Here is a 57,671-nt window from a genome sequence, read left to right on the forward strand (position 1 = left end):
GCGACACATGGAGCTGACGAATACTAATCGATCGAGGACTTAACCAAAAAGTTTGTGAACATCAATGAAACGTTTATCCAGTTTTGAAAGAATAATTCTTTCAATTAAATAAGGTCTAGTGATGATGGCAAAGAGGTCACACCCGTTCCCATACCGAACACGGAAGTTAAGCTCTTTAGCGCCGATGGTAGTTGGGGGCTTCCCCCTGTGAGAGTAGGACGTCGCTAGGCACATGAGACAGTCAACTATATGTTGGCTGTTTTTTTTATTTAAATCTTGAGCAAACTCATCTTAATTGGTAGGTAAAAAAGAGGGAGTTTTACTTAAAGGAGAATTATTAGTACAAAGTTGAATTAGGATTTAGAAATTCTGATAGATGTTTAAAACGATTTAAAGATAGTAAATGAGTGGAGCATTATACGCCACTCATTTTTTTATTTTGCAAATATAACGCTGGACATTCGGGTCTAGTATGTTGCATGGATTAGACGGCAAATGGATTCATGTAGCTAATGCTAAAAAATAAATAGTAGTTTATAAGATATTTAAGTTCAACTTATAGATGTAAAAAAACTTTATAGAAATACTTTGATTTGCTAATTGTATAAATATTTTAAAATTCTAATGTTGATCTAAGGTTGTTAATATAGGATTGGCTTATTGGCAACTCTGTTCCATTCTTTAGAACTACAAGGAAATTTGATGATAAGTCCCTTTTTATTTTCTTTATGAAGTGAATGTTAATAATGTAGGAGCGATGAATACGAACATAGATGCTTGGTAAGCGTGTTTCTAATTCCTTTAATGTAATTGTTGTTTTATATTGTTCGCCATTAACATAAAACCATGTACGCTTTTGAAGACTTTCAATATACGATATGTCATTGATTGGCACGGGTGTCCAGTCTTCGTTCTGTTTGCCTGTTAGAAATTGATATGGCTCTTGTTTTGGCTTAATAAAATTTGGTGGAAGTACTATAACTAAGGCAGCAGGTTGTTGGGCAATTTCGATGGGATAACCTATGCCATAGTAAGGTGCATCAAATAGTGAGTTATCCATAATAGCATCGGTTTTATTACGTGTTGCTAAAACCTTTTGTGCAATACTGTCTTCCTTTACTTTTTCCCCCGCAGCAAGCTTTATCTGATGATGACCAGAAGAAAAGAAAATATACGTATCCTTAATGGCAATAGCTATTGATGCTGTTGCTGGAATCCAATCTTCTAAAATAATTTTGTATTGCAACAGTACTTCTTTTTCTAAATCTGTATTATTGGTTTCCATAATCCAACGCCCCTTTAAATTGAATGTATTACCATTATTCATCCTGTCTATTCTTATTTCGTCATTATTTTCCAGTGTTTTATCTAAAAATAATGAAAATTTAGAATATCTGTTATATAGTAATTTACAACAAATAAACCTGTTATGGAACAGCAACTTAGAAAAGTTTTTTAACAGAGTATATTTAACACAATTGGGAAGGTGGAAATTTAAATGTCAACACGTCAAGAAAAGATTCAAGCTTTAGAAAAACAATGGGCTGAAAACCCACGTTGGGCGGGCATTGAACGCGCTTATACTGCTGAAGAGGTAGTTAAATTACAGGGGTCTGTAGTAATTGAACAAACTTTAGCAACTAAAGGTGCAGCTCGACTGTGGAATTCTTTACACACTGAAGATTTCATTAATGCATTAGGTGCTTTAACAGGTAACCAGGCGGTTCAACAAGTAAAAGCTGGCTTACAAGCTATCTACCTATCAGGATGGCAAGTAGCTGCTGATGCAAACCTTTCTGGTCAAATGTACCCTGACCAATCATTATACCCAGCAAACTCTGTACCAGCTGTAGTTAAACGCATTAACCAAGCGTTACAACGTGCAGACCAAATCGATCATACTGAAGGTCGTGAAGATAACTTTGACTGGTTCGCTCCAATCGTAGCGGATGCTGAAGCTGGTTTCGGTGGTCCACTTAACGTATTCGAACTTGTTAAAGGTATGATTGAAGCTGGAGCTGCGGGTGTTCACTTAGAAGACCAATTAGCTTCTGAGAAAAAATGTGGTCACTTAGGTGGTAAAGTATTACTTCCAACTCAAAATGCTGTTCGTAACTTAATCGCTGCTCGTCTTGCAACAGACGTAATGGGCGTTGATACAATTTTAATCGCACGTACAGATGCTGATGCTGCTGATATGGTAACATCTGATATCGACCCACGTGATGCTGATTTCATCACTGGTGAACGTACGCCAGAAGGTTTCTACCGCACTAAACCAGGTATCGAGCAAGCAATCGCTCGCGGTCTAGCATATGCTCCATACGCTGATTTAATCTGGTGTGAAACTTCTAAGCCATCTCTTGAGGAAGCTCGTCAATTCGCAGCTGCAATTCACGCTGAATTCCCAGGTAAAATGCTTGCTTACAACTGCTCACCTTCATTCAACTGGAAAGCAAATCTTTCAGAAAATGAAATTGCTGAGTACCAACGTGAGCTAGGCAAGTTAGGCTACAAGTTCCAATTCGTAACATTAGCTGGTTTCCATGCGTTAAACCACTCTATGTTCGAGCTTGCGCATGATTACAAAGATAACGGTATGGCTGCATACTCTAAATTACAACAAGCTGAGTTTGCTTCAGAATCAAAAGGCTACACAGCTACTCGTCACCAACGTGAAGTTGGTACTGGTTACTTCGATGACGTATCACAAATTATTTCTGGTGGTACATCTTCTACAACAGCAATGGCCGGTTCTACTGAAACAGAACAATTCGCATAAGTCGTTAATTAGTTAGTACGTCACTTCCTAAATTCATAATCATAGATCAGTCTCCTCCGCCCCTCCTAAGCGGGGGATGACTGCACTTAAAATCACATAGGGTGGGGGATTATACTTATGGAACAAGCAACATCAGGTAAACTTAAAATTGTTGGTGAACAAAACGAGCAAACAAAAGAAGTATTAACACCGGAAGCCCTTGAGTTTGTTCTTGCCCTGCATGAAAAGTTTGATGCGCGCCGCAAAGAACTTTTAGAAGCTCGTCAAGTGCGTCAAAAACGTCTTGATGAAGGTGAGAAACTAGACTTCTTATCAGAAACAAAGGATATTCGTGAGGGAGATTGGACAATTGCGCCCCTTCCTGCGGATTTACAAGACCGTCGTGTAGAAATTACAGGACCGGTAGACCGTAAAATGGTCATTAACGCTCTAAATTCAGGCGCAAAAATGTTCATGGCTTGCTTTGAGGATGCATCTGCGCCGACTTGGGAGAACATGATTAGCGGTCAAATTAATATGCGTGATGCTATTAATAAGACGATTGAATTTACGCAAGAGTCAAATGGTAAAACGTATGCATTAAACAAAGAAACAGCTGTGCTTTTAGTACGTCCACGTGGTTTACATTTACTTGAGAAACACGTACTCGTAAACGGAGAGCCGGTTTCTGGTAGCTTCTTTGACTTTGGTCTTTACCTTTTCCACAATGCGAAAAATGCATTAGCAAAAGGTACGGGTCCGTACTTCTATTTACCGAAGCTTGAAAGCCATTTAGAAGCACGCCTGTGGAATGATGTGTTTGTCTTTGCACAAGATTATATCGATATTCCACAAGGAACGATTAAGGCGACAGTTTTAATCGAAACGATTTTAGCAGCATTTGAAATGGATGAAATTTTATATGAACTACGTGAGCATTCGGCTGGTCTGAATTGTGGACGTTGGGATTATATTTTCAGCTACATCAAACGCTTGCGTAATCAGCCAGACGTAATTTTACCTGACCGTGGTCAAGTAACGATGACGGTACCATTTATGCGTGCCTATACGTCTTTATGTATTCAAACATGCCACAAACGCAACGCACCTGCGATGGGTGGTATGGCAGCGCAAATTCCGGTTAAAGGTGATGACGATGCGAATGCTGTAGCATTTGCGAAAGTCGCTGAAGATAAGCGTCGTGAGGCAACAGATGGTCATGATGGTACTTGGGTAGCACACCCTGGCATGGTTGCAACAGCTATGGAGCAGTTTGATGCAATTATGAAAACGCCAAACCAAATCAATAAAAAGCGCGAAGATGTAAACGTTTCTGCGGCAGACCTAGTAGCTGTACCAGAAGGCACAATTACACTTGATGGTTTGCGTTTGAATTGTAGTGTTGGAGTTCAGTATATTGCTTCATGGTTACGAGGCAATGGAGCTGCTCCAATTCATAACTTGATGGAGGATGCTGCTACTGCAGAAATCTCTCGTACACAAGTATGGCAATGGATTCGTCATCCAAAAGGCATTTTAGATGATGGCCGTGGTATCACGCTAGCATTCGTGCTAGAAATCTTGGAAGAGGAACTTGTGAAAATTAAAGAGGCTGTTGGGGAACAAGCTTATAATGGTGGTCGCTACGATGAAGCTGCTGAACTGTTTAAATCTTTAATCTCGCAAGATGAATTCGTGGAATTCTTAACACTTCCAGGCTATGAAAGATTAAGCTAATTGTTTTAAATCTACTAATTTACATGTCTAACTTTCCATGATCATAGTGGACTGAACTCGAATGCAGTCCACCGTATTCCACCAATGTAACGAGCGGGGTCTGTTCCCTCGTTCCTTACCGAAAGAAATGAGCACAGTTTCAAAAAGGGGTCTACTTATAAAACATAAGTAAGAGATTTAAAAGGGGTGAAAGATGTCTTGTGAGCTCAGATGGGGGGCTTACAGGGCATCTTTTGTATATTGAATAGCAGATTTTTTTGTAATACATAAAAGTATCACTTAAGGGGGAGAAGAAATGCGTAATAAAGAAATGTTATTAATTCCAGGACCAACACCTGTGGTAGATGAGATTTATGATGCATTAGCAAGTGAAACAAGAGGCCACACTGATCCTCGATTTGTAGCGATTTACAAAAATGCGTTAAAACAAACGAAGGAACTTTTCCAGACAGATGGCGAAGTATTTGTCGTGGCTGGTTCCGGGACGCTGGCGATGGAGATGGCGATCGTTAATACAGTCGGGAAGGACGAGAAATTACTTGTCATTAGTCATGGTTATTTTGGGGATCGTTTTACGCCGCTAGCAAAAGCATTTGGCATTGAAGTAGAGGTATTACAGGCTGAATGGGGTAAGCAAGTAGATGTTGTAGCAGTTGAGGATAAGTTAGCAGAGGGTGGGTTCAAGGCTGTTACCATCACACATGCAGATACATCGACTGGAGTTGTCTCTGACTTAGATACGTTAGTGCCAGTCATTAAAAGGGCAGGTGCCCTTGTTATTTTAGACGGTGTTGTAGCAACAGCTGCACTTGATGAAAATATGAGTAAGGAATATGGTGATCCAAGCTATCAATTAGATGTGGTATTAACGGGTTCGCAAAAGGCAATTGGTATACCACCTGGCCTAGCTATAATTGCTTTCAATCAAACTGCGTTAAAGGCGCGAGAGGCACTAGATATTATTCCGGCGTACTATAGCGATATTTACAATTGGATACCGATTATGAAGGATCCAGGAAAATATTTTGCAACACCACCTGTAAATTTAATTTATGCGTATGATGTGGCAATGAAAATTGTATTAGACGAGGGGATTGCGAAGCGAGAGGCGCGTCATATTGCATACGGGCGTGCAGTACGTGCAGCGCTTTCTGAATATGGTATGACGGCACTTGCTGAAGAAGCGGTAGCAGCACCGACACTTAGTTGCGTATTGTATCCTGAGGGGATAGAGGATGCAATGTTCCGTGCGAAACTTGCAGAAAAAGGTGTTATCGTAGCAGGTTCGTTAGCGCATTTAGCTGGCAAGGCATTTCGTATTGGACATATGGGGAATACGACAGTGGAAATGCTTGAAGAAGCGGTTAAACTAATTGGTGAAACGCTCAAAGAATTAGGACATGAAGTAAATATAAGAGCAGCTGTTTCTCGTTTAAAAGAAGAGTTACTAGTTGCAATAAAATAGATGATTGAGGGCTGTGTCGAACTAATTTCGACACAGCCCTTTAATTTTAGCTAATAGGTATAGGAGCTTACCTTGCGTAGGTGAGACATCGATTTCAGGAATCCTTGCCCCTTTATTCCCTTTATTGGTTTGCAATACTCCTTTAAGTATTGCATTAGAAGGTATTAGGTTATCGAAAAATATTTATCTACATCTTTCCAAACATTGTTCACCATAAAGGTAATCTCTTTTATATTTTCATTGTTTCTTACAAAAAGGGTGTATGATAATGTATGTCATAATAGAAATATATAATCCTTATGCAAGGACAGGTATTTTCACAAAAGCAGGCGAATCAGTGAGAATATAAAAAATTTTATTTGTGGAAATTTTTTTGATATTTGTTTGAAATTCACTGTAAGAATGTCCTATCCTTCTAAGCAGTGATTGTCTAATAAGTAAACGGGGGAAATTTAAGAAATAAGGTCTTTATTGCATTCTCCTTACGAAAAAAAGGGCGTGTATTAAACGCTCTTTCCATCGCAAATGAGGTAGATGTTTGTTACACTATTTATATAACAAATGTGGAGTTGATTAAAATGATAATCCAAATAGAGCCGCAATCGGATGTACCGATTTATGAGCAAGTTACAAGACAAATTATCGAAGGCATTGCAAGAGGTGATATGAAGCCAGGGGATATGCTACCATCTGTGCGAAATTTAGCAGCAGATTTAGGCGTCAACATGCATACTGTAAATAAGAGTTATCATGAGCTAGAAGCAAAGGGGATTTTAACAATTCGTCCTAAGTCTGGTGCGATAATCCGTTCAGCTGAGGAGCGTGCGCTAACGCCTGAACAGTTGAAGCAAATTGAAAAAAACTTAAAACCTGTTGTGGCAGAAGGAATGGTGCTCGGCGCAACAGCAGATCAAATTGAGCACATGATGAAAAAGGTCTTTGCAGATTTACAGGTCATAGTGGAAGGGATGTAACGAACGATGCTACTAGGAGTTTTTACTGTTATGTACATCATTATATTGGCTTTACAAGTTTCTACACCATATTTAGTGCGTGAAACAATTGTTTTTGGTGTGACTGTACCTGAACAAAACGTGCAGCATCCTGAGCTTAAGAAGGCGAAAAGGCGTTATAGCCAAATTGTAGGGAGCATCGGTTTGACGTTAATTATCATCATGCTTGTGATCAATGGGGCAATAGAATTTTCAGAACCAGCACAGGGGATGCTACTAATTTCATTTTTATTTGTCATACTTGCGGTGAGTATGGCAATGTACTGGATAAATCATCAAAAGGTTATAAAACTGAAAAAAAGTGAACAGTGGGGTATGCATTTAAAACAAGTGCGCGCAGTAGATTTAACAGCACGTAATCGTGATGAAATGTTGCCTTGGTCTTTCTTTTTGGCTCCAATGGGTGTAACGGTATTCCTAATAGCCTTTACATTGTTGAATTATGACCGAATGCCAGAGAGTATTGCTGTACACTGGGGGCCAAGTGGAGCGGCAGATGATTGGGTAGAAAAAAACTATTTCACAGCAGTTTCGCTGCCAATTGTAATGCTGATGATGCAGTGTATGATGTGGGGGATTGTGGATTCAATAAAACGTTCTGCTATTAAATTATCCGTTAATCATAAAGAAGAGTCTTTAGAAAGCCAGCTGAAAATACGAAAATTTACCAGTTGGAGTATGATGTTAATAAGCTATAGTCTAACGGTGTTATTGTCGGTACTACAGCTAAGCAATATTTACCCAGCGATGGCTGAAGGGAACAAACTACTACCGTTGTTTATTGTATTTTTGGTGTTAGTACTTGGTGGAATTCTTGTTTTCGTGTGGAAAATGCGTGAGTGGCGACTTGATTATACAGATAGAGTGTCATCTGAAATAACGGATGTGGATGAAGATCGTTATTGGATAGGCGGAGTGATCTATAAGAATCGTGAGGACCCATCTATCTTTGTAGAAAAGCGATTTGGTGTGGGCTGGACAATGAACTTTGCCAATCCACATGGCTATATTGTAATTATATTACCATTAGTTATATTACTGTTGATTTCCATTTTTTCATTATAGAATGAAAGGGTTACTACCTAAGTGTAGTGACCCTTTTTGAATGGAGGGAAAAGTAAATGAAAATTTTAGTTGTAGATGATGATGTGCATATTTTGCAATTAGTAAATATTTATTTAACACGTGAAGGCTATCAGGTCATGCAAGCAGAAAATGGTGAGCAAGCATTGCAATTACTTGATGGGGATATGCCGGATTTAGCAGTAGTGGATGTGATGATGCCTGGTATGGATGGCTTTGCGTTAACTTTAACACTAAGCCAAGATTTTGACATTCCAGTATTAATGCTAACGGCAAAAGGGGAGCTTGAGGATAAAGAACGTGGCTTTTTAGCGGGCTCAGATGATTACGTTGTGAAGCCATTTGAGCCAAAGGAGCTGCTTTTCCGTATCGCGGCTATCTTACGCAGGCTGGATAAAACCAATCAAGTGACGATGCAGGTTGGGAAACTAACGATTGATCGAAGAAGCTTTGAGGTCATGGTAGGTGAGAATACGTTAGTGTTGCCGCTAAAGGAATTTGAGCTATTAGCACTTTTGGCGTCTCGTCCGAATCAGGTATTTACACGCGCAATAATAATGGAGCAAGTATGGGGCTATGATTATGATGGAGATGAACAGACGTTAAATACACATGTGAAGCGGGTACGTGAGCGTTTGCATCGTTACGATACGGGTGTCGAAATCACGACAGTACGGGGTGTGGGTTATAAACTAGAGGCTAAAATATGATGAAAACCTTATACAGTAAATTTGTTGTTACAACAATCTTAATTATGGTTGGGAGCTTATGTATAGGATTTTTACTGACAAATACGTATTATCATCAAGTGATAAAAGAGCAAAATGATGCAAAAAATGTAAGGATAGCAAAAGACATTACTGAATATATCGAGAAAGCAGCGCCAAGTGACTTAGATAGTTATTTAATGACACTAGGTGAAATAGGTTATCAGATTTATGTAACGACGGGCACGGATGAACAATTTTATGGTGGTGAATATCGCGATAAAGCATTATCAAAAAGTGTTGTTCAGCACGTGCTAGACGGCGAAATCTATCATGGTATGCGGGATTTTCCGAAAGAGACATTTGTAACAGGATTTTTTGCAAATGAGTTGATTAATACGATTGGTGTACCGTTTGTGTATAAGGATCAACAGTATGCATTGTTTATCAGACCGGATATTCGCTTATTATTTTCAGAGGTGCACACGATTTTAGGTGGACTGTTTTTGGTGATGGCGATTATTAGTTTGCTGTTGATGTTGTTATTTGCGAAGGCCTTAATTCGCCCGATTACACAGTTAACTGAGGCAACACATCAATTAGCACTTGAGAGATTTGATGTACCTCTTGAAATTGATCGAGCGGATGAAATCGGGCAACTTGCCAATAGCTTTAATGTCATGACAAAAAAATTGCAGGAGAATGATGTCATTCGCAAGGAGTTTATTGGAAATGTATCGCATGATTTTCAGTCGCCTTTATTGAATATTCAAGGGTATGTCGATTTGCTAAAGAGTCCACAGCTATCTGAGCAGGAGCGACAGGAGTACACGCGGATTATTGAGCTGGAGACGAAGCGGTTGTCGACCTTGACGAAGCAGTTGCTCTTATTAACGTCTCTCGATCAATCGACGCGCCTACTCAAACGTGAGCCTTATCGTTTGGACGAACAGTTAAAGGATACGGTGCGCAAATATCGCTGGCAATTGGAAGAAACGAATGTGCAATTGTCGTATCAATTAGTGCCTGTGACGTTTAATGGAGATGCTAATTTGTTGCAAAATGTATGGGATAATTTACTGACGAATGCTATTAAATATAATGTGGAGGGCGGGGAAATTAGAATTCACTTGCAAGAGCAGTTATCTTATGTGGAAGTACAGATAGAGGATAGCGGAATTGGCATAACAGAGGATCAGCTATTAAAAGTATTTGATCGCTTTTACCGTGCAGATGAGTCGAGAACAAAGCAAGGGACAGGACTTGGACTCGCCATCGTAAAAAAGATTGCCGAATTGCATGATGGAGAAGTACAACTAAAAAGTACGATTGGTTTAGGTACGACGGTAGTAATTCAATTACCAAAGTTATAATGAACAGTTCATATAAAGTTCATGTTCACACTATAGACTACTAAGTAAACAGTTGAAAAAACTTAGGGGGTTACTATAGTATGGAACAAAAATGGAGTCTGCGCCTCATTCGTTTAGCAGCGATTTTTGGGCTAGTCGGGACGTATTTAGGATCACATATGTCAGGTTCAGGTAGTTATGAATATCGACCACTTCACGCACACATTTTACTGGTCGGGTGGTTAAGTATGTTCGCATGGGGGATTTTCTACCGAGTATTCAAAGTGAAATCAAAAAGATTAGTTATGGCACATGGCTGGACAGCTATTTTTGGTGTATTAGGCTTAACAATTGGTATGTGGTTATACAATTTAAATCCATTCAATTTAAATGAAACCTTTACAATGATTTTCTTCATTGTAGGAGGCACAACATTATTAATTAGTTTTGCTTTATTTATAGTTGTAACAGTTATGGTGGATCAAAAAGAAGAAGCGAAGAATTAAGAAAAACCGCGTCAGTCTTATAAGACCTTGACGCGGTTTTTTATTTTACTTCTTCTAGTGATTTTTTAAGCCAGCGTGTAGCTTCGTTATAATCTTGAGCGACGCCCTGGCCTTTTTTGTAGAGCATGCCGAGTTGGTATTGTGCTTTTTTATGGTTTTGTTTGGCGGCTAGGCGATAGTATTTTGCTGCCTTTGCAAAATCTTTTGGCACACCTTGCCCATTTATATGCATTTGTGCGAGTTGGAATTGTGCCTTTGCATGCCCTTTTTCCGCAGCTTGCTCAATCCATTTAGCAGCTTCAGTATAGTCTTGCTCGACACCTTTACCTTTGTCGTATAAATTACCGAGTTGATATTGGGCGCCAGAATGGCCTTGAATGGCAGCAAGTCGGTAGCAACGTCGAGCTTCCTCTAAATCTTTTGTCATACCAAGTCCTTGTTCATATAAAAGTCCGAGTTGATACTCTGCATGCAAATGTGACTGGTCCGTAGCAGCTCGCCACCATTTTACAGCTTCAGCATAGCTTTGAACCACACCAGTACCGGTTGCGTAAAGGTAACCAAGCTCATATTGCGCTTCTGCTAAACCTTTGGCTGCGGCTTGTTTAAAATATGCTAAAGCGTTCTCCATTTGGTCGAGTTGACGTGCAAATAGAAGTCCTAGTTCATAACCTGCGCTAATATGTCCCTTGTTTGCTGCAAGTGTCAGCCATTTCTCGGCCCGTTCACTGTTTTTTTCTTGTGCATAAAGAACGCCAAGGCAATACTGAGCATTTGTATGTCCTTCATTAGCGGCTAACTTAAACCACTTCATCGCTTCTTCAGTATTTTGTTGCAAGCCGTGCCCGCTATTATAAAGCATAGCTAGCTGGAATTCTGCGTTTGTATGGCTTTGCAATGCAGCAAGATGGAACCACTTCGCTGCTTTTTCAAACCTTTGGGCAACCCCTCTCCCCTTTAAATACATATAGCCAAGATTATACTGTGCACTAGCATCACCAGCAGTTGCTGCTTTTTTAAAATAGGCTATTGCTTCCTCATAGCTTTGCGGTACCCCATTACCGTTATGATAAAGGAAGCCTAGATTGTTTTGCGCACTCGTATTGCCTTGATTCGATGCAAGAATATACCATTTAGCAGCCTCTGCAAAATTAACAGGCATACCGAGTCCTTGATTGTAAAGTACACCAAGATTATATTGTGCATCTGCATTTCCTAAATCTGCAGCTTTTTTATAGTAATGAGCTGCCTCTTCGTAATTCTTTATGACGCCATGCCCAAGATGATACAACACACCTAAGCTATATAATGCATTTTCATCATTTTGTGCAGCTGCTTTTTCATACCACTTTTTTGCTTCAGTATAGTCTTTTTTGACGCCACGTCCATGATTATAAAGTACGCCTAGATTGTATTGCGCACTCGCATTGTCCTTTGCAGCCGCTAGTTCAAACCAAGTAACTGCACGTTCATAATCTTCAGTAGGCTGACCATCATATGCGAGTACATTTGTAGCAAGGGGTGGCATTATATCTTCAATCGGAGAATGGGTTTGGACAGCCACAGAAGCTTTAAAGCTACGATCATAGCGTTTGATAAACCATTCAACGATATCACTGACGTAATCTAGCACGATTTTAGCAGCCTTTGCTTCAACAACATCATTACTCCCGCTGTTTGTCATTTTACGAACTAGATTCATCAATAAATGAATACGTCGTGGATGAATTCTTGCGACAAAGTCTTTGTTAGTAAGTACATTAAGGATGCTTTTTAACCTTGGCTCAGTCTGCATTTCAATTTTATATAACTCAAATAAAATATCTTCAAGTACAAGACGACTTTTTTGCAGGCTGATAGCAGGTTTTGAAATTGCATATGAACTAGCATCTTGTAGATTTTTGGCTAGGTTATTGAAGGATAATGTGTGTAGTTTAATGCACTGCTCACGTAGTATTTCATATTGAATGACGATAGTGCTCACTCCTTTTCTATCGGCTATCATAGAAACCGTCTCTTTTTATCATATATCGGAATAATATGAAAAGTATTGATGTTTTAGAATGGACAATCCTTTTGGTGTAGATATAGTCTATGGAAAGGTTGATTGAATTGCTTACATAACATGGTAGTATTTAAGTGAGGAATAATTTAAAGAAGTTTGGAGGCTTAATTGATGAACACAGTTGCGGCGATTATTCCAGCCTTTAATCCACAACAGTCATTTATACTTTTTGTACAAAAGCTTTTTACTTTAAAAATAGCAAAAGTTATTATTGTCGATGATGGTAGTGATGAAAAGTATGATGCGATTTTTAAAGAGTTGGCGATGCTTGAAAATTGCCATGTTATACTCCATGATCAAAACTACGGCAAAGGGCGTTCGTTAAAAACAGCCTTTACATATATGCTAGCAAATCGAGAGCACTATCAAGGGGTTATAATCTTAGGCGCGCACGGGCAACATACATTGCAGGATGTGAAGTTGGTACTTACGATGACAAAAGTATTCTCTGAGGGCATTGTGCTAGGCGTACGTAACTTCAATTCTCCAGATAGTACATTATCGACGTATTGGGGTAATTGGGTGACAAGTCTATTTTTCGAAGCATTATATCATCGCAAACTATTGGATACGCAAACCGGATTACGCTATATCTCGATGAAGGAGTTACCATGGCTGCTGGAAGTAAAGGGCGAGCATTTTGATTATGATACAAATATGCTTGTAGCAGCACTGAAGCGAAAATGTCCTATTTTTGAAGTAGAAATAGGCACATTACGTTTAAAGAAAAATTCAGTAATTCAATATGATGAAATTACTAATGCTAGGAAAATTATTGCACAGATGCTCACAGATTATTTACAACCATGGAAGAAACAGCGTTAAAACCAAGTCCTTATGATAATATGTTAGGATAAATATAATGGTAAAGTAACTGCATGCGGTGATTATTTCAGTGAAGGAGTCATAGGAATGGAATATACAGACCAAGTGAAAAATCGTGTTAAGAGAATGGAAGGTCAGCTTCGAGGGATCTTGAAAATGATGGAAGAAGAAAAAGATTGTAAGGCTGTTATTACACAATTGTCAGCTGTCCGATCAGCGGTCGATCGTACTGTCGGCGTTATTGTCAGTACAAATCTTCTGGAATGTGTACAAAAGGCAGAAGGTGATGGCGAAAAGATGAATGAAGTTATCCAAGAAGCTGTTAATTTAGTTGTAAAAAGCCGCTAATAACATTGATTATAGATGGAAATAGAAACTCACTGAAAAATCAGTGGGTTTTTTGTTTCTATATTATGATAAATAATAATTTATTTATGATGTTACATAGTTTGTTTTAGGTCTAAAGGTTTGTAGGAGGTACTGGGTAATGATGAAGTAAGTCTTATGTAGTGATCTAGACTTATAGCTTTAAAGATACATTTTTTCTATAATTATACATATGAAGGTGATACAGAGAGCGAAAGGAGTGTTTAAGGTGAAGAAATGGCTATTAAGCAGTGCTGCGTTACTAATGTTAAGCCCAACAGCTGCATATGCGAAAGGTGCAGATATATATGTCAATGAAGGGGTATCGAAGGTTGCTTATAATGTGGTAGCGGACTCAACAATTACAACATGGGATCAAGTAGTAAACGAAGTTGTAAAACAACTGAATGAATTTACTACCGAAATCAGCATCACTTACAAAGGTTCAATGAAAAACCATAATGACAATGCGCTTGCAGCATTGAAAAAGGCAACACAACAAGCTATATATGCAGGTGAGCATATAGAGAGTACGGTCATATCAACTAATTCAGCAGGTAATATTAAATTTAAAATAAAATATTTAACGAATAAAGAACAAGAAGAAAAAGTGCAAAAGAAAGTAGATCAAGTAATAGCTAGTATCATAACGCCTTCCATGACAACGTTCCAAAAAGTGAAGGCAGTAAACGATTATATTGTGTCAAATGCAACTTATGGTGAAAAGACAAAATCCAGTCCTCATAGTGCCTATGCATTGTTAATGGAGGGACAAGCAGTATGCCAAGGTTATGCTTTATTAACTTATAAAATGCTTAATCAAATTGGTGTGGAAACTAAATATGTTGTTGGTTTTATCGATGGAGATGTGCCGCATGCATGGAATTTGGTGAAGGTAGACGGCAAATGGTATCACCTTGATACAACTTGGAACGACCCCCTACCAAATCGTCCAGGTACCTCCTCATATGATTATTTCCTAGTAACGGATGAGCAATTGAAAAAAGACCATACTTGGGTAACTTCTGATTATCCAGCGGCAACAAGTACAAGCTATAGTTATATGCAGAATGTACATTATGCTCAACAAATTAATAATACGTTATACTTTAGCAATACTGCAGATAACCATAAATTATATCAATTAGACTTAGCGACAGGTAAAAGAAAAAAAGTTGTAGATACACGTGCACTTTATATTGTTGGTGCAGGGGACACGATTTATTTCAGTAATTATAGCAATAGTGGTTACTTAACAAAAATGAATATTAACTCGCTAAAAACTGAAGTGCTCGTAAAACAGGCAGTAACGGACCTAACAATAAGTGGAAGTGATTTAGTCTATAAAGTTGGTACTAAAGAGCAAAAAATTAAAATTGATATACCTACAAAATCTAGCGAATCACCGAAAAAATAATTTATATTATTGCAAATTATAAAAATGTCATAAAGATTTCTTAGCACAAAGGAGCCTCCGATGGATTTCTTTGTGCACTTTTTGTATATAATGAAGAGAAGTGTTACTACATCTCTAGATGGAATTATTGCAAATGCAAAAAAGAAATGTTTGTGGGGTGGGTGATTTGTGGAAAAGGCTAGCGCTAATACTCATTATCGTTATTTTTATTGAACCGATTTATGCTGTTGGGAAAACGACAGTTCAAAAAATTATAGATTGGGCAGATCGTGAAGAAATAGCTACAGTATTTACGGCTACAAAAGAAAAAATTGCAGAGGTAACTGCTACTTTTTCTGAGGATTCCTCGATTGAAACAGCAACACCTACAGAAAATATGGATGCCGTTGCGCAATTGCCGGCTTCTAATGCTCCGGTAGTAACGCCAGTAGCAAAGATTGCTGTAACGAATGAAAAAGAGTTAGCAGATGCGATGTATTCTTACTTTAGTAGTTTTTCACCTACGTTTGAAATTCAATATAACGGTAGCACCAAACGCATAGAGAAAATTATAGAAGAGGCATATGAAGAAGCGCTTAAACGGGATGGTTATGTTTATGGCCATATTAGTCAGCATGCCATTCGTTATGAATATAACAAAATATCAGCAAAAATTTATGGTGAACAAAGCTATCTAATGACACCTGAACAGGCAGCTTATGTAGAGATGAATGTTCAAGATATTTTAGCGTCCATTGTGACGAGTTCGATGTCAGATGTTGAAAAAGTGAAGGCGGTCAACGACTATATTGTGTCGCATACGGCTTATACAGACGAAACTAATTCTAGCCCTCACAGTGCGTATACAGTACTTGCTGAACGTGGTGGTGTTTGTCAGGGCTATGCATTACTTGCGCATTCGATGTTACAAAAGCTTGGTATTGAGACCGAATATATTGTCGGTTATGTAGGGGAAATTGGACATGCGTGGAATTTAGTGAAGCTAGAAGGTCAATGGTATCATTTAGATACGACATGGAATGACCCAGTGCCGGATCGTAAAGGTGCAGTACGGTATCAGTACTTTTTAGTAGATGACCGTACAATGGCTCAGGATCATTCATGGATTGCTTCAGATTATCCAAAAGCAACAAGTGCGAAATATAGCTATTATCATGATGTAGATTTCCCAGCACAAGTAGGACAACAGTTATTTTATAGTAATGAATCAGACAATAATAAGTTATACGTACTTGATATGAATACAGGTAAGTCTGAACGTGTGACGAACTCACGAGCTCAGTACATTGTATATGCAAATGGCTGGCTGTATTTTAGTAATTACTCGCGAGGCGCTTATTTATCGAAAATACGCCCAGATGGAAGTGGCGAGGAAGTTTTAAACCGCGAAGACACAAAAGATTTATACGTGAAGGATGGCTATTTATACTTCACAACGAACGAACTGAAAAAAATGGTCATACACTAATCAAAAATGAATTGTACTGAAAATGGAGGTATCTCAAAATTTTTGAGATACCTCCATTTGTGTGCGTTTGATAATATAATCAATTGGTGCTTGCTGGCAAAGAGTGATACGAATTTTTGGATACATCGATGTCATTTTTTTTGTGAACGTATGGAGGATAAATGGATTATGCTTGATGGCACCCCCATTGCAGTACAACGTAAATACATCACCGTTATAACTGATTTGCTTTAATGCAGCACATGCTAGTAAAACTAATTCATGTGCTGCCCTTGTGGAGATTTGTATGGCACAGGCATCATTTTTGGCTGTCGCTTCTGCTAAAAATGATCCCATTTTTGCTAGCTGTGCGTTTGTATATGAGGGACGGAACAACCATGACGCAAGCTCAGTTGCTTGCTGAATACCTAAATAGTTGAACACAGCTTTCTTTAATAGTGTCGGTTCACCTCTACCATCTTCCATTTTAAAAATGGCTCGTACGACTTCTTGACCTAGCCAGTAGCCGCTACCTTCGTCTCCAGCTCGATGGCCCCATCCACCAGCACGTACAATTTGTTGCTTGCCATTACTTGCATAAGCAATCGCACCAGTTCCAGCAATAAGCATTGCCCCAGCTTGTCCAGAAGTAACACCATGAAATGTCGCTTCCGCATCATTTTCTATAATAAGTTTATCAATATCAAGTCTATGAGTGGCGATTGCCTCATGGACGGTTGTTGCTACAATTTCATAGTCTCTTGCTGAGTCAATTCCTGCCATCGCAAAGGTAGCGGCTGCAATTTTCTGAGAGGGTTGCTGTTGTAAAAATCCGTGAACTTGTGATAACAAGGCTTGTAAAACTTCCAGTGTATTATCAATGCCAATTGCTTGATAGTTGGATCCACTTGTTGTTTTGATAAAGTGGATTTCACCAGAGTCTGCATGTGCGACTGCACATGCAGTTTTCGTTGCGCCACCATCAATAATAAGTAACCATTTTGTCATTGATTCCACTCCTCAAGAAAAGAAGCAAGTTGCTTTTCAGCACTTTGAATCGTGGATTCCTTTTGTTTAATCCAATCAGAAAAGCCGAGCGCGTTCTCTTTAGCCCGATCAAGGGATGCTTGCATTGTTACGGGAGCAGGACCACCCAGTAATGTACGGATACCGACAAAAAACTCTGGTTTTAAGGCATTATAGAAATCCTCTTCAGAGATCATTAATGTTTTGCCAGTTACGAGTTTGGACTGCGTATTTGCTAATCCCCATGTAAGGCTTGCTAATGATTCCTCACCATGTGCGAGTAATACTTTGATACATTTACTTACGATACTATGCGCTTGACGGAAGGAAATACCTTCAGAACGGACTAACGTATCGGCAAGTTCAGTGACATTTGCAAAACTGTTCTCGGCACGATTCAGTAGCTTTTTCTTATTCACATCCATTGTCACAACAAGTGAGCCAAATAGCTTATAGATACCAATTAAACGGTCAATAGCTCGCCATAAATAAGGTTGCATATCGTCTTCTGTGTCTACGATGTCGCCAAATGGAGTATTATGTACCATTTGCAGTACTGTGCTCGCATCGCCAACAACCGATGATAATAATGAGCGTGTATGTTCAATGGAAACGGGGTTGCGTTTTTGTGGCATGATAGAACTAATTTGCACATAAGGACTAGCTAATACGAAAGCATTGAATTCTTGTGTTGCCCACAATAAGAAGTCCTGCGATGTGCGACCGAGATTTAATGCGGCAAGCTGCACCGTACTTGCTGCTTCAGCAATATAATCAGCTCCTGCAACGGCATCCCAAGCATTTTCGATAATATCATCAAAAGCCAATAAATCACGCATACGTTCACGGCTGATATTAAAGCCAGTTGTCGTTAATGCTGCAGCTCCCATGCTACTACGGTTTACAGTTTTATACACATGTTGCATACGTTCAAAGTCACGATCAATTTGATCAATAACTGCTTTTAAATAATGAGCAAAAGTCGTTGGCTGTGCTTGCTGTGTATGTGTATAGCCAATCATAATGGTATCAACATGCTCCTCAGCAGCAGCTACTAAATCACCTCGTAATGTAAGTAGTTCACGCATAAGCTGAAGTAATTTTTGGCGTAAAGTAATTCGATAAATAGCAATACCCATATCATTACGGCTTCTACCAATGTGAAGATTTCCAGCAACATCGCCAGCAAGTTCTATTAATTTATTCTCTATGCGGAAGAACAAATCTTCATATTGTGGGCTGTAATCTTGTATACGATAGTAGTTCAAATCAAGTTTTTTCAATGCTATGCCAATTTGAGTGGCTTCTTCTTTTGTTACAAGACCTTGTTCTTCTAACATTTTCAGATGTGCAATATTAATTTGTAGCATAATCGTTAAAAAATTTTTCTTTGCTTCATCATAAGCTGGCTGTAATACAACCTTTCGATAAATATTTGAAGGGAAAATCATCCCATCCTCTTGCTGTGTTTTGCTACGGAAATCCTCAAACATATGATAGCCTCCTATAGATTGACAGCTAAATGGCTGAGCCAGCACTGCCTTTTGATAACTTTTCAGAAATAATAAGTACAATTAAAATTAAACAAATTTGTAATACGCCGTATGCACAGGCTGTTCCAAATTTAAAGGCATATAATTTTTGAAATATAGCTACAGATAGTGGGATAGTAGAAGTACTATAAATAAGAATGGACGCAACGAATTCACCTAAACTTTGGACAAGTGCTAATAATGTACCAGCTAAAATTCCGGTAAACGTCAGCGGTATAACGATACGTCTAAATGTATACCACCAAGTGGCGCCTAAGCTTCGTGATGCTTCTTCGATGGATTGATCTAGTTGGACAAGTGATGCTGAGGTCGAACGGAAAATAAGTGGTAAATGTCTAATAAAATATGCTAATGGTAAAATCCAAAACGTTCCAATTAACACTTGATTGAAAGCAAAAATATTTTCAGTACTAAATGCGGCGATTAAATTTACGGCCACTACAGTCCCGGGTAACGCCCAAGGTACCATGATTAAAATATCGAGTAATGTTTTGCCTTTAAAATTCAACCGCACCATTGCATAAGCTGCTGCGACTCCGAAAATGATATTGCCTAGCGTTGCGACAATCCCCATTTGAATGGAATTCCAAATTGGTCGCCATGTACGTTCATCAGTAAACAATGCAATATAATGATCAAGTGTATAATCGGTAGGCAATATTTGTGTTTTCCAAGCGCCATCGACCGAAAAAGAAATTAAAATGAGCACTAAAATTGGTAATATTAAAATTAATGTGCCGATGAAAGAGGCGACGGTTGCGACAATTTTCATCCATTTTGAAGATACTTCAGAGCGGTGAACGCTGATACCTTTGCTCAAATTTTGATAATTACGGCGGTTTTGATACCAACGCATAATGATTAAAAATGATATTGAAACAAAGGATAAAATCATCGACTGTGTCGCTGCCATGTCTAAGTTCCCATTTGTGCGAGATAAATAGATTTGCATCGTCATCGTCCGCTCAACGCCAAACATTAATGGTGCTGTGTAAGATGCCATCGATACCATAAATACAAGTAGCGCTGAGGCAATAATGGAAGGTGTGAGCATTGGCAAAATAACCTTTGTCCATACACGAATACGCCCTGCGCCTAAGCTAGTCGCTGCTTCTTCTAAAGAAGGATCTAGTCCTTTAATGGCAGCGGAAGCGGTTAAATAGAAGTATGTGTACATGGTGAATGTATGTACGACGATGACCCCCCATATACCTTTAAGTGAAAAAGGTACTTGGTCTAGTCCGAATAGATGCTGAATAGCACGTGGGAAAATTCCGCTTTCCCCGTATAAAAAGGTGAATGATAATACACCGACAAGGGGAGGGAGAGCCATAGGAACTAACACTAAAATGGATAGTAAGCGTCTACCTGGAAAATCATATCGCTCTAATAAGAATGCCATTGTCACACCGACGATTGCACAGGAGATTACACTAAAGACAGAAATATAAATACTAGTCCATAGTGCTTCCAGATTGGCAGGACTGGCAAGGTTGAAAAATTTTTTATAATTATAAAGTGCATCGTCTCCAGAAAAACTCTGTATTAACGTTTGATAGAAGGGGAAGATCACATAGGCAAACAACACTAAAAATAAAGGCGAGATTAAGATATAGACGAACCACTTTGATTGAGTTAATCGTGTCCAGACATTTTCTTGATAAAAATTCGCAGGTGGTTTTTCCATGCTGGTTCCCTCCTATTCTCCTAAAAAGTACAGTGATTCACTGGCAATATTTAAGGTAATGTTGTCGCCAATACTTTTTATCTGCCCATAGGTATTAATAATCATTACTTTTAGCGAAAAACCCTCACAATCTACGATGTAGTTCACACTAATCCCCGTAAATTCGACAAATGAAATTTTCCCCGTTAGAGTGTTATCACCAGTACCTTGATTAATGGACTCAGGACGAATTGAAAGAAATACTTTATCTCCAATTATATGCGTTAATGAAGGAGAGCTATGTTGCTTTTGCCCAGTAAATACTAATCCATTTGTCGTTTTTACACGAATATCGTCATCTTGTATTGCTTCGATAGTTGCTTCAATTAGATTTGTTTCACCAATAAAATCTGCGACGAAGCGATTTAAAGGGCGATTATATATGTCTTGAGGTGTACCAATTTGTTTGACGTACCCATTTTCCATGACCATAATACGGTCTGACATAGCCATAGCTTCCATTTGATCGTGTGTTACATAGATGGTTGTCACACCAAGCTCTGATTGAATTCGTTTAATTTCAATTCGTGTTTCTTCCCGTAATTTAGCGTCTAGATTGGATAGAGGCTCATCGAGTAATAATATATCTGGCTCAATGACAAGCGCACGTGCTAATGCCACACGTTGTTGTTGACCACCTGATAGCTCATTAATTTTACGGCTACCGTATTCCTTCAAATGTACAAGACCTCGAATACGATCGACTTTTAGCTTTATTTCTGATTTAGAAAGTTTACGTACTTGTAAACCAAACGCAATATTTTCGTCTACGGTCATATGTGGGAAGAGGGCATAGTTTTGAAACACCATACCGATATTACGCCTATTGGGTTGGAGTAAGGTCACATCACGATTATCAAAGTGAATTTTCCCTTCAGTAGGGTAATAAAAGCCAGCAATCATACGGAGCGTTGTTGTTTTCCCACAGCCACTTGGACCAAGGAAAGTAAAAAATTCGCCAGCTTTAATGTCCAAATTTAAATCTTTTACACCATGCACTTGCCCAAATTGTTTAGAAACATTTTCTATTTTGACACTTTTCATATGAAATGCTCCTTTCTGACTGGTATTTAGTTGTATAGGAAACCTCGAGTGAAAAATCACTCGAGGTTAAAAACGTTAATTATACAAATATCATTTACCTCGACCTTTTACGTTTGTATCCCAGTACTCCATCCACTCAGCTTCTTTTTCAGACATAAGCTGCCAATCAATATCAAATGTCTTTAAATCTAACTCTTGATACCATTCTGGCATTGCAGCTTTATCGATATCTGTACGTGTTGGTATTTGATAGTAATCATTTGCTAGTTTTGTAACCATCTCTTTTTCAAATAAAAACTCTACGAACAACATTGAGTTTTCTAAGTTTTTCGCATTGTTCACGACACCGACACCATCAACTAAAATAGGGGCACCGCTCTTTGGATAGATGTAATCAAACGGATAGTCTGTTGTATGTTTCTTTAACAAAATGTCTTGAAGGTTCCATAAAGAAACACTGCCTTCTTGGCGTGTTAATTTTAAATAAAGTGCATTTGGATCCTGTGTATATTCTTTCGTATTCGCATCTAACTTTAATAACCAGTCATAGCCTTTTTCAGGTGTATCGGCACCTTGGCGAACAATCATGGATGAATAAATTGTACGCATTGTGCCAGAGGCTAGTACGCCACGAATTAAAATTTGGTCTTTCCATTTAGGGTCTAATAATTCATCCCAATCTTGAGGTCCTGTTTCTTTTGTTAGTGTATCGCTATTAATCATAATAACTTCTGGTAGTAGCATTTCGCCGAACCAACGACCTTTTTCATCTTTATGATTCGCGTCAATTGCATTGATAAAGCTCGGTTCCCATGCATGTAGCAAGTCTTCATCGGCTCCTACAATGAGAGCAGATTGTGTACCCCCCCACCAAAAATCTGCTTGAGGATTTGCTTTTTCACCGCGTAGACGCTCTAAAATTTGTTGTGCGCCCATTGTTAAAAACTCCACTTCAATGTCCGGGTACTTCTCATTAAACTGATCGATTACGCCTTGCACCATTTCTTCATCGCGACCTGTGTAAATCACAAGTTTTCCAGATGGAGACGCTTGTGCATCTGTTTTTTCAGAGTCGCCATCTTTTGTATTATTTGCAGTATCTTTGCCGTCATCGTTACTACATGCAGCTAAAATCAAAAGCATAAGTACAAGTAAAAAGCCGAAAATACGTGTTTTCTTCATAATCATCTTCCCCTTCCTTTATAGTGAATAGCATACATATAGAAGTATAATACATACGCCAACCATTAATGTCATCAATAGTTAAAATATTCTAACATTATTACCATCATAAACGAAGTAAACATTGGATATCAATGGTATTTGGGTGTAATTCAAAAAAACTCCTTAAAATGGAACATTACCATTTTAAGGAGTTTTGGAGTTTTTATATTCTTTGCCGTCTTAGACCGAGTAAAGTCGGAAGCATCATGCCGAGGATGACAAGAATGATACCTGCTACTTGTACCAATGTTAAAGGTTCGTGTAAAACGATAACTGAAACTGTCACTGCAACGGGTAATTCCATGGCACTTAGAATGGAAGCAAGCGCACCACCAACTTTTGGTACAGCAATGGAAAATAAATAAATCGGTAAAATAATACCAAATAGACCAAGTGCTAGTCCGTATTTCCATAAGCCTTCACTAAAAAGCTTACCATTCCAAGCGATTTCAGGATTCAGGAAGATACTGATAACAACAAGCGCGACGAAAGACATAATCAGTACACGCGCTGTCGTAGTAACACCCTCAACGTAGCGAGAATTAAACTGAATAAAGCAGGCAAAGCTAAAAGCAGCAGCTAAACCAAATACCCAACCTTGCCATGCTATACCACTTAAATCGACATCAATTAAACCAGCTGCTAAAATTGTGCCGGCAAATAAAACGATAAGTGAGAGTGTCTCTGGGCGACTTGGAAGGCGTCTATGCAATGCACAATCTATAAATAAGCCAATCCATGTAAATTGGAATAACATGACGACTGCAAGAGAAGCTGGCAAATACTTCAATGATTCACCATATACAATGCCTGTAAATCCGGTGAAAGTACCAGCACAGATTAAAAGGAGAAGCCCCTTCTTTGAAAGCTTAGGTAATTGTCTCTGGGTTACGATGAAAATCGTCAAGATTAGCATAAAGCCAATAATATATTGACTCGAAATTGCCTCTGATGATGTAAAGCCATGTAGCATCGCAACTTTAACGATAGTTGATAGAATTCCATAGCTACTCGCAGCAATGACAACCATTAGAGGATAAAGTAACTTGGTTTTCATAATATATTTTTCACATCCTAAATTTCTTTCACCATATGATGAAATGGTTCGTCTATGATCGACCAAGGTTCTGTAATAATAAAACCTGTGCGCTCATAAAGACGAATCGCTTGTTCTTTTTTTGTCTCAACATTTAACGACAATTTGCTAAAGCCTCGCTCTTTTGTTTGATCAATCGCAAATTGTAATAATAATGTACCGATGCCCTTACCGCGAGCTTCAGGGGCAACACAAATAGTGTCAATATAGTATTCATCTTCGTGTGCTTCTTTATCAATGATAATGTTTGGCGCATTTTTTGCAGATAGCCATTTCACCAAGTTGGCATCCATTTCTATAACTTCTTCACCGTTATAGTAAACGAGAATCCCTAATATTTTTTCGTCCAGGACAGCAACGAATGTATTTAAATAAGAATGGCGATTATCTTCACGTTTGAATAGGACTGCAAGCTCACGTTCAATAGCTTTTGGTTCTTGTTCGCCTGTTAAACGATTAGCAATATCACCAATGGCATCGATAATTAATGGTACAACTGCTTGGGCATCCTGTGGTTGCGCTTGTCGAATTGTAATACTCATAATCAAGATCCCTCCTTTTCTATAGGAAAGTATAGCAGAAATGAGTTAGTTACATTAGTTTTCGTTAGTATTCAGAAATATGAAATTTCAATGAGATTCAATTAACAAATGAATTGAAATTTTGCATTAAAAGATATAGCTAACAAAATATTTGGTACGAATTTGATATGCAGTGAAGCTTCATGTTAATCTAGGATTGAACAGACTTCCGGAGGTACTATAATGACAAAGAAAGATAAAGATTTGATATTAGTTTATGGAGATGCCTTTATTGACTATATCGCAGACGATGTGACGAACACATCTTTTACTAAATATATGGGTGGGGCAACAGTAAACGTGGCTGCCGGTATTAGCCGTATTGGAGCACCATCTGCATTAATTACAATTACAGGAGATGACGAAACATCTCAATTTGTACGTGATGAGCTGGCTAAAGAAGGAGTTAACATGGATTATGCTGTATTTGACCCTGTAAAACGAGTTAGTGGAGTATATGTACATTTAACAGAGGCTTGCGAGCGTATTTTTAAAGATTATGTTGATGAGACACCGGATTTACAAGTAACTGCCCTGCAATTAAATGAGGCTGCGTTTAAACAAGCATCTCTACTAAATGTGTGCTCAGGCACAATGTTCCATCCAACGGCACTGGAAACAACACGTGCTGCTGTTGAAATGGCGAAGGAGAAGGGTGTTATTATTGCAATGGATGCTAATATTCGTCCACTACGTTGGAGCAGTGAGGAAGTTTGTAGAGAAACAATTATATCTTTCTTTGAGGACGTAGACATCTTAAAAGTAACGGATGAAGAATTATTTTTCTTAACAGAAGCGACTACATTAGAAGAGGGAATTAAGAAATTAGACAGCTTATTAGTACCTATTATTCTCGTGACAGTTGGCGAAGATGGTACCTATGCAGTTTTAAACGGCGAGGTAGTACATGTACCGACAGAAAAAGTCGTACCAGTCGATACAACAGGTGCTGGGGATGCATTCATGGCAGGTGTATTACGTGACATACATTACAACGGTTTACCGACGACAGAGGCCGAGCTAGTGCGATGTGTAAGTTTTGGTAACAAGTTAGGCGCTATGGCAGCTACAAAAGCAGGGGCATTAACAGCTCTTCCGTATTACGAGGATATTAAACATTTGTTACGATAATAGTGCGGGGGGTGCCAATGATGGAGAGAAACTATGATGTTTTAGTGAAAGATCGATTATATTTTGGGGGCGTCAAGGACGCGGAAGCTGCTTTTGACAATGAAGCAGTAGATGTTGTTATTGATGTACGTGTGAATGGCTTAACTGATGCAGAACAGAAAGAACTCCGCTATCTGTACAAGCATCTTCCTATTGCAGATGAGGATTTAGCTGTGGCTACTTCGATTGACAAGGTGGCAAAAGAAATTACAGCTGCTTATCATGAAGGGAAAAAAGTGTACTTCCATTGTGGTAGTGGCGGAGGTCGTGCTGGTGTTGCAGCGACGGCTGTATTAATGGAGCTTGAATTATCTGATTCTTTAGAGGAAGCACAGTCAGCTGTGAAGGAAGCTCGTCCACAAGTGACAATTCGTCCGAATATGGCAACAGCTTTGCAAAAATTGTATAAATAAATAGAATGCGACAGTTAGAACGATTTACTCTAGCTGTCGTATTTTTTTGTCGAAAAATTGGTATATACATATTAGAACAATTTTTGTTATAGTTATGTTATAACAAAAAAACGAGGTGTTTTGTATGATGGAGGAATTATCAGCGGTTCCATGGGCAGTCATTGCGCCACTACTTGTGGTTCAATTCATTTTAGTAATTGTGGCGCTTGTTGATTTACGTAAAATCCATGCAACGAACGGCCCGAAGATTTTATGGGTATTTATCATTTTATTCGTTAGTTTGTTTGGACCGATTGCATATTTCATAGTGGGGAGAAAACAAACATGACAACTTTGCTAGAGGTGAAAGGACTTACAAAACAATATGCAGACAAGACCGTTGTAGATGCATTGGATTTTAAACTTGAAGAACATACATCAACAGCACTTATTGGACCGAATGGGGCTGGCAAAACGACCACATTATCAATGTTAATAGGTTTATTAAAACCTACGGCAGGTAGTGTGAAAATGGTAGGTGGAGACTTGCGTGAAAATATCGGTTTTTTACCACAATATCCACAATTTCAGCCGTGGTTAAGTGCACTAGAGTTTGTAGAAATGGCTGCAAGATTAAATGGTGTACCTGCAAAAAAAGCAAAATTAGAGGCACAAAAAACATTAGAATTTGTGGGCTTAGAAGATGCGTTGCATAAGAAAATTGCTACATTTTCTGGCGGTATGAAGCAACGACTAGGTATTTCCCAGGCAATAGTGCATAAGCCTAAGTTACTATTGCTAGATGAACCAGTATCCGCGCTCGATCCAGTTGGACGAAGAGAAGTACTGAACTTGCTGAAAGGTTTACAGCAAGAGACGACGATTTTGTATTCTACACATATTTTAAATGATGCAGAGGAAATGACAGATCAGCTATTGTTTTTACGAAATGGTAAGCTTGTAGAGCAGGGGACTTTACGTGATGTACGTCAGCGCTTTGATGAGCCAATGTATGTAGTTGAATTTGGTTCTGAAGAGGAAGCGAGACTATTTGCTAGTCAGTATGAGCAGTTTGTAAAGGCAGAAGGCTGTTACACATATGTAGATATTCATGAGGAGAATTTGAATATGCAGCAGCTATTAGAGCGACTAAGTGCATCAACGTTTACAATACGAAAGGTAGAGCGCAAAACTGCTTCACTTGAAGAAATTTTTATGAAGGTGGCGAAAAGGACATGAGTGAATTTAACGTACTCCTTCTGAAGGAATTTCGTGAGGCATGGCGAAGTTGGAAGTTTCTATGGATTCCACTAGTCTTTGCACTGCTTGGCATGAGTGACCCATTAACAAACTATTATATGATGGATATTTTAAATGCTGTAGGTAATTTACCAGAGGGCTTTGCAATCTCAATGCCAGAACTTGCACCAGCAGATTTATTGCAAGCGTCAATTGGGCAGTTTCAAACAATTGGTTTACTTGTGTTAATAGCTGCTTTTGTAGGAGTGATAAGTAAAGAGCGAGCAAATGGTATGGCGACTCTTTTATATGTACGCCCAATTTCGTTTGTGGCATATTTTATGAGTAAATTTGTCGTGATGGGTGCTGTTGGGCTAATGAGTATTGTGGCAGGCTTTGCGGCAAGTGTTTACTATACAATTATTTTATATGGGAAATTCGAAGTGACGATGCTTTTAGCCAGTTTTGCAACATATTTCATGTGGCTATTATTTGTAATATCGATAACATTACTAATGAGTGCAGCTTTTAAAACTAGTGTAGCGACTGCTTGTACATTTGTTATTATTTTTGTGGGGCAGATTGTGGATGCAGTTGTGGGTACATTCTGGCCAGTGTCTCCATGGAAATTACCTGCGTATGGTGTTCAACTTATTCGTGAAACAATGGAGACGCCGGACTATTGGTGGAGCATCGCATTGACTATAGTATTACTAATAATTTGTATTGTCATAGGTACTTTTGCAATGAAAAAAAATGCAGCTATGGCGAAAGTATAAAGACGGAGCAAAATAAATTTGCTCCGTCTTTTTCTAGATATACAGGAAGTGGCGCACACCGACAATGGAATTCTTCTAGATTAAAGACCATAATGTTTAGTCAGCGGAATGATGCCCACTTAGCTTTAATGGTAACTACATTGTGTATGGCATTTATAGGTACTCACCGTTCGAGCTAGATTTGGATATTAATATAGTGATAGGTTTCTATTCTTTGTAGTTTTCAAAGTTAAGTGTTATCTTTTTTGATAAAATTGGATAAATTTCATCTAATCCGAAGAGTTGTTCAATAAAATGTACGCCAACAGGATAATTGTTGCTAACTAACTTTTCGCCAATTATTGAGGCAACTTCTCCTGTTATCTCAGTATTATTGTTTCCTGAGAGGGAGGTGTGAAGAATAAATTCCTCGTCATCCTTCATTCCTTTTACTTCGGCTTTTATCGCATAAGAATCTGTACCGATATGTAGTTTTTGAAAAAGATTGAGCAAACTTTCGAATAGTTTTACAAAAAATCTTTTGAAGAATTCTATTTTCAGCAGATTAAAAATCCCAGCCTTCTTTAATAGCATTACTTCTTTTGTTACAAAAGTAGAATCATAGCAAAATCTAGATGAAACAGTTTCTATTCCAAGTGTTTTTTGAATAATGTGTTAATCTGCAAGGTCAAATCTATAAGCAGTTCTAAAACCATGTTCTTCTGAAAGTTTTGTTTTTTTACCATCGCTAAAACTATTCATTAGTTTTGGTGAGTTGTTTTCAAGTGCGTAGAAGGATGAATTTATGCTGTTTAATAACCATTCGACTCCATCTCTTCCATGTCTTTCGCCAATTCCAAGCATAAGATACATGTCAACTGAGCTTATTTTATCAAATTGTTTTATGCTTTGTTTTACTAATAAATTGGATAAACCGGGTGCCAGACCGACACCTAATACGATTGTCGTACCAAACTCTTTTGCTTTGTCGTTTAATTTTTCGACTTTTGATAATAGTTTATATGAGGGAGATATATCTATATAATTTATCTCATTCTCAATACATATTTCTACAAAACGTGTATCTTTTTGGTCTAGGCACATAATAACAAGACCTGTATCATTAAAGATTTTATCTGATTGTTTAATAGTATAAATATCAAGCTGTTTAGGAATTATGGCCCCGTTTGTTTCAATTGAGAATTCCCTTGCTTTTGAAAAATTTCGACCAGAACAAATAACTTTACCTGAGTATAGTTGAGAGAGGCTATGGCATACTATCTTACCTACTTGACCATATCCTCCTACTACTAAAATTTTATCTTTCATTTACTCATCCTCTCATCGTAAAGGTGAGTAAAATACTCACGTTATTCTTATACCGTTTCTCACATCTATTTTTTATCTAGTTTAGTTCAAGAAAATAAAAAAAAGGAAAGCTTCTCTTATAAAATATTAAAAATTCCAGCAAACTATTTCACATATAAGAGTATTCTTCCTTGGTTAAGAATAGCATAATTTAGGATAACTCCCAAATTTTCCTTTGAGAAAAGAGATTTAATTCATACCTGGTAAATTTAACTTTACCGAAATTCTATGTAATTTATGGTTTCTATAAGATGTACGTAACACTAGTAAATGTAAGCGTTTACTATCGATAAAACGATAGTGTTGAATTTCCTAATAATTACCACATTGGCAAATTGGAATGGAATAAGAATCAAGCGATGTATTGTTATAAGGTAGTTTGACATAAGTATCCAAATTTTAGAGGTTTTTTATGTTATACAAAACAGAATGACTGGGGCTATTAAAAAGGGGGAACAGTATCTGAGCAAAAGAGAAGTGACATAAATACTGCCATGTTCCATTAATAATATAACGTATTCTAATAGTAAAACGCCTGTAACCTAAATAAGGTTACAGGCGTTTTACTATTAGAATTACTAAAGAAGTTAGATTAGTAATTTCGGTAAGTCTCAATAAGTTAGAAAATACCTTAGGTTTTAGGACTATGATGTCTCTAACTGTTAGTTTAGCTGCTTTCCGAACAACTGAACGCCGTGGACTCCGTAACTATTTATGTAGATTCCTATACCGATATCCTCTGCATCTTTACTTAACATATTGGCATTATGGCCTTGGCTATTTTTCCACATGTTAAATAATGTTTCTGCAGATTTTTGAGTTATCGATTGGGTAGAAAACTTAGCGATATTTTCAGCTGCATATCCCCAATTGTAATTTTGTTCTTGTACAGCTGTCACATACTTATCCCCATTCGGGCGGTTATGACTAAAGTGGTCAACTATTTCCATTGCTCGCTTCTCTGCTGCATTAGTTAGTAATGAATTTTTAGTTAAAGGTGAAAGTCCCTGAGTTGCACGATGCTCGTTCACTAATTTAATAACGTAATTTTCCAATTCAGTTTCGTCCACTTTTTCATTATCAATAACCGGGCTATCTTCTACTGGTTTATCATTTTCTAAAAGCTCAATTACTCTATACAAAAATACTGCATAATGCTGGCGGGACACCATATCATCAGGTTTAAATAAACCGTTACCATAACCTGTTGTAATGCCACTTTCCACTAAGGTTTGGACGTATGGCGCTGACCAGTGTGACTTTGTATCAGAAAATTGTACTCTTTGTTGGGATAACTCGAGTTTTAGTGTATTAACTAACACTTTCGCCATCTGACCACGTTGTAAGGGTGACGTGGGGTTGAAATTACCAGTGGCATTTCCGTCAACGATACCCGCACGGTACACAGCTTGAATATCATTATAGTATGCACTCGTTTTTGGGACATCCTTAAAAGTAATGCCTTCTCGAATTGGCTCTAAATCAAAGGCGCGATTGAGCCAAGCTGCTACGTCCTGACGTGAAATATTTGCTGCTGGTTTGAATATGTTATTGTTATAACTATTTAGGATGTTAGACTTTTGGAGTGTAGAAATTTCTTTGTAGTAGGTATGGTTTTTAGGCACATCTTGAAAGTCACTACTTGCCTGTGCGACCGGTGCGATTACTACAGGTGTTATAAGGGATAAAGTTAAAGCTGCGGTAAACAAACCTTTATGTACTATTTTCAAACTAATCGCCTCACTTCGTATGTTTATAAAATGTGTATAACTCTTTAATATCTGTTAATTCGCTTGTTGTGACATTTGAGTAGTCTTGAAAGATATTAAATTAAGTGTTTAGTGCTATAAGATGTATGGTAGAAACAGACTTTGTAACATTTTTTTGCGTAATTTGTATTATTTTGCTCTTCTTTTATTTGGTCGGAAATTGTTTCTGCCATTACCTTATATCATTATACAGATTAATTGGATAAAAAGGCATATATGTATTAACTTTTATTGGAATCTACATAACTTAAGAATATAATGTAGCTATAGCTCGTGATTTATCAAATAAATCTGAAAAAATGTGAAGGGAGTAGGTGTTGCGATTGGCTACACAAAATTCAGACCGCTTTCTCACGGCATTTAATCGAATTGATCATCGATTGAGAGATATTATTGGTGCAAAGGATTTTATGCCATTTTATCGGCTTGTGGATCAGGCGAAGAAGAAGGATGTATTAGTACGTAAATATGAGGATGATTTACGTTCTTATGCGGATTTGCGTAATGCGATTGTCCATCATCGAACGGCGATGGAATATGTGATTGCCGAGCCACATGTAGATGTTGTGGAAAAAATTGAATATATGGACTCTACGCTTGCAAAGCCGACGCTCGTTGGGCAAATGTTCCGTAAAAAAGTACATGTTTTCCAAGAAAGAGATTCGTTAAAGCATGTACTAAAGGTTATTCGAAGTCGAAAATTTACGCAATTTCCTGTGTATCATAAAGATCAGTTTAAGGGTCTTGTAACAACAGTAGGTATTACAAACTGGCTTGCAACTACGATGGCAGGCAATCAACTGCCTAAACATATTCCGACAATGCATGATATTTTATTGCATGAAAAAAATAAAGTGAATTATAAATTTGTTAGTAGATACATAACGATATATGAGGCGGAGGAAATTTTTAAGCAAGGGGTGGAACGAGGTCGTCGTTTTGAGGCGTTGCTAATTACTGAGCATGGAAAGCCGCAGGAGAAGCTAATTGGTATAATTACACCACTTGATATTATGAAAGTTGACTGACATAAAAAATGAGACAAGCTATTATGGATTTGCTTGTCTCGCTTTGTCTTTTAAGCTTATATAGAGTGATCCGTTCGATTGAACTTGTGCAAAATAGATATCTGTAACATTATGGATATTTTGTTTCTTTAACTTTTTCATAAGCCAATCTTCTGTTAGATCAAGTTCTACAAGGTTTTCGTAGATGAGCTGACCATCTGATACAACTTCTGTTGGTATATAGGCTGCAGGTGTAACATCAGCTTTTACATCTTGTTTTGTTGCAGCTTGCTCAGCCTTTTTTGAAAGTACACTTAGCTTTCCGTTTGTTTCAAAAAGTGCATATTGCACGTCTTGGACAGAAAAAATGGATTGTTCTCTAAGTAACATCGTTAGCTCATCCATATGAAGGCGGCTTTTTTTCAATGCAGATTCAAGTAATAAGCCGTTTTGGATAACAATGGTTGGCTTATCATCGACAAGGACACGCGCTTTTTTTGACTTTATGGTGATGATGGTCATTAGATAAGTTAAGACACTCCACCAAATCACCGAGATGAGTCCATCTAGAAATGGTGTTTCAGCTTGTGAGGCAATCTCAGAAGCGATAGATCCAAATGTAATACCCGTAATGTAGTGGAAGAAGGTCAATTGTCCGAGCTGTTTTTTACCAAGTATACGCGCCAAAATTAGTAGTGCGAAAAAGGAAAGCGTCGTTCGAAGAATCATTTCCCAAAAGTTAGCATGAAAAAAACTTTCCATACATATCAACTCCTTTAATGCTGTCGAAATATAGCTTGTGCAAAAAGGAAAATAGTATGCGACAAATAAATATGTAGAGTAAAGAAAGTGTGATGACAGCAATGAATAAACAATCTGCCAATTTTAATAATCCAGTGTATCCGATTATGATTGCAATAGGGGTTGCCCATTTAATAAACGATACGATGCAATCGGTTATTCCAGCGATGTTCCCTTTGTTAGAAAGAAATTTAGGATTAACCTTTACACAGCTAGGATTAATTTCATTCGTGTTAAATATTTTCGCATCTGTACTGCAACCAGTTGTAGGTTTTGCTAGTGATAAAAAACCAATGCCCTATGCATTACCAATTGGTATGTTTAGCTCATTTATTGGAATAGCAATACTAGCGTTTTCGACACAGTACTGGATAATAATTGTTGCGGTATTGTTTCTTGGTTTTGGCTCAGCAGTATTTCACCCAGAAGGCTCGCGTGTATCTTTTATGGCTGCAGGATCGAAAAGAGGATTAGCGCAATCCATTTACCAGGTCGGGGGTAATTCAGGACAAGCACTTGCCCCATTAATTAGTGCATTTATTTTGGATGTTTATGGCCAACGTGGAGCAGCACTTGTATTACTGGCTACAACAGTGGGCATCATCTTATTAGGGAAAATTTCGAAGTGGTACAAGGAGCAATTAGAACAAGAGCTTGCTTCTAAGAAAAAACGGATTCTAGTCTCATCATTGCCTCCACTGACAAAAAAGCAAGTGGGCATTGCAGTAACATTATTATTTATTATTATTTTTGCCCGATCATTTTATACTACGAATATTACAAATTTCTATGTGTTTTATTTGATGGATCATTATAATGTCAGCTTACGTATTGGACAAATATTAATTTTTGCATTTATGGCGTTTGGTGTAGTAGGGACATTTTTCGGTGGTTCATTGTCAGATCGTATAGGCCGAAAAAATGTAATATTACTTTCTGTAGTTGTCCCGTTACCATTTTGTTTAGCGTTACCATATGTACCATTATGGGTAGCAACAATATTTTTAATTATTATTGGAACTCTTATTATGATTAGCTTCTCGGTGACAGTTATTTACGCACAGGAGCTTGTTCCAACGAAGATTGGTACGATGGCAGGCTTAACAACAGGCTTTGCTTTTGGTATGGGGGCAATTGGTGCGATTGCGATCGGTGTCTTAATGGATCATAAAGGTATTGATTTTACAATGATTGTGGTATCGCTATTACCTTTATTATTATTAGTTGCATTCTTCTTACCAAAAGATAAGCCAGCCTCTACTTTGTAAGATTTAGACGGATAAGACGGGGAAAGTGACGGATAGAATGTTTCAACTGACGGATTAAATTCTAAAAATGATGGTTATACGAAAAAAACACGCCTTCTTTTTATAGAAAGGCGTGTTTGTATTTATTGCTGTAGTGGTGATAAAAATTCTGCAGGTAAATGCTTTTCGTCGACAACGAGACCCTCAACAATATGGACTTCGTGCATTTTGTCGTTGTACGTAAATTTGAAAATACCATTGTCGAAATCGGTACCGATTTCTTTAAAGAAAATCCCCTCAATTGAAACATATTTTGGACAGGTGAATGCTACTTTAAAGTGATTGCTCTCTTTAACTAAATACGCACGTACACCTTTTTCATATGTATCGTAGATTTCTTCTTCTGTAGGACGTTGCACGGCAACGATGTGGAAATCAACAAATGGGACTTCTTTTAACAAGACATTCAAGAATGAACCTTTCGTAATTTCTTCCCAGCGACTTTGAGCGCTTTGACCTACGATAATTTGAGAGATGCCATAACTTTTTGCTACATCACTAATTACTTTCTGAATAGGACGTTTTTCATTATCTCGTAAAATAAACTTTTCTACCTCAAGCTCTTCAGATAAACTCTTCCATTGCTCAATGTATCGAGATTTTTCTGCATCGAATGTATCGAATGGCTGCGAATCAACGGATAAAATATAAAGTGGACAATCGAGCATTGATGCAATTTTTTGGCCACGGCGAATTAAACGTTCACCATTCTGTCCATAATACACACATACTAAAATACTTTCGTCCAATCTTCCTTTTACATGTTTCAAAAAAATCACACCCCTTATCCTATTATAATTTTGTTTTTTTTCGTTCGTTTTTGAGGAATTCATCCTAAAACAGCTAAAATCAATACTGTTACAGTGCATAATGGATATTTATAATGTATACTTTAAATTGTATAAAATTATCTTGCAATATATCGGTTAACCTTGAGAAATCAAGTTTACATCAATGCTTTCTAGTTAGTTAATTTATGCATACAGTACATTTAGAGGAAATGCCCCCTACATGCCACATTATTATGCAGTTAGTTAAATAGTTAGTCAAGTGTCTTAAAAAAATCCGATATTTCAGGGAAATTTTGAAATGTTAGATTTATTAACTTAATTCACCAGATGTTTTGTGCGCGAAAGCGAAGCGTCAGTAGCAGATGTTTTTGCACGAAAGCGAAGCGTCAGTAGCAGTTGTTTAAACGCCTGCTGAATTAAGTTAAAATCCTCCGAAATGTTGCTGATATTTTTTAGAAAAGAACGTATCAGTGGCAAAGTTGCGGAGAAGAATTTGAGTGTAGGAGGTTTTTATTTGGTTACAGTTCTAATAGCGATATTTTTGCCATTTGTATGTGCGGCCCTAATTCCGCTTTTGTATAGGCGACTAAGGCGACCGATTCATCTTGGCTGGTTTGTTTTGTCCGTTCCAATCATATTGTTTCTTTTACTTGCAATGCATATTCCTCAAATTGCTGCTGGTAAAACATTTATTTATACATATGAGTGGATTCCCTCTTTTGATATAAATTTCACGACGTACCTAGATGGCCTCAGTATGATTTTTGGATTGCTGATTACGGGTGTGGGTAGTTTAGTCATTTTATATTCTATTTTTTATTTATCAACGAAAGAATCACTTCATCATTTCTACTGCTATTTATTACTATTCATGGGCGCTATGCTTGGTGTCGTCTTTTCAGATAATTTGATGGTACTTTATACGTTTTGGGAATTAACGAGTGTTTCATCATTCCTATTAATAGCATTTTGGCATCATCGTAAAGCATCTCGTGCCGGTGCACGCAAAGCAATGACGATTACTGTCTTCGGTGGGCTGTCGATGCTTGCTGGCTTTTTAATGCTATATGTAGCATCTGGAACATTTAGCATTCGCGCAATTATTGCAGATGTTGCTACAGTAAGTGAGCATACGTTATTCTTGCCAGCGTTATTCCTTGTATTGCTAGGTGCATTTACAAAGTCAGCGCAATTTCCATTCCATATTTGGTTACCTGACGCGATGGAAGCTCCAACTCCGGTTAGTGCGTACTTACATTCAGCAACAATGGTGAAGGCTGGAATTTACCTTGTAGCACGTTTTTCACCAGTATTTGGTGGAGAGTTACTATGGTTCTGGCTTGTAAGTGGTATCGGTTTAGTGACACTGTTTTGGGGCTCATTTAATGCAGTGCGTCAGACAGATTTGAAGGCACTGTTAGCATATTCTACAGTTAGTCAGCTCGGGTTAATTATGAGCTTGTTTGGATTAGGTTCTGTGGGGCATTATTTTGGCTATGCAGAGAGTTCTATTATTTATACGCAAGCAAGTTTCGCCGCGTTATTTCATCTCGTCAACCACTCCACGTTTAAAGGTGCGCTATTTATGATGGTTGGTATTGTCGATCATGAGGTAGGGACACGTGATATTCGTCGTTTAGGTGGGTTAATGGCACTGATGCCAATAACATTCACGATTGCGGTTATTGGTGGATTATCGATGGCCGGCTTACCGCCATTTAATGGTTTTTTAAGTAAGGAGATGTTTTTTGCAGCTGTAATAGCTATTCGTGATGTTGAGGTGTTCTCTATTGCAGATGTAGGTATTTTATTCCCGGTTGTCGCATGGGTAGCAAGTATTTTCACTTTTGTCTACAGTATGATTCTTATTGGAAAAACGTTTTTGGGGAAATTACAGCCTGATAAGATGGATAAAAAACCACATGAAGCACCGATAGGTATGTTAATTTCACCGCTCGTGCTTTGTACGTTAGTAGTGGGGATCTTTTTCTTCCCGAATATCTTAGGGCATTATATTTTAGAGCCAGCGATGGCAAGTATCTATCCGACATTCCCATCTGCTAGCGAGTTAACGCCACATATTTATGCATGGCATGGCATTAATACAGAGTTATTGATGACGTTTGGCGTTGTAATAGTTGGTGTAATTTTGTTTATAACGCTAAAAAGATGGAAGCCAGTATATCGGATGTTTACGCAAAAATATTCATTCAATGCTTACTACAATAGCGTGATTACTTTTAGTGAAAATAGCTCAGCGAAGTTAACAAATCGATATATGACAGGGAATTTAACGCATTACTTTGTTTACATTTATGTTTTTTTTGTAGCGCTTATTGCGGGATACTTCGTTTGGTCTGATGCATTTGCATTTAATTTTGCTAAGGATTCTGCGGTAGAATCTTATGAGTTAATTTTAATATTCGTCATGATGTTCGCAGCTGTCTTTATGTTGTTTGCCAAAGGGCGTATTACAGTAGTGCTGTTAAATGGAGTACTTGGTTATTCAATTGCGTTTTTCTTCGTGATTTTCCGGGCGCCGGATTTAGCATTAACGCAGCTTGTTGTAGAATCTATCACAACAGCATTGTTCTTACTATGCTTTAAATATTTACCAGCTTTAATGCCAGAAAATTCGCGAAAACGTGTGAAATGGTCGAATGCAATGATTTCGATTTTTGTTGGGGCAACAGTGACATTAATTGGCCTAGCCGTCGTACATTACGATAAGTTTGAACCAATATCAAGATATTTTAATGATGCGTATGAATTAGCAGGGGGCTCGAATATTGTGAACACGATATTAGGAGATTTCCGTGCATTTGATACGATGCTCGAAGTTGTTGTACTTCTTATTGCGGGCTTGGGCGTATATACGCTGATAAAGCTAAAGCCACGAAAGGAGGAGACAAACCATGAAGATTAATGATGTGATATTGCGTACCGTGGCGAAGGCGGTCGTATTCATTATTTTAACGCTGGGTGTGTATTTGTTCTTTGCGGGGCATCATGCACCAGGTGGTGGGTTCATTGGCGGGCTTGTCCTTGCTTCGGGTATTGTCCTTTTGTATTTAGCTTATGATATTGAGACGGTGCATAAAGGGATGCCGTTTGATTTTAAAAAGGTTGCTGCATTAGGTGTGCTTCTTGCCACTGGGACAGCAATTGGTTCACTTTTCTTTGATGCACCTTTTTTGACACAAGTTTCTAGTTATGTGGAAGTCCCTGTTTTTGGAAAGATGGGTTTTTCCACTGTGACAATTTTTGAAGCAGGTGTTGCTTTAACTGTTGTAGGAGTTGTAGTGACGATAATTTTAAGTATAAGTGAGGATGAATAGCCTATGGAGTCTTTAATACTAATTTTAATTGGCGTATTAGTAGCTGTAGGAACGTATTTAATCCTCTCCAAGCAATTATTACGTGTAATTTTAGGAACAGCAGTATTATCGCATGCTGCGCATTTGCTTATATTAACAATGGGTGGACTGAAAAAAGGCGATGTGCCATTAATCGGTGAATCAGAAGGTCCATATACAGATGCGTTGCCACAGGCGTTAATATTAACAGCAATTGTAATTAGCTTTGCAGTGACGGCGTTCGTGCTTGTTCTAGGCTACCGTGCTTATAAAACAAATGGTACAGGGGACTTTGATGAATTGAGAGGTACGCCAGATGAGTAATATGATTGTTTTACCTTTAATTATACCCGTTATAACAGCAATTTTATTAGTATTTTTACGTGAGCATGTTGTGTTGCAACGGATTATTAGCTTAGTGACCTTGGTCTTTGTAGCGATTGTCAGCATAGTTTTACTGCATGAAGTTCAAATGCAAGGTGTACTACGTATTGATTTTAGTGGTTGGCTACCGCCTTTTGGTATTTTATTTGTAGCAGATTCATTTGCCTTATTACTTGTTCTTGTGGCGAATATTGTTTCGGCTATTTGTGTGTTATATGCGATTTTCACAATTGGTGTACCGTATGAAAAAATGTATTTTTATCCATTTGTACTACTGATGGTAGCAGGGGTCAATGGATCATTTTTAACGGGCGATATTTTCAATTTATTTGTGTGCTTTGAGGTTATGTTATTGGCATCGTATGCATTGATTGGCCTTGGCGGTGGGAAAATTCAGCTACGCGAAGCGCTAAAATATGTACTTATTAATGTTGTAGCATCATGGATTTTTCTTGTGGCACTAGCTTTTTTATACGGCACAATTGGTACATTGAATATGGCGCATATTTCAGTGCGTGTAATGGAAGCGGGCGCTGATCCACTTATTACAACAGTAGCGCTAATATTCTTAGTGGTCTTTAGTTTAAAGGCGGGACTTCTATTATTCTTCTGGTTACCAGGTTCGTATAGTGCACCTCCAACTGCGGTGGCAGCATTATTTGCGGCACTTTTAACAAAGGTTGGTATTTATGCACTTGTACGTACATTTACATTATTGTTCCCAAATAATACGGACGTAACACACACGGTATTAGCAGTTATGGCTGCTATTACAATTATTGCAGGTTGTTTGGGTGCATTAGCAGGCCGCGATGTGCGTACGATTGCTTCTTATAATGTAATAATTGGCGTAGGATTTATTGTAGCGGGTCTTGCCATTGGTACAGAATCTGCGTTACAAGGGGTAACGTATTATTTAATGCATGATATGGTGGCAAAGGCGATGCTGTTTTTAGCAGTTGGCACAATGATTTATGTAACTGGTGAAACCGTTATTGATAAAATGAGTGGACTTATTCGAAACTATCCGTTATTTGGGTGGCTGTTCTTTATCGTTATGTGCTCTCTTGCTGGAATTCCACCACTTAGTGGATTCTTAGGTAAGATATTAATTGGACAAGGTGCGATTGAAGGCGGTAATTTTGTTCTTTTAGGATTAGGTTTCTTATCAAGCTTAGTTGTTTTGTATTCACTATTACGCATTTTTCTTTCGTCATTTTTTGGTGAAACAATTATTAGTTTGGAAGATGAAAAGCCATTACCGAAGCGGATTGTGCTTCCATTGGTGTTACTGGCGGCTTGTACGATTGGTTTAGGTGCAGGAGCGGAACTAATGGCGCCGTATGTCACAGATGCAGCAGAAACACTCTATGACCCTTCTATTTATATTGATGCAGTATTAGACGGCGAGACATGGCAAGGCGAGGTGAGTGAATAGTGGCAGGACAATTTATTTTGAATTTATTTATCGCAGCACTTTGGCTTTTATTACAAGATGAAATCACACCCAAGTTTACGACATTTTTAATGGGCTTTATCGTGGGTATTGGTATTTTGTATGCGATGCACCGCTTTTACGGTACGCAGTTTTACTTGCGGCGTGTATTTTCAATATTTAAGCTTATGATGTTATTTATTTGGGAGCTACTATTATCGAGTTATAGTGTGTTGAAACAAATTACGACACCGAAACTAAATATCACACCAGGTATATTCACATATAAAACGGAGCTGAAAGGTGATTGGGAAATAACAGCGTTAGCACTATTGCTGACGTTGACTCCGGGCTCTGTTGTGATGGAAGTGTCTGAAGAGGGCGACTTGTTTTATATACATGCTATGGATATGGAAGAGTCAAAGGATGCCGTCATTCGTTCCATCGGTAAGTTTGAACAGGCAATTATGGAGGTGACACGCTAATGATTGATAAAATTTTGCTACTGGCACTTGCACTTTTTAGTGTGTCGATTGCACTGTCCTTATATCGAGTAATCCGAGGGCCATCAATGCCAGACCGCGCGATCGCACTTGATACAATTGGTATTAACTTATTATCGGCAATCGCGATTGTGTCGATTGTATTAAAAACGAAGGCATATTTAGAAGCGATCTTGATTCTTGGTATTTTAGCGTTTATAGGGACAATTGCCTTTACGAAATATATCGAAAGAGGTGTGATTGTTGAACGTAAATCAAATGATTGAATTGGCAGCTGTCATCCTCATATTAATTGGCTCAATTGTTAGTGTTATTAGTGCATTTGGAATGATTCGTTTACCGGATGTATATACACGTTCCCATGCAGCGACGAAAAGCTCAACTTTGTCGGTGTTGACGTGCTTGCTCGGAGCATTTATTTATTTTTGGGTGCATGATGGTTATGTTAGTGTACGTTTAATTTTGGGCATATTATTCGTATTTGTAACGGCACCAGTAGCTGGGCACTTGATTTGCCGGGCTGCTTACCGTTCACGTGTACCGTTAGCTGAAGGTTCTGGCGAGGATGAACTCAAGCAAAAACTATTTCCAGGTGAAGAATAATATAAAACAGATTTCCTTTTACGGAGATCTGTTTTTTTCGCAAGTGTAATTGTGGAAATATTGCAGCTAAGTGATTTTAAATTAATTATTCTGAATATTATGTGTAATGTATTTCCTTTAAAAAATTTAGAATATTACTTGAAATGTATTTTAAAAGAGTATATCTTAAATAGTAGATAGAATATTTATTATCAATAGTGAATAAATATCCAAACCGCTTTTTTCAGAAAATAGATGTTTCATTCATCATAAAAATATCATATAAAAGGGGAGTTTCAACATGAAGAACAAATTATTTATGCTTATGCTTGTGTTTGTCATTGGTATTCTTGCAGCTTGTGGCACAAAGGATTCAGGCTCAAGTGCTGATTCAGGTTCAAACATTGATTCAGATAATGAAGGCGATAAAAAAGTTTTAATAATGGGTACATCAGCAGACTATAAACCATTCGAATTCGTAGATTCTGCAAAAGGTGAAGAGATTATCGGTTATGACATCGATCTAGCTTACATGATCGGTGAAAAATTGGGATTTGATGTAAAAATTCAAGATATGGATTTCAACAGTTTAGTACCAGCATTACAAGCGGGCAAACTTGACTTCGTTATTTCTGGGATGAGCCCAAATAAAGAACGTGAAAAAGTAGTCGATTTCTCAAAGCCATACAATGAAACGCGACAAGTTCTTATTGTGAAAAAAGATAGTGGTATTAAATCATCAGCTGATTTAGCAGGTAAAATAGTTGGTGTACAAACGGCTTCTATTCAAGAAGAAATGGCAAAAGAAATGGCGAAAACAATTGATTTCAAAAACGAAAGTCGTACGCGTGTTCCTGAAATCGTACAAGATATGATGGCCAAACGTATAGATGCAGCCATCGTCGAAAGTGGCGTAGCTGAAGGTTATGTGAAAAAGAATGATAAATTAATAGCATTGCCTATAAAAGAACAAGTAGCAGACTATAAAGCAATCGCAGTAGCTGAGGGTAGTGAATTGAAAGCCCAAATTGACAAAGCTTTAAAAGAGTTAATTGAAGAAGGAAAAATTAAAGAGCTTGAAGAAAAGTGGCTTCAATCAGCAGAATAACTTCAGTGAAATTGAATAAGAAGAAATGAGAAAGGAGGGATACACTGTGAATCTTGATTTTACAGATGTAATTCCCTCTATTCCTTATATATTAAAAGGAATAGGTGTTACACTTCAAATTGCAATTGGTGCATCAATCATTGGGTTTATATTTGGTATTTTATTAGCATTATGCAAAATCGGGAAAATTACAGTCCTCCGCTTGTTTGCTGATGTGTATACGTCAATTTTCCGTGGTACACCGCTTGTACTTCAGTTATTGATTATTTACTTTGCAGTACCACAGTTACTTGATATTCAAATTGAACCTGTACCGACAGCGATTATTGCGTTTGGTTTAAATTCCGCAGCCTATATTTCTGAAATCATTCGTGGCGGGATTAATGCCGTAGATAAAGGGCAACAAGAAGCAGCCTTAGCGCTTGGTATTCCTTATGCAAAAATGATGAAAGATATTATCATTCCACAGGCAGTGAAAAATATTTTACCATCTTTAGTGAATGAATTTATCACCTTAAATAAAGAAACAGCTGTCGTGACAGTTATTAGTGCACTCGATATTATGCGCCGTGCGTATATTGTAGGTGGTGCTACGTATCGTTACCTTGAACCATTACTGATTGCAGGTTTAATCTACTATATTATGACGCTTATTTTAACGTTCCTTGGTAAGAAAATCGAGAAAGGAATGAGAAAAAGTGATTAAAGTTACGGATTTACACAAATCATATGGACAAAATGAGGTCCTAAAAGGCATATCAAATGAAATTAAAGAAAAAGAAGTAATCGCTATTATTGGCCCTTCAGGCTCTGGTAAGTCAACGTTTCTCCGTTGTTTAAATTTACTAGAACAGCCGACAAGTGGCGAAGTGAAAATTGGCGACGCTATTTTAACGGACAAAGGAACTGATATTATGAAGGTGCGTGAGGATGTCGGCATGGTGTTTCAGCATTTTCACTTGTTCCCGCATAAAACAGTGTTGGAAAATTTAACGTATGCACCAATTAACGTCAAAGGTATGGATAAAGTAGCTGCGATAAAAAAGGCTGAAGAGCTATTAACGAAAGTTGGCCTTTTTGAAAAACGTAATGAGTATCCAAATCGTCTTTCTGGTGGTCAAAAGCAGCGTGTTGCAATTGCACGTGCACTTGCGATGGATCCGAAAGTGATGCTTTTTGATGAACCGACCTCAGCACTTGACCCTGAGATGGTAAAAGAGGTTTTAGCGGTTATGAAAAACTTAGCAGACTCTGGTATGACAATGTTAATCGTCACACATGAGATGGGCTTTGCACGTGAAGTTGCAGACCGTATTTTATTCCTAGATGGTGGTAAGTTGATTGAGGATGCATCGCCAGCGGAATTCTTCTCGGCACCAGCAACGCAGCGTGCAAAGGATTTCTTAGAGAAAGTGTTATAAGTAAAATGCATGAAGTAACCTTTTTGAGGTCGCTGCATGCATTTTTATTTTTCTATTTTGTGTGTTGATAAATTTATTTTTCAACACTATGCAGATTCATTAAGGTTTCATTAAGAAAAGTCGAGTGAAATTAACATAAACTTATAGAAAGCTATATTTATTGCAAAGGTGGCAGTTTTAAACGAAAGTGATATGAATAGAAAAAGATTAGTATGCCACAGTATTGCGAGAAAAATAAGTAACAGTAAGGCGTAAAAAATTTGTTTCATATTTTAAAAACGAGATTAACAGGAAAAACGAAGTAGGAAACATTTAGGTTGGAAAGGAGATGATATGGAACGTATGAAAAGAAAACATGCAAGAAGTACGTCAAAGATACAGTTATCGATTTGGATGTGTGTGCTGCTCATCATCAATCCATGCATAAGCTATGCAGCACCAGTAGCAGAAAGTGATTTCGAAACGGGGGATAATGGGGATGGTACAGTAACTATTAATCATTATCGGGGTGGAGCAAAAGACGTAATTATTCCAGAGACAATCGGTGGGAAAACTGTTACAAAGATTGGGGATTATTCGTTTGGTCATAAGTACCTAACGAGCGTAGAAATCCCAAATAGTGTGACAGCGATAGGAGATAAAGCGTTTTTTGATAATAATCTAACGAGTGTGACAATGGGAGGTAGCGTTACATCGATAGGAAATGATGCTTTCCATACTAATCGGCTAACGAGTGTGGTAATCCCAAATAGTGTGAAATCGATAGGGAAATCTGCGTTTGTTGGTAATAGTCTAACGAGCGTGGAAATCGGGGATAGTGTGACAACGATAGGGAATGGTGCGTTTTCGAATAATCAACTAACGAGCGTGGAAATCCCAAATAGTTTGACATATATAGATGAACATGTATTTTTTGGAAATAAGTTAATGAGCGTGAGACTGGGAGATAGTGTAACAGTGATAGGGAGGAGCGCATTTGCAAAAAATCAGCTAAAGAGTATAGAAATTCCAAGTAGTGTGAAAAACATAGAGGAAACTGCGTTTTATTCAAATCAGTTAACGAGCGTGAGACTGGGAGATAGTGTAACGACGATAGGGGCTATTGCGTTTTCTCAAAATAAGCTAACGAGCGTGGAAATCGGGGATAGTGTGACAAGTATAGGAGAAGGTGCGTTTGCTGAAAATCAGCTAACGAGCGTGACACTTGGAGATAGTGTGACAACGATAAAATCAGGCGCGTTTAAAAATAATCAGTTAACGAGTATCGTAATCCCAAATAGTGTGACAAATATAGAAGGAATTGCGTTTGCTGAAAATCTGCTAACGAGCGTGACACTCGGAGATAGTATGACAACGATAGGGTATGGCATATTTAAAAATAATCGGCTAACTAGCGTGGAAATCCCAAAAAGTATGACAATATTACCGGATGGCATATTTGAAAATAATCAACTAACGAGCGTAAAAATCCCAAATAATGTGACAGTTATAGGGAATAGCGCGTTTGCGAACAATCAACTAACAAACGTGGAAATCCCAAATAGTGTGACATCAATAGGGATAACCGCGTTTACCAACAATCAACTAAAAAGTTTGGAAATTCCGAACGGTGTGATAAAAGTATTGGACGCAGCGTTTGAGAATAATAAGTTAACAAGCGTGATAATTGGAGATAGTGTGACAGATATACACTTGTCAGCGTTTGCAAAAAATCAACTAACGAGCGTGATAATTGGAGATAGTGTGAAAACGATAGGGAATGCAGTGTTTGCAGATAATGAGCTAACGAGCGTGAAAATCCCAAATAGTGTGATAAATATAGGCTTACAAGCGTTTAAAAATAATAAGTTAATGGACGTGATAATCGGAGATGGTGTGACAGATATAGGTCACTTTGCGTTTGCAGATAATGAGCTAAAGAGCGTGATAATTGGAGATAGTGTGACAACGATAGGCTCTAACGCGTTTTGGAATAATCAGCTAACGAGCATCGTAATCCCAAATAGTGTGACAAATATAGGAGGAGGTGCGTTTGAAAATAATCTGCTAACGAGCCTTGTAATCCCAAATAGTGTGACAAATATAGAATGGGGTGCGTTTGAAAATAATCGGTTAACAAGCATCGTAATTCCAAATAGTGTAATAGATATAGGACCAGAAGCGTTTGCAAAAAATCATTTAACGAGCGTGGAAATTCCAAATAGTATGACAGTAATACCGGAGGCTATATTTGAAAATAATCAACTAACGAGCGTGAAAATCCCGAATAGTGTGACAGTTATAGGGAATAGCGCGTTTGGAAATAATCAACTAACAAGCGTGACACTCGGAAATAGTATGAAAACGGTAGGGTATGGCATATTTAAAAATAATCATCTAAAGAGCGTGGAAATCCCAAATAGTATGACAGCAATACCGGAGGGCATATTTGAAAATAATCAACTAACGAGCGTGAAAATCCCGAATAGTGTTACAGTTATAGGGAGGAGCGCGTTTAAAAATAATCAGTTAACAAGTGTGGAAATGCCAAATGATGTAACAAATATTGGGAATGGTGCATTTGAAAATAATCAGCTAACGAGCCTTGTAATCCCAAATAGTGTGACAAGTATAGGATGGCTTGCGTTTTATGAAAATCAGTTAACGAGCTTGAAACTAGGAGATAGTGTGACAAATATAGGTGACTTTGCGTTTCAGAAAAATCATCTAACGAGCGTGGAAATCCCAAGTAGTGTGACAAGTATAGGATGGGCTGCGTTTTATGAAAATCAGTTAGTTAAAGTAATCTTTAGAGGTCCGATACCTGGTGAAAATTCCAAACCCTTTTTAAATCAAATACACAAGTTTAGCAATTTTCTAGGTTGGTTCACAGATAATGAATTTACTACTCCTTGGGATGGGAAAGTAACAGAATCTATGACGATTCATGGTAAATATAGTGCACCCAAGCTATCATACACGGTCACATATGATGGCAACGAAAGTACTGGAGGAAGTGTTCCAGTAAGTGGTACGTATGAAGAAGGAGCCACGGTCACAGTAGCAGGTAATACGGGGACTTTAGTGAAAGTAGGCCATACTTTTATCGGTTGGAATACGAAAGCAGATGGAACAGGTACACCGTACACAGTGGGTACTACTTTCCCAACGGAATCAGGGGATTTGACCTTATATGCCCAGTGGACAACAAAGCCAACACACACGGTCACATATGACGGCAACGGAAATACAGGAGGAAGTGTCCCCGTCAGCAGCTCTTATGAAGAAGGAGCGACTGTCAAAGCAGCGGGAAATACGGGAACTCTAGTGAAAACGGGCCATAGCTTTACCGGTTGGAATACGAAAGCAGATGGAATAGGTACACCGTACACAGTGGGTGCTACTTTCCCAATGGAATCAGGGAATCTCATCTTATTTGCCCAGTGGACAGTAAGCCCAATATACGCGGTCACGTATGACGGTAACGGAAATACAGGAGGAAGTGTCCCAGTCAGCAGTACGTATGAAGAAGGAGCCAAGGTCACAGTAGCAGATAATACAGGGACTTTAGTGAAAGTAGGCCATACTTTTATCGGTTGGAATACGAAAGCAGATGGAACAGGTATACCGTACACAGTGGGTACTACTTTCCCAACGGAATCAGGGGATTTGACCTTATATGCCCAGTGGACAACAAAGCCGACACACACGGTCACATATGACGGCAACGGAAATACAGGAGGAAGTGTCCCAGTCAGCAGCCCTTATGAAGAAGGAGCGACTGTCAAAGCAGCGGGTAATACGGGAACTCTAGTGAAAACAGGCCATACTTTTATCGGTTGGGATACGAAGGCAGATGGAAGTGGTGATTCGTACACACCAGGTACTACCTTCCCAATGGGAACAGAGAATCTCATCTTATATGCCCAGTGGAGCACTATTCCGATTACTCCACCCATCGATCCAGGACCAAGACCAGCAGATCCGCCGCCGAGTCCAGGACCAAAACCAGTAGACCCAACACCAAGTCCAGGACCAGTAAAATCAACACCGAAAGAAGAAAAACCAGTAAAAAAGCCTACCCTTACATTTACAGACCTCTCGTCTAACTGGGCACAGGAGATGATTGAAAATATCGCAGGTCGTGGTATCATCACAGGTTATCCAGACGGGACATTTAGACCAAATGAACCCATCACGCGTCAGCATGTAGCATTAATGCTTACACGTGCCTTACAGTTAGAGCCAAATAAAGATGGTACTGGATTTACCGATGTCCCAACAAATCATCCATATTATGAGGCCATCAAACAAGTCCAACAAGCAGGCATCTTCGAAGGGAATAACGGGAATTTCAATCCAAACGCCAATATGACACGTGCGCAAATGGCAAAAGTAATCGTGTTGGCATTTGACCTAACATCAACAGATACACAAACATTCAAAGATGTCCCTTCTACACACTGGGCACACAATTATATTGTCATCCTCGCTGCAAACGGCATTGCGCTCGGTGACGATGGTGACTTCAAACCAGAAGAACCAGTAACCCGTGCACAATTCGCAGCATTTTTATACAGAGCACTTAACAAATAATGATTAACTCCAACAATGACTGTTCTCAAGAGTCGTTGTTGGATTTTTTTAGTTCCGTAACAATAAAAATAGGCTCGTCGCCAAAAGTCAAGGATGATATTTGATTAAAAGCTCATTGATTTAAAAATGTCCGTCGATTTTTGATTTTTATCAGCAATCTAAATATACGATATCTCATTTGGTAATGTTATTTGAAAAACGGTCTCTACATACGGCGTGCTTGCTAACTGTACACTGCCTTGATGAGCCTCGATGACATCTTTGACGATGGAAAGACCGATGCCTAAGCCCTCACCTTCTCTCCCATCATCGACTCGATGAAATCGCTCGAAAATAAGATCCTGATGATTAGGGGCAATGCCTTTGCCTTTATCTCTCACCGAAATGTATACATGATATTCATCTTTTGATAACCCGATTCCAAGGAAACACCCATCCTTTCCATAACGTATCGCATTGTCGATTAAATTATGTACTACTCTTTCGATTAATGATGCATCGATATTCATAAAATAATCTTCATTGGGAATATCTATTTCGAAAGTGAATTCTTGACTATCTAAGATTGTAATGTAACCAGCGATGATTTTACGAATGAGCTCAGATAAGTTGCAAGTGGAGATAGTAATTTCTGATTTATAGTAATCTTTGCGAGAGATATCCAGCAGTTGATCTAGTAGTCTGTCCATATATCGGGAACGTTGAAGAATGACTTTGGCGTTTTCTTGTAACTCTTTTTCATCTTGATATTGCCCCGCACGTATCGTTTCCGCATAGCCGAGTAGCATGGTCAGTGGTGTTCGTAAATCATGCGATAGATTGGCTAACAACACTTTGCGTTTATTTTCGAACAGCTGAATTTCATCGAATTGGGCATGTATTCTTTGTGTCATAGAATTATAGTGCTGGGTAAGCTGGCCGATTTCATCTTTAGACGAGACCTTTAACTCCAAGTCATTACCTTGAATGTTGAATTGATTGAGTGCTGTATTTAATGTACGAATACGTTTATTCATTGTTGAAAAGAGCCATAGGGAGAGTAAGTATGGAATCGAAAAAGAAATTAATATAGGTATGATTAATGAAAGGAGGGACTTATTGGAGCGGATAATGAAATAGATTTCCCCCTGTTTCATTACTTCATTTGGCACGCTCATCAATAAATAATAAGATTGGCCATCTTTGTTTGCTGAATTGACAAAAACCATTTCTTGCGTGTCGCGTAATAGATTTGTAGGCATATCAATCATACGATCAGCCAATTCTTTGAAATGATAGGATTTCATTTGGCCAGAAGTGTCATAAATCGACTTACCCTCGGCATCAATCAATTCAAAGCGTAATGCTTTGTGGTCCGCATGCACCTGCTCCAAAATTGGTTTTACCTGTTCGGCACTGAAATCAGTTTGCTCTTGGATTTCCTTCAGTATCGAATGAGCGATCGGATCCAATTGTTGCAGTGCATAGCCTTTCTTCCCTATCAAGGTGGAGAGAACGATAAAGATTACCATACTTAGGATGATGCTGAGTATGGTGAGAAGCCATAATTTAGTTCGCATTTTCATAGACGGCCCCTCGTCAACCAATAACCAACACCACGGACGGTGAGTAGTTTCCAAGAGGCAGGGTCATTATTTTCTAAAAGTTTACGCAATCGATTAATGAATACGCTCAAGTTATTATCATCATAACGGTCATGTTGCCAGACTTGCTGGTAGATTTCCCTCTTTGTCATGACACGATCGGGATTGAGCATAAAGAATCTTAGTAGCTGGCATTCTATAGGGGTTAAAGTGTGCTGCTTACCATCATTAAGTAGTTCGTAATTGTCTACATCAAGTAATAGATTGTTCAGTCGAATACCGGCAGTTTTTTGAGGAGATTTGAAATGGTGTCTTCTAAGATGGGCTTGTACACGTGCAGTAAGTTCCAACGGACTAAAAGGCTTGGCAACATAATCATCAGCACCCAAGCCAAGTGTGAGGATTTTGTCTTGCTCCTCCCGCCGAGCGCTAAGCACGATAATTAATGTTTCTAATCTATGATCTTGTATATAGTTTAGTACCTCAAAACCATTTACATCGTCCATCATTAAATCCAAAATCATCAAATCGATGTACTGCGCTTGAAGTTGCTCAATCGCCAGTCGCCCCGAATCAGCCTCAACCACTTTCATACCAGCCTGTTCGATATGTAGGCGAATTAATTGACGAATTTGCGGTTCGTCATCCACAACAAGAATTCGTTCCATCGTTGAATCGTCACACTCCATATGAATAAGAATGTCCCAATCGTAGCATGGATAGAGAGAATGTGTAAATGCGCCAATTAAATGATTCTTGTAACTAAGCAAGCGTAGAAAGTGTAAAAAAAAGTATCTGAAAATCCATTAAGATTTCATTAAGATTTCTACTGTTTGCTGGATGTTACACTAGTTATGAATCTTATTGGTTCATAACCATAATACAAAAATATTAATGTGTAATATTAATTAATATAGAATTTTTTTGTTATTTAATGGGTAATCAAAAATTGAAATAACATTAATTTACAGATGGTGCGTATGAAATGTGAGCTGAGAACCGTAGAGGAATAGGATGGTTCTTTTCTTTTTGAAGTCTATGCATCTACTAGGCAAAAAGAAATTGAATCTTGGGGGTGCCTGATCAAATAAACACTTTTTTAAGCATGCAGTGGCGGGCTCAACAACTTTCTTATAGTCAGCAATTTCCGAATGCAAATCATTATATTGTTCTTTATGAAAATGAGTATGTAGGAAGATGTATCATTGAAGACCTTCTAGGACACTTCCGTCTTGTAGATCTTTCCATATTTTCAAGTTTCCAAGGAAAAGGAATCGGAACTTTTATTATTGAGTTACTCCAACAAAGAGCATGTAAGTATGGTAAGCCAGTCACGTTGCAAGTTTTTCATGAAAATTCTGCAAGGCTTCTTTATGAAAGGCTTGGATTTCGAGTGGTTGAGGCAAATGGTTTATATGTGAGGATACAATGGCAAGAAATATAGTTAATAGAAAGAAGGGTGAAAAATGTCAGAAGCATATTTAGGAGAAGTTCGGATGTTCAGTGGAAATTATGCGCCAGTAGGATGGGCATTATGCAACGGACAAACGCTATCAATTTCGGAGAATGAGGCGCTTTTTGCATTAATTGGCACTACTTACGGAGGTGATGGTCAGACAACTTTCGCATTACCTGATTTGCAAGGAAGAATTCCTATCCATAAGAGTCCACAATACGCACTTGGCAGTAAAGGAGGAACTGAAACAGTCACATTGACACAAGCACAGCTTCCTGCACACACACATCTGTTGAATGCCAATAATAATCCAAATGACGCATCACAGAGCCCACCAACTAATCATGTATGGGGAGTTTCTGATCTTGATAACTATCAGACCGATGCAGCAAGTAATATCGTACAGATGAATGCGAGTCTCATAACATTAGTAGGAGGGAATCTACCACATAACAATATAATGCCGTCTATGGCAATTAATTTTATTATCGCCACAGAGGGACTTTTCCCTACACAACAATAGGAAGGAGTGAACGATAATGGCAGAGCCATTTTTAGGAGAGATTAGACCTTTCGCTTTCGGGATCATCCCAAAAGGATGGATTCAATGTAACGGACAAATATTGCCTATTCAACAATATCAAGCACTTTATTCACTTTTAGGAACAACGTATGGAGGAAACGGTAGTACAAATTTTGCTGTTCCTAATTTACAAGGTAGAGTCCCTTTGCATCAAGGAAATACGATTGCTTATGGAGCGGTCGGAGGTGAAGCAACGCATACATTAACGGTAAATGAAATACCTTCACATACACACGAAGTTTTGGCGGATTCAGGTAACACAAACCAGCCCTCACCACAAAATAATGCGTGGGGTGCAGTTAATGGGCGTTTTATCTATGCAACGACGACAACTGCAAATACAACAATGAATGCAGCTGCAATGTCAGTTGAAGGGCAGAGTAACGCGCATACTAATATGCAGCCGTATCTAACGCTATCTTTTTGTATCGCAGTTCAAGGGATTTATCCATCTCGAAATTAAGGAGGAATGTAAAATGGCAGAAGCATATGTGGGGGAAATTAGAATATTTGCTGGATCCTTTGCTCCACGCGGATGGGCTCTGTGTGACGGAGCACAATTATCAATTCAGCAGAATGCAGTTTTGTATTCCATCATTGGCGTCTCTTATGGCGGAGATGGAGTAAACAATTTTAAATTACCGGATTTAAGAGAGCGTGCACCAATGCATTTTGGAAATGGGATTGGACTTACTCCGAGAACGATAGGAAGTCAGGTTGGTTCAAATACAGTTTCACTAGGCATTGCAGAAATGCCTAGTCATAACCATAGAGCACAAGGTTCAGCGCAGACGGGTGGCGGAGTATCCAGTCCTGCTAATGCTTTATGGGGAAGTACGCCTCCTTTTTTTCAAACTCCTTATGTTAGTTTGACCACTCCTACTGCAATGCAGACGACAGTAGTGCAGTCTCAAGGTGGAGGGCAACCACATAATAACATGCAACCCTATTTGGTAACGAATTTTATAATTTGTTTGGAGGGTATGTATCCGCCTAGACAATAAATGATTTAGATAGTAATAGAAAGAGAGGAGGTATGCGCTTGACTTTTTCTAAGAATAATATGCTGCATAAAGTCTTTACGATGACCATCATACTGTTCTTGATTTTTTCAATGATGGGTATTCAGCCTGTTAGAGCAAGTACGCCTGAGAAATTATACCCTGTGGAGCAGTTGAATGTACAAAAGAGGTCTGATGGTAGTGTTATTTCAGTGGGTGACGATGACAGGTATTCTGTATCTGCTCGTAACGTAGCCCCTACTACAGAGGATTTCGCTGCAATGAAATTCAATACTATTGATACGACTAAGAATATAGCATCAGCAAAACTTTATTTGTCTATAGTAAATAGTGGTGACACTGTTGATGGGGCATCAGATGCTAACCTTCTTGTTAGAGTGGGTTCGAATAGCTGGACTAGTAGTACTCTTCCAGGAGGATTTCCAACCATTGTAACAGGAGCGCCATCTCAAAATAAAAATATTTCAAAGCTGGGAACACCTGTTCAATATGAGATTGATGTAAAACAGCTACTGGAACATCCATCTGTAGTTGACATGCAAAATCTTACTTTGATCATGACTAGTAATTCTAAAAATTTGAATATTGTAAAGCACGGAAATACAGTAGGCAGCCAATACAATCCATATCTTGAAATTACTTATGGATCTGCAGCTAATAGTTCTCCAACTAACATCTTGTTAAGTTCGTCATCTGCAGCGGAGAATCAAGCCGCAAACACGGTTATTGGCACACTGAGCGCAACAGACCCAGATGTAGGGGATACCTTTACTTATAGTTTAGTATCTGGCTCAGGAAGTACGGACAATGCAAGCTTTACTATTAATGGTAATCAGCTAAGGACAAATGCATCATTCGATTTTGAAACAAAAAGTAACTATAGTGTGCGAATTCGAGTAACAGATAGCGGAGGTCTTAATTTTGAAAAAACGTTCACTATCAATGTCACAAATGTGAATGAAGCTCCAACCAATATCACATTGAGTTCAGCATCTGTAGAGGAAAATAAGCCTGCTAACACAGTGGTAGGCACACTGAGTGCAACAGATCCAGATGTAGGGGATACCTTTACGTATAGTTTAGTATCTGGTGTAGGAAGTACAGACAATGGAAGTTTTAATATTTCTGGTAATAATTTACGTACCAATAGTGTATTCGATTTTGAAGCGAAAAATAGCTATAGTGTGCGAATTCGAGTATCGGATAGCGGAGGTCTTAATTTTGAAAAAACGTTCACTATCAATGTCACAAATGTGAATGAAGCTCCAACCAATATCACACTGAGTGCAGCATCTGTAGAGGAAAATAAGCCTGCTAACACAGTAGTAGGCACACTGAGTGCAACAGATCCAGATGCAGGGGATACCTTTACGTATAGTTTAGTATCTGGCTCAGGAAGTACCGATAATGCAAGTTTTAATATTAATAGTAATAAGCTACAGACAAGTGCATCATTCGATTTTGAAGCGAAAAATAGCTATAGTGTACGAATTCGAGCAACGGATAGCGGAGGTCTTTATTTTGAAAAAGTGTTCACTATCACCGTCACAGATGTAAATGAAGATACTATACCAACTCTCGTACCGATGTTACCGGTAGACGATGCAACGAGTGTCCCTGTTGATACGAATTTGACGATGACCTTTAGTGAAGCTGTTACGGCGGTCGCAGGAAAAAATATCCGTATATATAAATCGGATGCTAGTTTAGTAGAATCAATTGCTGCTAATTCGTCGAACGTCACGGTCAATGGCTTAACCTTAACCATTACCCCAACGGCAAATTTTGCATACAGTACAGCTTACTATGTACAAATAGATGCAGGTGCCTTTGAGGACTCTGCTCATCAAGGAGTGCAAGGTATTTCGAATACTACGACATGGAACTTTACAACGGTCGCACCTAGCGCAAATGCGAATTTAAGCAATTTAGTCCTTTCTAGCGGAACTTTAGATCAGCCCTTCGCAGCAGGCACGACAAGTTACACAGCCAGTGTAGCGAATGGTGTGGCAAGTTTGAATATTACACCGACAACAGCAGACAGTAAGGCAACAATCAAGGTAAACGGTACGACTGTTACTAGCGGACAATCGAGTGGTCCTATCTCTTTAAATGTAGGTCCTAATGCGATTATTATTGAGGTGACAGCAGAAAATGGCACAACAAAAAAATTGTATACAATTATAGTAACAAGAGCCGTATCGGCGGTCTCTCTTGATAAAGTAACGAGTGTGTCCTTAAATCCATTAGGCGTCGCTTCATGGGAGGATGTTGCAAATGAATCTTCTTATGAAATGCAACTTTATAAAGATGGCTCCCCGTTAGGAAGTGCTGTAAGTAAAACGGCAAATACAATATCCCACGACTTCTTGGGAGCAATGCGCGCAGCAGGGGCTGGTATATATACAGTGACTGTTACAGCAAAAGGTAACGGTACAACTTATTTAGACGGACCCGCATCAGCTGCGTCTAGTTCTCAAACCATCATCAAGTTAGCAACAGTAACAGACGGCTTGACTTGGGATGGACGTGTAGCCAAGTGGATTGGTGTCGCAAGTGCAGTGAGTTATGATGTGCAGTTATATAAAGATAGTACAACAGCAGGCACAGCCACAAATGTTTTAGCTGGAAACGCTACTAGTGGCGTTGATTTTTCGGGCGCTATTCAGACGAATGGAGCGGGTACGTATACGTACAAAGTGATAGCAAAAGGGAATGCGACACTTGTAGTAGATGGAGAAGAAAGTGGATTCTCCAATGCGAATACGGTTACACCGGTGACAGCACCGACTGTTACAACAGATGGAATTACCAGTCTGACTTCAACAAGTGCCGTGGCTGGAGGTAATGTAACAGCTGATGGAGGTACTGCTATAACTGAGCGTGGTTTTGTATATGCAACGACTGCGAATCCGACAACCTCAAATAGTAAGGAAATGGTAGCAGGTACCATAGGTTTATATACGGCAAATCTTAGCGGTTTAACGCCAGGAACAACCTATCATTACCGAGCGTATGCTATTAATGCCCAAGGTACCAGTTACGGAGTAAATCAATCATTTACAACATCAGCACCTTTAACGTATACCGTGACTTATGATGGCAATGGTAATACAGGGGGGACAGTTCCTATAGATAGTACAAATTATTTGGCACACGCTCCTGTAACGGTGTTGTCCAATACAGGTAATCTAGAAAAAACAGGTTATACCTTTGGAGGTTGGAATACGAAGGTAGATGGCACAGGAACATTGTATGCGCCAACTAGTTCATTTTCTATGGGTGCAGGAAGTGTTACGCTGTACGCGCATTGGGTGAGTATTATTGTGCTACCAACAACAGATGAAGAGGCAGTAGCAAATGCAAAATCCGCACTCGCAATTGGCTACAGTGTGGGAGATAGTGAAACGAATGTAACGGGAAATCTCCAACTACCAACAGCAGGCGCAGAGGGTACGTTTGTTAGCTGGACATCTAGTCATACATCTGTTGTATCGAATGATGGGACAGTGGTACGCCCGGGTCATATATTAGGAGATCAAACAGTCACTTTAACAGCAACTATCACAAAAGGTCTCATAACAGAGACAAAAATCTTTACGATTACAGTAAAGGCAAGTATTCAAACAGACGCAGAGGCAGTAGCGAATGCTAAAGCAGCGCTAGCAATTGGCTACAGTGTGGGAGATAGTGAAACAAATGTAACGAAAAATCTCTACCTACCAACAACAGGAGCAGACGGTACAACAATTAGTTGGACATCTAGTAATCCCGCTGTTGTGACAGCGAACGGAGGCGTATTACGTCCAGCTGTAGGAGATAGCACAGTTGTACTCACGACAACGATTGTAAAGGGAAATGTAACTGATTCAAAGAAATTCACAATTATTGTTAAGATGCAAGACATTAGCTATCCGCCTGTGACACCGGTATCAGATCAAACACTAACATCGGATTCATCACCAATTCCGACATCAACAGTGGAGAATATTGTCGTGAATGTGGAGGCTAGCAATGGCAAAATCGTTTCCAAAACACTTATTAAACGAACAACGAATAACGATGGA

51 protein-coding genes and 1 rRNA gene (1 of these 52 running past the window's edge) are annotated in these 57,671 nt (G+C 38.5%); 36 read left to right on the forward strand and 16 right to left on the reverse strand.

Going from position 1 to position 57,671, the window contains the following annotated elements:
- Nucleotides 1–114: 114 nt before the first annotated feature.
- Nucleotides 115–230: ribosomal RNA gene (rrf, locus tag ACIQZG_RS10270) — 5S ribosomal RNA — on the forward strand.
- Nucleotides 231–613: 383 nt separating this feature from the next.
- On the opposite strand, the gene ACIQZG_RS10275 is transcribed toward rrf, so the two are convergent.
- Nucleotides 614–1,285 (reverse strand): LytTR family DNA-binding domain-containing protein, encoded by a 672-nt coding sequence (locus ACIQZG_RS10275; RefSeq protein WP_402755089.1) that lies wholly within the window; start codon nucleotides 1,283–1,285, stop codon nucleotides 614–616.
- 213 nt (nucleotides 1,286–1,498) lie between these two features.
- On the opposite strand from ACIQZG_RS10275, the gene aceA reads away from it, so the two are divergent.
- The 8 genes from aceA to ACIQZG_RS10315 all read left to right on the forward strand — a co-directional run bounded on the left by aceA (nucleotide 1,499) and on the right by ACIQZG_RS10315 (nucleotide 10,624).
- On the forward strand, nucleotides 1,499–2,782 hold the full coding sequence (aceA, locus tag ACIQZG_RS10280) for an isocitrate lyase (RefSeq protein WP_402755090.1): 1,284 nt from the start codon (nucleotides 1,499–1,501) through the stop codon (nucleotides 2,780–2,782).
- 117 nt (nucleotides 2,783–2,899) lie between these two features.
- Complete coding sequence (gene aceB / locus ACIQZG_RS10285; protein WP_402755091.1) at nucleotides 2,900–4,498, forward strand: malate synthase A; 1,599 nt, start codon at nucleotides 2,900–2,902, stop codon at nucleotides 4,496–4,498.
- Nucleotides 4,499–4,793: 295 nt separating this feature from the next.
- Nucleotides 4,794–5,963, forward strand: a complete 1,170-nt coding sequence (locus ACIQZG_RS10290; protein ID WP_402755092.1) for a pyridoxal-phosphate-dependent aminotransferase family protein — start codon at nucleotides 4,794–4,796, stop codon at nucleotides 5,961–5,963.
- Between the two features lie 578 nt (nucleotides 5,964–6,541).
- Nucleotides 6,542–6,937, forward strand: a complete 396-nt coding sequence (locus ACIQZG_RS10295) for a GntR family transcriptional regulator (protein WP_402755093.1) — start codon at nucleotides 6,542–6,544, stop codon at nucleotides 6,935–6,937.
- Nucleotides 6,938–6,967: 30 nt separating this feature from the next.
- Nucleotides 6,968–8,041, forward strand: coding sequence for a DUF1648 domain-containing protein (locus ACIQZG_RS10300; RefSeq protein WP_402755094.1), 1,074 nt, complete (start codon nucleotides 6,968–6,970; stop codon nucleotides 8,039–8,041).
- Between the two features lie 56 nt (nucleotides 8,042–8,097).
- A complete protein-coding gene (locus tag ACIQZG_RS10305) occupies nucleotides 8,098–8,769 on the forward strand; it encodes a response regulator transcription factor (protein WP_402755095.1) in 672 nt (223 codons plus the stop codon).
- Entirely contained in the window at nucleotides 8,769–10,139 is a 1,371-nt protein-coding gene (locus ACIQZG_RS10310; protein WP_402755166.1) for a HAMP domain-containing sensor histidine kinase, read from the forward strand. Before ACIQZG_RS10305 ends, ACIQZG_RS10310 begins: the two co-directional genes overlap by 1 nt.
- A gap of 80 nt (nucleotides 10,140–10,219) precedes the next feature.
- Entirely contained in the window at nucleotides 10,220–10,624 is a 405-nt protein-coding gene (locus tag ACIQZG_RS10315) for a hypothetical protein (RefSeq protein WP_402755096.1), read from the forward strand.
- Nucleotides 10,625–10,664: 40 nt separating this feature from the next.
- On the opposite strand, the gene ACIQZG_RS10320 is transcribed toward ACIQZG_RS10315, so the two are convergent.
- On the reverse strand, nucleotides 10,665–12,629 hold the full coding sequence (locus ACIQZG_RS10320; RefSeq protein ID WP_402755097.1) for an SEL1-like repeat protein: 1,965 nt from the start codon (nucleotides 12,627–12,629) through the stop codon (nucleotides 10,665–10,667).
- A gap of 171 nt (nucleotides 12,630–12,800) precedes the next feature.
- On the opposite strand from ACIQZG_RS10320, the gene ACIQZG_RS10325 reads away from it, so the two are divergent.
- The 4 genes from ACIQZG_RS10325 (at nucleotide 12,801) to ACIQZG_RS10340 (ending at nucleotide 16,765) form a co-directional block, all read left to right on the forward strand.
- Complete coding sequence (locus tag ACIQZG_RS10325) at nucleotides 12,801–13,514, forward strand: glycosyltransferase (protein ID WP_402755098.1); 714 nt, start codon at nucleotides 12,801–12,803, stop codon at nucleotides 13,512–13,514.
- An 87-nt stretch (nucleotides 13,515–13,601) separates the two neighbouring features.
- Complete coding sequence (locus ACIQZG_RS10330) at nucleotides 13,602–13,862, forward strand: metal-sensitive transcriptional regulator (RefSeq protein ID WP_402755099.1); 261 nt, start codon at nucleotides 13,602–13,604, stop codon at nucleotides 13,860–13,862.
- 247 nt (nucleotides 13,863–14,109) lie between these two features.
- Nucleotides 14,110–15,297, forward strand: a complete 1,188-nt coding sequence (locus tag ACIQZG_RS10335; RefSeq protein ID WP_402755100.1) for a transglutaminase domain-containing protein — start codon at nucleotides 14,110–14,112, stop codon at nucleotides 15,295–15,297.
- Between the two features lie 133 nt (nucleotides 15,298–15,430).
- Nucleotides 15,431–16,765 (forward strand): transglutaminase domain-containing protein, encoded by a 1,335-nt coding sequence (locus ACIQZG_RS10340; protein WP_402755101.1) that lies wholly within the window; start codon nucleotides 15,431–15,433, stop codon nucleotides 16,763–16,765.
- A 33-nt stretch (nucleotides 16,766–16,798) separates the two neighbouring features.
- Here the strand turns inward: ACIQZG_RS10340 and ACIQZG_RS10345 are convergent, their stop codons facing one another.
- The 7 genes from ACIQZG_RS10345 to ACIQZG_RS10375 form a co-directional block, all read right to left on the reverse strand.
- The gene (locus ACIQZG_RS10345) at nucleotides 16,799–17,752 is read right to left on the reverse strand and encodes an N-acetylglucosamine kinase (RefSeq protein WP_402755102.1); all 954 of its coding nucleotides are present in this window, start codon (nucleotides 17,750–17,752) and stop codon (nucleotides 16,799–16,801) included.
- Complete coding sequence (argH, locus tag ACIQZG_RS10350; protein ID WP_402755103.1) at nucleotides 17,749–19,263, reverse strand: argininosuccinate lyase; 1,515 nt, start codon at nucleotides 19,261–19,263, stop codon at nucleotides 17,749–17,751. Before argH ends, ACIQZG_RS10345 begins: the two co-directional genes overlap by 4 nt.
- Nucleotides 19,264–19,288: 25 nt before the next feature.
- A complete protein-coding gene (locus tag ACIQZG_RS10355) occupies nucleotides 19,289–21,010 on the reverse strand; it encodes an ABC transporter permease (RefSeq protein WP_402755104.1) in 1,722 nt (573 codons plus the stop codon).
- 12 nt (nucleotides 21,011–21,022) lie between these two features.
- On the reverse strand, nucleotides 21,023–22,093 hold the full coding sequence (locus ACIQZG_RS10360) for an ABC transporter ATP-binding protein (protein WP_402755105.1): 1,071 nt from the start codon (nucleotides 22,091–22,093) through the stop codon (nucleotides 21,023–21,025).
- A 90-nt stretch (nucleotides 22,094–22,183) separates the two neighbouring features.
- Nucleotides 22,184–23,275, reverse strand: a complete 1,092-nt coding sequence (locus tag ACIQZG_RS10365; RefSeq protein ID WP_402755106.1) for an extracellular solute-binding protein — start codon at nucleotides 23,273–23,275, stop codon at nucleotides 22,184–22,186.
- A 205-nt stretch (nucleotides 23,276–23,480) separates the two neighbouring features.
- Nucleotides 23,481–24,374 (reverse strand): EamA family transporter, encoded by an 894-nt coding sequence (locus ACIQZG_RS10370; protein WP_402755107.1) that lies wholly within the window; start codon nucleotides 24,372–24,374, stop codon nucleotides 23,481–23,483.
- 17 nt (nucleotides 24,375–24,391) lie between these two features.
- On the reverse strand, nucleotides 24,392–24,955 hold the full coding sequence (locus tag ACIQZG_RS10375; RefSeq protein WP_402755108.1) for a GNAT family N-acetyltransferase: 564 nt from the start codon (nucleotides 24,953–24,955) through the stop codon (nucleotides 24,392–24,394).
- A 222-nt stretch (nucleotides 24,956–25,177) separates the two neighbouring features.
- Here ACIQZG_RS10375 and ACIQZG_RS10380 point away from each other — a divergent pair, with 222 nt between their 5' ends.
- From ACIQZG_RS10380 to ACIQZG_RS10400, 5 genes are all read left to right on the forward strand, one after another.
- Nucleotides 25,178–26,125: a carbohydrate kinase family protein gene (locus ACIQZG_RS10380; protein WP_402755109.1), complete on the forward strand. Its 948-nt coding sequence runs from the start codon at nucleotides 25,178–25,180 to the stop codon at nucleotides 26,123–26,125.
- A 20-nt stretch (nucleotides 26,126–26,145) separates the two neighbouring features.
- On the forward strand, nucleotides 26,146–26,577 hold the full coding sequence (locus tag ACIQZG_RS10385; RefSeq protein WP_402755110.1) for a protein-tyrosine phosphatase family protein: 432 nt from the start codon (nucleotides 26,146–26,148) through the stop codon (nucleotides 26,575–26,577).
- 124 nt (nucleotides 26,578–26,701) lie between these two features.
- On the forward strand, nucleotides 26,702–26,905 hold the full coding sequence (locus tag ACIQZG_RS10390) for a PLDc N-terminal domain-containing protein (protein ID WP_402755111.1): 204 nt from the start codon (nucleotides 26,702–26,704) through the stop codon (nucleotides 26,903–26,905).
- Nucleotides 26,902–27,795 (forward strand): ABC transporter ATP-binding protein, encoded by an 894-nt coding sequence (locus ACIQZG_RS10395; RefSeq protein ID WP_402755112.1) that lies wholly within the window; start codon nucleotides 26,902–26,904, stop codon nucleotides 27,793–27,795. Before ACIQZG_RS10390 ends, ACIQZG_RS10395 begins: the two co-directional genes overlap by 4 nt.
- Nucleotides 27,792–28,574, forward strand: coding sequence for an ABC transporter permease (locus ACIQZG_RS10400; RefSeq protein WP_402755113.1), 783 nt, complete (start codon nucleotides 27,792–27,794; stop codon nucleotides 28,572–28,574). The genes ACIQZG_RS10395 and ACIQZG_RS10400 overlap by 4 nt, the downstream gene beginning before the upstream one ends.
- A gap of 207 nt (nucleotides 28,575–28,781) precedes the next feature.
- On the opposite strand, the gene ACIQZG_RS10405 is transcribed toward ACIQZG_RS10400, so the two are convergent.
- The 3 genes from ACIQZG_RS10405 to ACIQZG_RS10415 all read right to left on the reverse strand — a co-directional run bounded on the left by ACIQZG_RS10405 (nucleotide 28,782) and on the right by ACIQZG_RS10415 (nucleotide 31,651).
- A complete protein-coding gene (locus ACIQZG_RS10405; protein ID WP_402755114.1) occupies nucleotides 28,782–29,147 on the reverse strand; it encodes a hypothetical protein in 366 nt (121 codons plus the stop codon).
- Nucleotides 29,148–29,228: 81 nt separating this feature from the next.
- Complete coding sequence (locus ACIQZG_RS10410; protein WP_402755115.1) at nucleotides 29,229–29,882, reverse strand: saccharopine dehydrogenase family protein; 654 nt, start codon at nucleotides 29,880–29,882, stop codon at nucleotides 29,229–29,231.
- A gap of 701 nt (nucleotides 29,883–30,583) precedes the next feature.
- Entirely contained in the window at nucleotides 30,584–31,651 is a 1,068-nt protein-coding gene (locus ACIQZG_RS10415; protein ID WP_402755116.1) for a CAP and S-layer homology domain-containing protein, read from the reverse strand.
- Nucleotides 31,652–32,004: 353 nt separating this feature from the next.
- On the opposite strand from ACIQZG_RS10415, the gene ACIQZG_RS10420 reads away from it, so the two are divergent.
- The gene (locus ACIQZG_RS10420) at nucleotides 32,005–32,718 is read left to right on the forward strand and encodes a CBS domain-containing protein (protein ID WP_402755117.1); all 714 of its coding nucleotides are present in this window, start codon (nucleotides 32,005–32,007) and stop codon (nucleotides 32,716–32,718) included.
- A gap of 21 nt (nucleotides 32,719–32,739) precedes the next feature.
- Here ACIQZG_RS10420 and ACIQZG_RS10425 read toward each other — a convergent pair whose 3' ends face one another.
- Nucleotides 32,740–33,459 carry a YetF domain-containing protein gene (locus ACIQZG_RS10425; protein WP_402755118.1) on the reverse strand — a complete coding sequence of 240 codons (720 nt, stop codon included), beginning with the start codon at nucleotides 33,457–33,459 and terminating at the stop codon, nucleotides 32,740–32,742.
- A gap of 101 nt (nucleotides 33,460–33,560) precedes the next feature.
- Between ACIQZG_RS10425 and ACIQZG_RS10430 the strand changes: the two genes are divergently transcribed.
- Nucleotides 33,561–34,766, forward strand: a complete 1,206-nt coding sequence (locus ACIQZG_RS10430; protein ID WP_402755167.1) for an MFS transporter — start codon at nucleotides 33,561–33,563, stop codon at nucleotides 34,764–34,766.
- Between the two features lie 122 nt (nucleotides 34,767–34,888).
- On the opposite strand, the gene ACIQZG_RS10435 is transcribed toward ACIQZG_RS10430, so the two are convergent.
- Nucleotides 34,889–35,575 carry a histidine kinase gene (locus ACIQZG_RS10435; protein ID WP_402755119.1) on the reverse strand — a complete coding sequence of 229 codons (687 nt, stop codon included), beginning with the start codon at nucleotides 35,573–35,575 and terminating at the stop codon, nucleotides 34,889–34,891.
- Nucleotides 35,576–36,110: 535 nt separating this feature from the next.
- Between ACIQZG_RS10435 and ACIQZG_RS10440 the strand changes: the two genes are divergently transcribed.
- From ACIQZG_RS10440 to ACIQZG_RS10490, 11 genes are all read left to right on the forward strand, one after another.
- Nucleotides 36,111–38,522 carry a Na+/H+ antiporter subunit A gene (locus ACIQZG_RS10440; RefSeq protein ID WP_402755120.1) on the forward strand — a complete coding sequence of 804 codons (2,412 nt, stop codon included), beginning with the start codon at nucleotides 36,111–36,113 and terminating at the stop codon, nucleotides 38,520–38,522.
- Nucleotides 38,512–38,934 carry a Na(+)/H(+) antiporter subunit B gene (locus ACIQZG_RS10445; protein WP_402755121.1) on the forward strand — a complete coding sequence of 141 codons (423 nt, stop codon included), beginning with the start codon at nucleotides 38,512–38,514 and terminating at the stop codon, nucleotides 38,932–38,934. The genes ACIQZG_RS10440 and ACIQZG_RS10445 overlap by 11 nt, the downstream gene beginning before the upstream one ends.
- A gap of 3 nt (nucleotides 38,935–38,937) precedes the next feature.
- Nucleotides 38,938–39,276, forward strand: a complete 339-nt coding sequence (locus ACIQZG_RS10450) for a Na(+)/H(+) antiporter subunit C (RefSeq protein ID WP_402755122.1) — start codon at nucleotides 38,938–38,940, stop codon at nucleotides 39,274–39,276.
- Entirely contained in the window at nucleotides 39,269–40,774 is a 1,506-nt protein-coding gene (locus ACIQZG_RS10455; protein ID WP_402755123.1) for a Na+/H+ antiporter subunit D, read from the forward strand. Before ACIQZG_RS10450 ends, ACIQZG_RS10455 begins: the two co-directional genes overlap by 8 nt.
- A complete protein-coding gene (locus ACIQZG_RS10460; RefSeq protein WP_402755124.1) occupies nucleotides 40,774–41,256 on the forward strand; it encodes a Na+/H+ antiporter subunit E in 483 nt (160 codons plus the stop codon). Before ACIQZG_RS10455 ends, ACIQZG_RS10460 begins: the two co-directional genes overlap by 1 nt.
- The gene (locus ACIQZG_RS10465) at nucleotides 41,256–41,540 is read left to right on the forward strand and encodes a Na(+)/H(+) antiporter subunit F1 (protein ID WP_402755125.1); all 285 of its coding nucleotides are present in this window, start codon (nucleotides 41,256–41,258) and stop codon (nucleotides 41,538–41,540) included. The genes ACIQZG_RS10460 and ACIQZG_RS10465 overlap by 1 nt, the downstream gene beginning before the upstream one ends.
- Nucleotides 41,518–41,877, forward strand: a complete 360-nt coding sequence (locus ACIQZG_RS10470) for a Na+/H+ antiporter subunit G (protein ID WP_402755126.1) — start codon at nucleotides 41,518–41,520, stop codon at nucleotides 41,875–41,877. The genes ACIQZG_RS10465 and ACIQZG_RS10470 overlap by 23 nt, the downstream gene beginning before the upstream one ends.
- A 280-nt stretch (nucleotides 41,878–42,157) precedes the next feature.
- The gene (locus tag ACIQZG_RS10475; RefSeq protein ID WP_402755127.1) at nucleotides 42,158–42,964 is read left to right on the forward strand and encodes an ABC transporter substrate-binding protein; all 807 of its coding nucleotides are present in this window, start codon (nucleotides 42,158–42,160) and stop codon (nucleotides 42,962–42,964) included.
- Between the two features lie 46 nt (nucleotides 42,965–43,010).
- Entirely contained in the window at nucleotides 43,011–43,670 is a 660-nt protein-coding gene (locus ACIQZG_RS10480; protein ID WP_402755128.1) for an amino acid ABC transporter permease, read from the forward strand.
- Nucleotides 43,663–44,385 carry an amino acid ABC transporter ATP-binding protein gene (locus tag ACIQZG_RS10485; RefSeq protein ID WP_402755129.1) on the forward strand — a complete coding sequence of 241 codons (723 nt, stop codon included), beginning with the start codon at nucleotides 43,663–43,665 and terminating at the stop codon, nucleotides 44,383–44,385. Before ACIQZG_RS10480 ends, ACIQZG_RS10485 begins: the two co-directional genes overlap by 8 nt.
- 342 nt (nucleotides 44,386–44,727) lie before the next feature.
- The gene (locus ACIQZG_RS10490; RefSeq protein ID WP_402755130.1) at nucleotides 44,728–48,960 is read left to right on the forward strand and encodes a leucine-rich repeat protein; all 4,233 of its coding nucleotides are present in this window, start codon (nucleotides 44,728–44,730) and stop codon (nucleotides 48,958–48,960) included.
- A 158-nt stretch (nucleotides 48,961–49,118) separates the two neighbouring features.
- Here the strand turns inward: ACIQZG_RS10490 and ACIQZG_RS10495 are convergent, their stop codons facing one another.
- Nucleotides 49,119–50,444 (reverse strand): HAMP domain-containing sensor histidine kinase, encoded by a 1,326-nt coding sequence (locus ACIQZG_RS10495; RefSeq protein ID WP_402755131.1) that lies wholly within the window; start codon nucleotides 50,442–50,444, stop codon nucleotides 49,119–49,121.
- Between the two features lie 77 nt (nucleotides 50,445–50,521).
- Nucleotides 50,522–51,193, reverse strand: coding sequence for a response regulator transcription factor (locus tag ACIQZG_RS10500; protein WP_402755132.1), 672 nt, complete (start codon nucleotides 51,191–51,193; stop codon nucleotides 50,522–50,524).
- Nucleotides 51,194–51,618: 425 nt separating this feature from the next.
- Here ACIQZG_RS10500 and ACIQZG_RS10505 point away from each other — a divergent pair, with 425 nt between their 5' ends.
- The 5 genes in view from ACIQZG_RS10505 to ACIQZG_RS10525 are tightly spaced (at most 38 nt apart) and all read left to right on the forward strand, a layout consistent with a single transcriptional unit that may run on beyond the window.
- Nucleotides 51,619–51,987: a GNAT family N-acetyltransferase gene (locus ACIQZG_RS10505; protein WP_402755133.1), complete on the forward strand. Its 369-nt coding sequence runs from the start codon at nucleotides 51,619–51,621 to the stop codon at nucleotides 51,985–51,987.
- Between the two features lie 22 nt (nucleotides 51,988–52,009).
- Nucleotides 52,010–52,522 (forward strand): phage tail protein, encoded by a 513-nt coding sequence (locus tag ACIQZG_RS10510; protein ID WP_402755134.1) that lies wholly within the window; start codon nucleotides 52,010–52,012, stop codon nucleotides 52,520–52,522.
- 16 nt (nucleotides 52,523–52,538) lie between these two features.
- On the forward strand, nucleotides 52,539–53,045 hold the full coding sequence (locus ACIQZG_RS10515; RefSeq protein ID WP_402755135.1) for a phage tail protein: 507 nt from the start codon (nucleotides 52,539–52,541) through the stop codon (nucleotides 53,043–53,045).
- A 13-nt stretch (nucleotides 53,046–53,058) separates the two neighbouring features.
- Nucleotides 53,059–53,586: a phage tail protein gene (locus ACIQZG_RS10520; RefSeq protein WP_402755136.1), complete on the forward strand. Its 528-nt coding sequence runs from the start codon at nucleotides 53,059–53,061 to the stop codon at nucleotides 53,584–53,586.
- A gap of 38 nt (nucleotides 53,587–53,624) precedes the next feature.
- Nucleotides 53,625–57,671, forward strand: the 5' portion of a protein-coding gene (locus ACIQZG_RS10525) for an immunoglobulin-like domain-containing protein (RefSeq protein ID WP_402755137.1). 1,245 nt of this gene lie beyond the right edge of the window; the window shows 4,047 of its 5,292 coding nt (coding positions 1–4,047); it begins with the start codon at nucleotides 53,625–53,627; its stop codon lies off the right edge, out of view.

This window comes from Lysinibacillus sp. NPDC096418, assembly GCF_044762775.1.
Lineage (GTDB): Bacteria > Bacillota > Bacilli > Bacillales_A > Planococcaceae > Lysinibacillus.

Excerpts from the sequence above, each read along its gene's own strand:
- ACIQZG_RS10275 (WP_402755089.1), bottom strand. The coding sequence starts at position 1,285 with ATGGAAACCAATAATACAGATTTAGAAAAAGAAGTACTGTTGCAATAC.
- aceA (WP_402755090.1), top strand. The coding sequence starts at position 1,499 with ATGTCAACACGTCAAGAAAAGATTCAAGCTTTAGAAAAACAATGGGCT.
- aceB (WP_402755091.1), top strand. The coding sequence starts at position 2,900 with ATGGAACAAGCAACATCAGGTAAACTTAAAATTGTTGGTGAACAAAAC.
- ACIQZG_RS10290 (WP_402755092.1), top strand. The coding sequence starts at position 4,794 with ATGCGTAATAAAGAAATGTTATTAATTCCAGGACCAACACCTGTGGTA.
- ACIQZG_RS10295 (WP_402755093.1), top strand. The coding sequence starts at position 6,542 with ATGATAATCCAAATAGAGCCGCAATCGGATGTACCGATTTATGAGCAA.
- ACIQZG_RS10300 (WP_402755094.1), top strand. The coding sequence starts at position 6,968 with ATGTACATCATTATATTGGCTTTACAAGTTTCTACACCATATTTAGTG.
- ACIQZG_RS10305 (WP_402755095.1), top strand. The coding sequence starts at position 8,098 with ATGAAAATTTTAGTTGTAGATGATGATGTGCATATTTTGCAATTAGTA.
- ACIQZG_RS10310 (WP_402755166.1), top strand. The coding sequence starts at position 8,769 with ATGAAAACCTTATACAGTAAATTTGTTGTTACAACAATCTTAATTATG.
- ACIQZG_RS10315 (WP_402755096.1), top strand. The coding sequence starts at position 10,220 with ATGGAACAAAAATGGAGTCTGCGCCTCATTCGTTTAGCAGCGATTTTT.
- ACIQZG_RS10320 (WP_402755097.1), bottom strand. The coding sequence starts at position 12,629 with ATGATAGCCGATAGAAAAGGAGTGAGCACTATCGTCATTCAATATGAA.
- ACIQZG_RS10325 (WP_402755098.1), top strand. The coding sequence starts at position 12,801 with ATGAACACAGTTGCGGCGATTATTCCAGCCTTTAATCCACAACAGTCA.
- ACIQZG_RS10330 (WP_402755099.1), top strand. The coding sequence starts at position 13,602 with ATGGAATATACAGACCAAGTGAAAAATCGTGTTAAGAGAATGGAAGGT.
- ACIQZG_RS10340 (WP_402755101.1), top strand. The coding sequence starts at position 15,431 with ATGCAAAAAAGAAATGTTTGTGGGGTGGGTGATTTGTGGAAAAGGCTA.
- ACIQZG_RS10345 (WP_402755102.1), bottom strand. The coding sequence starts at position 17,752 with ATGACAAAATGGTTACTTATTATTGATGGTGGCGCAACGAAAACTGCA.
- argH (WP_402755103.1), bottom strand. The coding sequence starts at position 19,263 with ATGTTTGAGGATTTCCGTAGCAAAACACAGCAAGAGGATGGGATGATT.
- ACIQZG_RS10355 (WP_402755104.1), bottom strand. The coding sequence starts at position 21,010 with ATGGAAAAACCACCTGCGAATTTTTATCAAGAAAATGTCTGGACACGA.
- ACIQZG_RS10360 (WP_402755105.1), bottom strand. The coding sequence starts at position 22,093 with ATGAAAAGTGTCAAAATAGAAAATGTTTCTAAACAATTTGGGCAAGTG.
- ACIQZG_RS10365 (WP_402755106.1), bottom strand. The coding sequence starts at position 23,275 with ATGAAGAAAACACGTATTTTCGGCTTTTTACTTGTACTTATGCTTTTG.
- ACIQZG_RS10370 (WP_402755107.1), bottom strand. The coding sequence starts at position 24,374 with ATGAAAACCAAGTTACTTTATCCTCTAATGGTTGTCATTGCTGCGAGT.
- ACIQZG_RS10375 (WP_402755108.1), bottom strand. The coding sequence starts at position 24,955 with ATGAGTATTACAATTCGACAAGCGCAACCACAGGATGCCCAAGCAGTT.
- ACIQZG_RS10380 (WP_402755109.1), top strand. The coding sequence starts at position 25,178 with ATGACAAAGAAAGATAAAGATTTGATATTAGTTTATGGAGATGCCTTT.
- ACIQZG_RS10385 (WP_402755110.1), top strand. The coding sequence starts at position 26,146 with ATGGAGAGAAACTATGATGTTTTAGTGAAAGATCGATTATATTTTGGG.
- ACIQZG_RS10390 (WP_402755111.1), top strand. The coding sequence starts at position 26,702 with ATGATGGAGGAATTATCAGCGGTTCCATGGGCAGTCATTGCGCCACTA.
- ACIQZG_RS10395 (WP_402755112.1), top strand. The coding sequence starts at position 26,902 with ATGACAACTTTGCTAGAGGTGAAAGGACTTACAAAACAATATGCAGAC.
- ACIQZG_RS10400 (WP_402755113.1), top strand. The coding sequence starts at position 27,792 with ATGAGTGAATTTAACGTACTCCTTCTGAAGGAATTTCGTGAGGCATGG.
- ACIQZG_RS10405 (WP_402755114.1), bottom strand. The coding sequence starts at position 29,147 with ATGCTATTAAAGAAGGCTGGGATTTTTAATCTGCTGAAAATAGAATTC.
- ACIQZG_RS10410 (WP_402755115.1), bottom strand. The coding sequence starts at position 29,882 with ATGAAAGATAAAATTTTAGTAGTAGGAGGATATGGTCAAGTAGGTAAG.
- ACIQZG_RS10425 (WP_402755118.1), bottom strand. The coding sequence starts at position 33,459 with ATGGAAAGTTTTTTTCATGCTAACTTTTGGGAAATGATTCTTCGAACG.
- ACIQZG_RS10430 (WP_402755167.1), top strand. The coding sequence starts at position 33,561 with ATGAATAAACAATCTGCCAATTTTAATAATCCAGTGTATCCGATTATG.
- ACIQZG_RS10445 (WP_402755121.1), top strand. The coding sequence starts at position 38,512 with ATGAAGATTAATGATGTGATATTGCGTACCGTGGCGAAGGCGGTCGTA.
- ACIQZG_RS10450 (WP_402755122.1), top strand. The coding sequence starts at position 38,938 with ATGGAGTCTTTAATACTAATTTTAATTGGCGTATTAGTAGCTGTAGGA.
- ACIQZG_RS10455 (WP_402755123.1), top strand. The coding sequence starts at position 39,269 with ATGAGTAATATGATTGTTTTACCTTTAATTATACCCGTTATAACAGCA.
- ACIQZG_RS10465 (WP_402755125.1), top strand. The coding sequence starts at position 41,256 with ATGATTGATAAAATTTTGCTACTGGCACTTGCACTTTTTAGTGTGTCG.
- ACIQZG_RS10475 (WP_402755127.1), top strand. The coding sequence starts at position 42,158 with ATGAAGAACAAATTATTTATGCTTATGCTTGTGTTTGTCATTGGTATT.
- ACIQZG_RS10490 (WP_402755130.1), top strand. The coding sequence starts at position 44,728 with ATGAAAAGAAAACATGCAAGAAGTACGTCAAAGATACAGTTATCGATT.
- ACIQZG_RS10510 (WP_402755134.1), top strand. The coding sequence starts at position 52,010 with ATGTCAGAAGCATATTTAGGAGAAGTTCGGATGTTCAGTGGAAATTAT.
- ACIQZG_RS10515 (WP_402755135.1), top strand. The coding sequence starts at position 52,539 with ATGGCAGAGCCATTTTTAGGAGAGATTAGACCTTTCGCTTTCGGGATC.
- ACIQZG_RS10520 (WP_402755136.1), top strand. The coding sequence starts at position 53,059 with ATGGCAGAAGCATATGTGGGGGAAATTAGAATATTTGCTGGATCCTTT.